The 56,314-nt window shown below is 59.5% G+C and carries 55 protein-coding genes and 6 pseudogenes (1 of these 61 cut by a window edge); 39 read left to right on the top strand and 22 right to left on the bottom strand.

The window, feature by feature from the left end:
• Together IB263_RS31625 and IB263_RS31620 are read right to left on the bottom strand one after the other, a co-directional pair.
• A protein-coding gene (locus IB263_RS31625; RefSeq protein ID WP_192439480.1) for an aminotransferase crosses the window boundary here: on the bottom strand, window positions 1–274 show its 5' end (the start). Its footprint begins 860 nt before the window's first position; the window shows 274 of its 1,134 coding nt (coding positions 1–274); it begins with the start codon at window positions 272–274; its stop codon lies beyond the left edge, outside the window.
• A 30-nt stretch (window positions 275–304) separates the two neighbouring features.
• Window positions 305–1,246, bottom strand: a complete 942-nt coding sequence (locus tag IB263_RS31620) for an ornithine cyclodeaminase family protein (RefSeq protein WP_192439479.1) — start codon at window positions 1,244–1,246, stop codon at window positions 305–307.
• Window positions 1,247–1,370: 124 nt separating this feature from the next.
• On the opposite strand from IB263_RS31620, the gene IB263_RS31615 reads away from it, so the two are divergent.
• The 6 genes from IB263_RS31615 (at window position 1,371) to hisN (ending at window position 6,821) form a co-directional block, all read left to right on the top strand.
• Complete coding sequence (locus IB263_RS31615; RefSeq protein ID WP_060581641.1) at window positions 1,371–1,940, top strand: helix-turn-helix domain-containing protein; 570 nt, start codon at window positions 1,371–1,373, stop codon at window positions 1,938–1,940.
• Between the two features lie 128 nt (window positions 1,941–2,068).
• A complete protein-coding gene (locus IB263_RS31610; RefSeq protein ID WP_192439478.1) occupies window positions 2,069–3,505 on the top strand; it encodes a PLP-dependent aminotransferase family protein in 1,437 nt (478 codons plus the stop codon).
• 284 nt (window positions 3,506–3,789) lie between these two features.
• Window positions 3,790–4,584 carry a transporter substrate-binding domain-containing protein gene (locus tag IB263_RS31605; RefSeq protein WP_192439477.1) on the top strand — a complete coding sequence of 265 codons (795 nt, stop codon included), beginning with the start codon at window positions 3,790–3,792 and terminating at the stop codon, window positions 4,582–4,584.
• 119 nt (window positions 4,585–4,703) lie between these two features.
• Window positions 4,704–5,327 carry an ABC transporter permease gene (locus IB263_RS31600; protein ID WP_256436141.1) on the top strand — a complete coding sequence of 208 codons (624 nt, stop codon included), beginning with the start codon at window positions 4,704–4,706 and terminating at the stop codon, window positions 5,325–5,327.
• Entirely contained in the window at window positions 5,324–6,052 is a 729-nt protein-coding gene (locus IB263_RS31595) for an ABC transporter permease (RefSeq protein WP_192439475.1), read from the top strand. Before IB263_RS31600 ends, IB263_RS31595 begins: the two co-directional genes overlap by 4 nt.
• Entirely contained in the window at window positions 6,045–6,821 is a 777-nt protein-coding gene (gene hisN, locus IB263_RS31590; protein ID WP_192439474.1) for a histidinol-phosphatase, read from the top strand. The genes IB263_RS31595 and hisN overlap by 8 nt, the downstream gene beginning before the upstream one ends.
• A gap of 56 nt (window positions 6,822–6,877) precedes the next feature.
• On the opposite strand, the pseudogene IB263_RS31585 reads toward hisN, so the two are convergent.
• From IB263_RS31585 to IB263_RS31565, 5 genes and pseudogenes are all read right to left on the bottom strand, one after another.
• A pseudogene (locus tag IB263_RS31585) lies at window positions 6,878–7,073 on the bottom strand (cold-shock protein); the annotation flags it as partial.
• Window positions 7,074–7,239: 166 nt separating this feature from the next.
• Complete coding sequence (locus IB263_RS31580; RefSeq protein ID WP_192439473.1) at window positions 7,240–7,974, bottom strand: DUF2306 domain-containing protein; 735 nt, start codon at window positions 7,972–7,974, stop codon at window positions 7,240–7,242.
• Window positions 7,975–8,225: 251 nt separating this feature from the next.
• Window positions 8,226–9,518, bottom strand: coding sequence for a nucleotide sugar dehydrogenase (locus IB263_RS31575; RefSeq protein ID WP_192439472.1), 1,293 nt, complete (start codon window positions 9,516–9,518; stop codon window positions 8,226–8,228).
• On the bottom strand, window positions 9,515–10,705 hold the full coding sequence (locus tag IB263_RS31570) for a glycosyltransferase family 4 protein (RefSeq protein ID WP_318267721.1): 1,191 nt from the start codon (window positions 10,703–10,705) through the stop codon (window positions 9,515–9,517). Before IB263_RS31570 ends, IB263_RS31575 begins: the two co-directional genes overlap by 4 nt.
• Before the next feature lie 82 nt (window positions 10,706–10,787).
• Window positions 10,788–11,789 (bottom strand): polysaccharide deacetylase family protein, encoded by a 1,002-nt coding sequence (locus tag IB263_RS31565; RefSeq protein ID WP_063891175.1) that lies wholly within the window; start codon window positions 11,787–11,789, stop codon window positions 10,788–10,790.
• Window positions 11,790–12,008: 219 nt separating this feature from the next.
• On the opposite strand from IB263_RS31565, the gene IB263_RS31560 reads away from it, so the two are divergent.
• Together IB263_RS31560 and IB263_RS31555 are read left to right on the top strand one after the other, a co-directional pair.
• On the top strand, window positions 12,009–13,493 hold the full coding sequence (locus IB263_RS31560; protein ID WP_192439471.1) for an FAD-dependent oxidoreductase: 1,485 nt from the start codon (window positions 12,009–12,011) through the stop codon (window positions 13,491–13,493).
• Window positions 13,494–13,513: 20 nt separating this feature from the next.
• On the top strand, window positions 13,514–14,644 hold the full coding sequence (locus tag IB263_RS31555; protein ID WP_246811134.1) for a glycosyltransferase: 1,131 nt from the start codon (window positions 13,514–13,516) through the stop codon (window positions 14,642–14,644).
• Between the two features lie 229 nt (window positions 14,645–14,873).
• Here IB263_RS31555 and IB263_RS31550 read toward each other — a convergent pair whose 3' ends face one another.
• Window positions 14,874–15,272: a cupin domain-containing protein gene (locus IB263_RS31550; RefSeq protein WP_371814287.1), complete on the bottom strand. Its 399-nt coding sequence runs from the start codon at window positions 15,270–15,272 to the stop codon at window positions 14,874–14,876.
• A gap of 424 nt (window positions 15,273–15,696) precedes the next feature.
• Between IB263_RS31550 and IB263_RS34845 the strand changes: the two are divergent.
• From IB263_RS34845 to IB263_RS31535, 3 genes and pseudogenes are all read left to right on the top strand, one after another.
• Window positions 15,697–15,834: pseudogene (locus tag IB263_RS34845) on the top strand (Lrp/AsnC ligand binding domain-containing protein); the annotation flags it as partial.
• A gap of 505 nt (window positions 15,835–16,339) precedes the next feature.
• Window positions 16,340–16,921 carry an intradiol ring-cleavage dioxygenase gene (locus tag IB263_RS31540; protein WP_127890581.1) on the top strand — a complete coding sequence of 194 codons (582 nt, stop codon included), beginning with the start codon at window positions 16,340–16,342 and terminating at the stop codon, window positions 16,919–16,921.
• Window positions 16,922–17,632: 711 nt separating this feature from the next.
• Entirely contained in the window at window positions 17,633–17,896 is a 264-nt protein-coding gene (locus tag IB263_RS31535; protein ID WP_034803228.1) for a hypothetical protein, read from the top strand.
• 168 nt (window positions 17,897–18,064) lie between these two features.
• Here IB263_RS31535 and IB263_RS31530 read toward each other — a convergent pair whose 3' ends face one another.
• Window positions 18,065–18,274 (bottom strand): DUF1515 family protein, encoded by a 210-nt coding sequence (locus tag IB263_RS31530; protein WP_089045295.1) that lies wholly within the window; start codon window positions 18,272–18,274, stop codon window positions 18,065–18,067.
• Window positions 18,275–18,296: 22 nt separating this feature from the next.
• Window positions 18,297–18,425, bottom strand: coding sequence for a hypothetical protein (locus tag IB263_RS34565; protein WP_256436137.1), 129 nt, complete (start codon window positions 18,423–18,425; stop codon window positions 18,297–18,299).
• A 310-nt stretch (window positions 18,426–18,735) separates the two neighbouring features.
• Between IB263_RS34565 and IB263_RS31525 the strand changes: the two genes are divergently transcribed.
• From IB263_RS31525 to IB263_RS31490, 8 genes and pseudogenes are all read left to right on the top strand, one after another.
• The gene (locus IB263_RS31525; protein WP_110819564.1) at window positions 18,736–19,185 is read left to right on the top strand and encodes a hypothetical protein; all 450 of its coding nucleotides are present in this window, start codon (window positions 18,736–18,738) and stop codon (window positions 19,183–19,185) included.
• Window positions 19,186–19,743: 558 nt separating this feature from the next.
• Entirely contained in the window at window positions 19,744–19,956 is a 213-nt protein-coding gene (locus IB263_RS31520; protein ID WP_089045299.1) for a hypothetical protein, read from the top strand.
• Window positions 19,957–20,493: 537 nt separating this feature from the next.
• Window positions 20,494–20,751 (top strand): hypothetical protein, encoded by a 258-nt coding sequence (locus IB263_RS31515; protein WP_127890585.1) that lies wholly within the window; start codon window positions 20,494–20,496, stop codon window positions 20,749–20,751.
• Between the two features lie 117 nt (window positions 20,752–20,868).
• Window positions 20,869–21,135, top strand: a pseudogene (locus IB263_RS34840) (hypothetical protein); the annotation flags it as partial.
• Window positions 21,136–21,354: 219 nt separating this feature from the next.
• Window positions 21,355–21,564 (top strand): cold-shock protein, encoded by a 210-nt coding sequence (locus IB263_RS31505; protein ID WP_034806062.1) that lies wholly within the window; start codon window positions 21,355–21,357, stop codon window positions 21,562–21,564.
• A gap of 119 nt (window positions 21,565–21,683) precedes the next feature.
• Window positions 21,684–21,908, top strand: coding sequence for a hypothetical protein (locus IB263_RS31500; RefSeq protein ID WP_060608879.1), 225 nt, complete (start codon window positions 21,684–21,686; stop codon window positions 21,906–21,908).
• A gap of 29 nt (window positions 21,909–21,937) precedes the next feature.
• Entirely contained in the window at window positions 21,938–22,318 is a 381-nt protein-coding gene (locus tag IB263_RS31495) for a DUF6481 family protein (RefSeq protein WP_192439469.1), read from the top strand.
• A gap of 73 nt (window positions 22,319–22,391) precedes the next feature.
• Complete coding sequence (locus IB263_RS31490) at window positions 22,392–22,667, top strand: hypothetical protein (RefSeq protein WP_034799791.1); 276 nt, start codon at window positions 22,392–22,394, stop codon at window positions 22,665–22,667.
• A gap of 55 nt (window positions 22,668–22,722) precedes the next feature.
• On the opposite strand, the gene IB263_RS31485 is transcribed toward IB263_RS31490, so the two are convergent.
• Window positions 22,723–23,892, bottom strand: coding sequence for a hypothetical protein (locus tag IB263_RS31485; RefSeq protein ID WP_246811133.1), 1,170 nt, complete (start codon window positions 23,890–23,892; stop codon window positions 22,723–22,725).
• 639 nt (window positions 23,893–24,531) lie between these two features.
• On the opposite strand from IB263_RS31485, the gene IB263_RS31480 reads away from it, so the two are divergent.
• Together IB263_RS31480 and IB263_RS31475 are read left to right on the top strand one after the other, a co-directional pair.
• Window positions 24,532–24,780 carry a type II toxin-antitoxin system prevent-host-death family antitoxin gene (locus tag IB263_RS31480; protein ID WP_192439468.1) on the top strand — a complete coding sequence of 83 codons (249 nt, stop codon included), beginning with the start codon at window positions 24,532–24,534 and terminating at the stop codon, window positions 24,778–24,780.
• Window positions 24,780–25,187, top strand: coding sequence for a type II toxin-antitoxin system VapC family toxin (locus IB263_RS31475; RefSeq protein ID WP_192439467.1), 408 nt, complete (start codon window positions 24,780–24,782; stop codon window positions 25,185–25,187). The genes IB263_RS31480 and IB263_RS31475 overlap by 1 nt, the downstream gene beginning before the upstream one ends.
• 298 nt (window positions 25,188–25,485) lie before the next feature.
• On the opposite strand, the gene IB263_RS31470 is transcribed toward IB263_RS31475, so the two are convergent.
• Window positions 25,486–26,595 carry an NAD(P)/FAD-dependent oxidoreductase gene (locus tag IB263_RS31470; RefSeq protein WP_112976272.1) on the bottom strand — a complete coding sequence of 370 codons (1,110 nt, stop codon included), beginning with the start codon at window positions 26,593–26,595 and terminating at the stop codon, window positions 25,486–25,488.
• A 456-nt stretch (window positions 26,596–27,051) separates the two neighbouring features.
• Window positions 27,052–27,972 (bottom strand): LysR substrate-binding domain-containing protein, encoded by a 921-nt coding sequence (locus IB263_RS31465; protein WP_192439466.1) that lies wholly within the window; start codon window positions 27,970–27,972, stop codon window positions 27,052–27,054.
• A gap of 121 nt (window positions 27,973–28,093) precedes the next feature.
• On the opposite strand from IB263_RS31465, the gene IB263_RS31460 reads away from it, so the two are divergent.
• Genes IB263_RS31460 through IB263_RS31450 form a run of 3 tightly spaced genes read left to right on the top strand, consistent with a single transcriptional unit; the run spans window position 28,094 to window position 30,561 of the window.
• Window positions 28,094–28,573 carry a RidA family protein gene (locus tag IB263_RS31460; protein WP_112976271.1) on the top strand — a complete coding sequence of 160 codons (480 nt, stop codon included), beginning with the start codon at window positions 28,094–28,096 and terminating at the stop codon, window positions 28,571–28,573.
• Window positions 28,567–29,763, top strand: a complete 1,197-nt coding sequence (locus tag IB263_RS31455) for an aminotransferase class V-fold PLP-dependent enzyme (RefSeq protein WP_348646955.1) — start codon at window positions 28,567–28,569, stop codon at window positions 29,761–29,763. Before IB263_RS31460 ends, IB263_RS31455 begins: the two co-directional genes overlap by 7 nt.
• Before the next feature lie 15 nt (window positions 29,764–29,778).
• Entirely contained in the window at window positions 29,779–30,561 is a 783-nt protein-coding gene (locus IB263_RS31450; protein WP_113553760.1) for an SDR family oxidoreductase, read from the top strand.
• Between the two features lie 78 nt (window positions 30,562–30,639).
• Here the strand turns inward: IB263_RS31450 and IB263_RS34375 are convergent.
• Together IB263_RS34375 and IB263_RS34370 are read right to left on the bottom strand one after the other, a co-directional pair.
• Window positions 30,640–31,158 (bottom strand): annotated as a pseudogene (locus IB263_RS34375) (NAD(P)H-dependent oxidoreductase); the annotation flags it as partial.
• Window positions 31,159–31,270: 112 nt separating this feature from the next.
• Complete coding sequence (locus IB263_RS34370; protein WP_246802829.1) at window positions 31,271–31,765, bottom strand: DUF6438 domain-containing protein; 495 nt, start codon at window positions 31,763–31,765, stop codon at window positions 31,271–31,273.
• A 248-nt stretch (window positions 31,766–32,013) separates the two neighbouring features.
• On the opposite strand from IB263_RS34370, the gene IB263_RS31435 reads away from it, so the two are divergent.
• The 4 genes from IB263_RS31435 (at window position 32,014) to IB263_RS31420 (ending at window position 36,498) form a co-directional block, all read left to right on the top strand.
• Complete coding sequence (locus IB263_RS31435) at window positions 32,014–32,331, top strand: hypothetical protein (RefSeq protein WP_034799802.1); 318 nt, start codon at window positions 32,014–32,016, stop codon at window positions 32,329–32,331.
• 361 nt (window positions 32,332–32,692) lie between these two features.
• On the top strand, window positions 32,693–33,103 hold the full coding sequence (locus IB263_RS31430) for a hypothetical protein (protein WP_112976270.1): 411 nt from the start codon (window positions 32,693–32,695) through the stop codon (window positions 33,101–33,103).
• Between the two features lie 342 nt (window positions 33,104–33,445).
• Complete coding sequence (gene ligD / locus IB263_RS31425; protein ID WP_113553759.1) at window positions 33,446–36,082, top strand: DNA ligase D; 2,637 nt, start codon at window positions 33,446–33,448, stop codon at window positions 36,080–36,082.
• Window positions 36,083–36,120: 38 nt separating this feature from the next.
• Window positions 36,121–36,498, top strand: a complete 378-nt coding sequence (locus tag IB263_RS31420) for a DUF4112 domain-containing protein (RefSeq protein WP_060520494.1) — start codon at window positions 36,121–36,123, stop codon at window positions 36,496–36,498.
• A gap of 6 nt (window positions 36,499–36,504) precedes the next feature.
• On the opposite strand, the gene ligD (IB263_RS31415) is transcribed toward IB263_RS31420, so the two are convergent.
• Genes ligD (IB263_RS31415) through IB263_RS31405 form a run of 3 tightly spaced genes read right to left on the bottom strand, consistent with a single transcriptional unit; the run spans window position 36,505 to window position 39,348 of the window.
• Window positions 36,505–37,563, bottom strand: a complete 1,059-nt coding sequence (gene ligD, locus IB263_RS31415; RefSeq protein WP_192439465.1) for a non-homologous end-joining DNA ligase — start codon at window positions 37,561–37,563, stop codon at window positions 36,505–36,507.
• A gap of 55 nt (window positions 37,564–37,618) precedes the next feature.
• Window positions 37,619–38,431, bottom strand: coding sequence for a Ku protein (locus IB263_RS31410; RefSeq protein WP_192439464.1), 813 nt, complete (start codon window positions 38,429–38,431; stop codon window positions 37,619–37,621).
• 11 nt (window positions 38,432–38,442) lie between these two features.
• Window positions 38,443–39,348 carry a Ku protein gene (locus IB263_RS31405; RefSeq protein ID WP_192439463.1) on the bottom strand — a complete coding sequence of 302 codons (906 nt, stop codon included), beginning with the start codon at window positions 39,346–39,348 and terminating at the stop codon, window positions 38,443–38,445.
• A 424-nt stretch (window positions 39,349–39,772) separates the two neighbouring features.
• On the opposite strand from IB263_RS31405, the gene IB263_RS31400 reads away from it, so the two are divergent.
• The gene (locus IB263_RS31400; RefSeq protein ID WP_089045310.1) at window positions 39,773–40,654 is read left to right on the top strand and encodes a hypothetical protein; all 882 of its coding nucleotides are present in this window, start codon (window positions 39,773–39,775) and stop codon (window positions 40,652–40,654) included.
• A 2-nt stretch (window positions 40,655–40,656) separates the two neighbouring features.
• Here the strand turns inward: IB263_RS31400 and IB263_RS34365 are convergent.
• A pseudogene (locus tag IB263_RS34365) lies at window positions 40,657–40,987 on the bottom strand (exodeoxyribonuclease III); the annotation flags it as partial.
• 382 nt (window positions 40,988–41,369) lie between these two features.
• Window positions 41,370–42,206, bottom strand: coding sequence for a phytanoyl-CoA dioxygenase family protein (locus IB263_RS31395; protein ID WP_112976266.1), 837 nt, complete (start codon window positions 42,204–42,206; stop codon window positions 41,370–41,372).
• 138 nt (window positions 42,207–42,344) lie between these two features.
• On the opposite strand from IB263_RS31395, the gene IB263_RS31390 reads away from it, so the two are divergent.
• Window positions 42,345–43,349: a LacI family DNA-binding transcriptional regulator gene (locus IB263_RS31390; protein ID WP_246811140.1), complete on the top strand. Its 1,005-nt coding sequence runs from the start codon at window positions 42,345–42,347 to the stop codon at window positions 43,347–43,349.
• A gap of 211 nt (window positions 43,350–43,560) precedes the next feature.
• Here IB263_RS31390 and IB263_RS31385 read toward each other — a convergent pair whose 3' ends face one another.
• Complete coding sequence (locus tag IB263_RS31385) at window positions 43,561–43,881, bottom strand: ferredoxin family protein (protein ID WP_034799884.1); 321 nt, start codon at window positions 43,879–43,881, stop codon at window positions 43,561–43,563.
• The gene (locus IB263_RS31380; protein ID WP_192439462.1) at window positions 43,881–45,488 is read right to left on the bottom strand and encodes an FAD-dependent oxidoreductase; all 1,608 of its coding nucleotides are present in this window, start codon (window positions 45,486–45,488) and stop codon (window positions 43,881–43,883) included. Before IB263_RS31380 ends, IB263_RS31385 begins: the two co-directional genes overlap by 1 nt.
• 89 nt (window positions 45,489–45,577) lie before the next feature.
• Here IB263_RS31380 and IB263_RS31375 point away from each other — a divergent pair, with 89 nt between their 5' ends.
• The 9 genes and pseudogenes from IB263_RS31375 to IB263_RS31345 all read left to right on the top strand — a co-directional run bounded on the left by IB263_RS31375 (window position 45,578) and on the right by IB263_RS31345 (window position 55,684).
• The gene (locus IB263_RS31375) at window positions 45,578–46,384 is read left to right on the top strand and encodes a phosphate/phosphite/phosphonate ABC transporter substrate-binding protein (RefSeq protein WP_060520485.1); all 807 of its coding nucleotides are present in this window, start codon (window positions 45,578–45,580) and stop codon (window positions 46,382–46,384) included.
• A gap of 34 nt (window positions 46,385–46,418) precedes the next feature.
• The gene (locus IB263_RS34835) at window positions 46,419–46,898 is read left to right on the top strand and encodes a winged helix-turn-helix domain-containing protein (protein WP_276556065.1); all 480 of its coding nucleotides are present in this window, start codon (window positions 46,419–46,421) and stop codon (window positions 46,896–46,898) included.
• A 313-nt stretch (window positions 46,899–47,211) separates the two neighbouring features.
• Window positions 47,212–48,261 carry an EAL domain-containing protein gene (locus IB263_RS31365; RefSeq protein WP_192439461.1) on the top strand — a complete coding sequence of 350 codons (1,050 nt, stop codon included), beginning with the start codon at window positions 47,212–47,214 and terminating at the stop codon, window positions 48,259–48,261.
• A 325-nt stretch (window positions 48,262–48,586) separates the two neighbouring features.
• Window positions 48,587–48,724, top strand: coding sequence for a hypothetical protein (locus IB263_RS34360; RefSeq protein ID WP_246811142.1), 138 nt, complete (start codon window positions 48,587–48,589; stop codon window positions 48,722–48,724).
• Between the two features lie 5 nt (window positions 48,725–48,729).
• Window positions 48,730–50,292 carry a cation:proton antiporter gene (locus tag IB263_RS31360; protein WP_371814285.1) on the top strand — a complete coding sequence of 521 codons (1,563 nt, stop codon included), beginning with the start codon at window positions 48,730–48,732 and terminating at the stop codon, window positions 50,290–50,292.
• 162 nt (window positions 50,293–50,454) lie between these two features.
• Window positions 50,455–50,549: pseudogene (locus tag IB263_RS34355) on the top strand (transposase); the annotation flags it as partial.
• Window positions 50,550–50,631: 82 nt separating this feature from the next.
• A complete protein-coding gene (locus tag IB263_RS31355) occupies window positions 50,632–52,140 on the top strand; it encodes an ATPase domain-containing protein (RefSeq protein ID WP_060528833.1) in 1,509 nt (502 codons plus the stop codon).
• Window positions 52,115–54,175, top strand: a complete 2,061-nt coding sequence (locus IB263_RS31350; RefSeq protein ID WP_348646956.1) for an ATP-binding protein — start codon at window positions 52,115–52,117, stop codon at window positions 54,173–54,175. The genes IB263_RS31355 and IB263_RS31350 overlap by 26 nt, the downstream gene beginning before the upstream one ends.
• Window positions 54,176–55,258: 1,083 nt before the next feature.
• Window positions 55,259–55,684, top strand: a complete 426-nt coding sequence (locus tag IB263_RS31345; RefSeq protein ID WP_162728800.1) for a hypothetical protein — start codon at window positions 55,259–55,261, stop codon at window positions 55,682–55,684.
• Window positions 55,685–56,314: the final 630 nt, after the last annotated feature.

Genomic DNA, 56,314 nt, shown 5'->3' with positions numbered 1-56,314 from the left:
TCGCACCGATGGCGCCGTGCGTGACCACGACATTTTCTGTACTTTGCTTTTCGTAGAGGCCAGCAACCAGCTTGCGGAGGCGTTCGCTGCCTTCGATGGCGCCGTAGGTTAGCTTCATGGGCAGAAGCTCGGAGAGGATCGTGTCGGTCTTGCCGGCCATCTCCAAGAGTTCAGCGACTGTCAGCGACTCGACGCAGGTCTCGGCGATGTTCCAGTCGCATCTGGTTTCGTAGCGGTTCATCCAGATCTCGACGCCGAAATTACGAATCTTCATTGCCTATCTCCTGTGCTGTCTTGGAATTGGTTAGCTGCGTGCTGCGGAAAGCAGGGCGCTGGCGGTTGCTATGTCTTCGAGCCCGAGCCCGATCGAACGGAAGAAAGCTGGACGGCCAGTGTCCCGGGCAGTCGCTCGGCCCGACAATAGCTCGGGCAGGTCGCCAACAAGGCGATCCGTGCTCCACTGGCCACGTTCCGCGGCAAGTTTCATTTCGCCGGCCGCAGCCGGCGTGGTGGCCCGATAGTCGCAATAGACATCGAACCGATTGAGCGTGTCGGGGGCGATCTCGTGGGCGTTGGCGACATTGGTGCTGATGGATGTGACGAGTACGCCCGCGCCGAACCTCGACGCGTCGATGACCGGTGTGCCGGACGAGGTGCATAGCATGACCACGTCGGCGCCGGCCGCGGCCGTATCGGTATAGGTGGATGTCGTCACCGGGCAGCCCGATTCGAGCTGCACCGGAAGACCGTGCCGGTCGGCAATATCCGGAGAGCACAGACGAATTTCCTGCCACGGACGGATCGATGCGGCATGCCGAAGATGCGCAATGCCGATTTCGCCTGTGCCGATGATCGTCAGGATCTTTGCCTCCTTCGAGGCGAGCAGATCGGCGGCAATCGCGGTGGTCGCGGCCGTTCGTTCGGTCGTCAGGCGTTTGGAATCACACAGGAGCAGCGGCTTCCCGGTCTCCATCGACATCAGAAGCGTCCAGGCGGTAACGGTCGCCCCATTCGTGCCGGGGATATAGGGCGACAGCTTCGTGCCAAAGACACCATCGCTTCCAAGAACGCCTGGATAGGTGATGAAGTCTCCGCCGCCGGCTGGGAACAGGCTCAACGTCTGTGGCGGCTGCACAGCCCGTCCATCGGCAAGCGCGATGAACATACGCTCCAGGGCTGCGCGAACATCTGTCCGGGGCAACAGTCGGGTGATATCTTCGTCGTTGAGTACGACCAATTTCTGCATTGTGACGATCCCAAAAAGGCGTGCGAAGTCACGCTGCATGGACGCCAAAGCCTTGGCGCCCCATGCAGGGCAAGACGCACAGAAATGTGTTGAGCTGTGAAAGCCGGTAGTCTAGAAGGACCATATGAGCAATATATTGCACAGTCAAGACCGGGCCGATGTGTTGGCCCACGTTTCCGGAAACCTCCGCCGTTTAAGGCTCGCCTCGGGCCTGAGCCAAACGGCGCTGGCAGATGCATCCGGTATCAGCCGGCGGATGATCGCGGCGGTCGAGAGCGGCGACGCGAACATCAGCCTTTCCAGCCTCGATAAATTGGCGACCGCGATGGGCGTAGACTTCGTCGAGTTGGTGCGCGATCCGTCGAGGGAGACGCGCGCCGAGATCAACGAGGTCACCTGGCGCGGAAGCCAACCGGCGAGCGCCGCGATGCTGCTTTGTTCAGCGCCGGCCTCGCGGGAAACACAGATGTGGCTGTGGACCCTCGGCCCGGGCGACAGCTACGTGGCCGAGCCGGACCCCGAAGGATGGCACGAGATGCTTTTCGTTGTCGAAGGAGCGCTGCGTTTGATCCAATCGGGCGAGGCGCAGGACTATGCCACGGGCGAGTTTGTCACTTACAGCACGGCCCAGCATTATTCGTACTGCAACGTCGGAAAGAAGATCGTCCGCTTCATTCGCAACGTCGTCTCATAGATCGAAATACCGCCCGGCAGGGAGATAGTGCGCGGCTCCGCACAGGGATTTCTCGGATGGCTTCAGCGAAACAGTTCAATTATCCCGTTTGGACCATGGTCGTTCGAGAAAAGTCCGGTGGGCCGACGTTGCAGGAGCAGCTCTTCATCCAGTTGCGCCGGCTGATCGTCAACGGACAGCTTGCGCGCGGCGCCCGATTGCCGGCCAGCCGGTCGATGGCGAGAGATCTCGCGATATCGAGAAACACGGTCAACATTGCCTATGATCGCTTGGCGGCCGAGGGCTATATCAAGCGTCGCCCGAGTTCCGGCTTCTACGTGGAAGAGAGCCTTCCAGAAGACTCGGTGCGGCCTGGAGGAGAAAGAGGCCTGCCGCCTTCGAGTTTACCGGTTGCGCTGTCTGCACGGGGGAGAGAGGCGTCGGTACGGCATTGGAGTTGGTCGCGCCAGGACAAGTTGGATCTCAGTCCTGGCATGCCGGCGCTGGATATCTTCCCCTACAAGCAGTTCGGCAAGATCGCCGCCAACTATTGGCGACGCTTCACGGTTTCTGACCTCGGGTATGGCGAAGGCGGCGGTCTGGCGGTTCTTCGCCAACAACTCGCCATCTATCTTAGCGAGGCGCGCGGTATTCGATGCGAGGCTGACCAAATCATCGTCGTGGGAAGCACGCTTCAGGCTGCCAATCTCGTCGCGCATGTTCTTCTCGACGCCGGTGACGTTGTCGGCGTCGAGGACCCGGCCTACGCGACGCTCTTGTCCACTCTGCGTTCGGCTGGGCTTCGGCTCACACCCGTGCCCGTTTCTCGTGACGGACTGAACGCTGACGACATCGCGCATCGTGCCGCGGATGCCCGGATGATCCTGGTTTCGCCGGTCGGCCAGTTTCCCGCGGGTGCAACCATGTCGGAAGCGGCGATTGAACGGCTTCTCGCCTGGGCCAATACGTCGCAGCGCTGGATATTCGAGGACGACTTCAACAGCGAGATCAGATGGCGCGGTACGCCGCTCGTGCCGCTCGCCGCGCGCAAGGGTGGCGAGCGGGTCATCCATGTCAGCTCCTTCAATCGTGTGCTCGCCCCCGGGCTGCGGCTTGCTTATCTCGTCGTGCCGCGCGAGCTGATCACCTCGTTTACGGCAGTGCAAGACAGCCTTTCCTGCTATGCGCCGCTGACGCACCAGCATACGGTCGCCGACTTCATGGCGAGCGGAGAACTCGCATCTCATATCCGGCGCACGCGCGCTCTCTACAGGGATCGTGCCACCGCGATGATCGCGTCCCTGAAAGAAAAGCTGGGCGACGTGTTCGATGTGCCGGAACTGGACGCTGGTCTCCATTTGACGCTTACGGCGCGCGAGCCCTTCGACGACGTCGAGCTTTCACGGCTCCTGCGCGGGGCATGGATCGACACCCCACCGCTCTCTTCCTATTGCATTGAGCGGAAGGATCTTTTTGGTCTCGTAGCGGGATTTGGAAATCTCTCCACCGAGCGGCTGGCCGGGGCGGTTCAGCGGATGGAGCTTGTCACGAGGCGGTTTCTGGAGAAAGCCGGCAAATCTTCCTGAAGCTCGGTCTGGTACCATCAGTTCATGGGAATTGGTACTTTAGCTCGTTCTGCTTCCGCGCCATCCTTTGTTCCAGAAGACAGGTTCTGGAGGGAGGCCAGAATGCAAGTCGGATCCAAAGACATGACCAGATAGTCGCGCTCACCAGCATCGCCGGAGCAGGTACGTGCTGCTGGCTTTGAACACAGGTCGCCGCCAGCGACACCTCATATGCAGCCGCCCGCTTAAAGCAGCTGCCCTGTTCCCATGCCGAAAAACCGCAGCCTTTTGACAAGGAAGGTCCCATGAAAAAGATCATCGTATTCACCTTCGCCGGCCTTCTGCTCGGCGCAACGTCGTCGCAGGCCGCGGCGCTGAAAGTGGCAGCCGACTGCACCTATCCCCCGTTCGGATATCAGGACGCGAACGGGGAAATCAAAGGCTTCGACGTCGATGTCGCGCGTGCCATAGGCAGGCAGATTGGCAGTGAGGTCGAAATCATCTGCCAGGCCTGGGACGGCATGATCCCCGGCCTGCTCGCCGGAAAGTACGACCTGATCTCCGCATCGATGTCCATCACCGAGGAGCGGCTGCAGAGCATCAATTTCTCCGTTCCCTACCGCTCGTCGGCCGCCCGGTTCGTCGGACTAAAGACCTTGGACGCCAAGCCGGTGACGGATGCAGGCGAGCCGAACCCGGAAGGCGTTGCCGGTAAGACCATCGGCCTCCAGCGCTCGTCGACCTATGCGAAATACATCGCAGAGAAGTATCCGCAGGCGACCGTGTCCGAGTATGACAAGGTCGACAACATGATCCTCGATCTTCAGGCCGGCCGCGTCGATCTCATTTTTGCTGGCCCCATCAAGCTCGACAACGATTTCCTCAGCAAGCCGGAAGGCAAGGACTACGGTCTCGTTGGTCCGGAAATCGACGACGTATCCTACTTCGGCCCCGGTATCGGTATCGGCATCCGCAAGGCCGACGAAGATCTTCTGAAGAATGTCGATGGTGCGCTGACCGCCATGTTCAAGGATGGCAACTTCAAGGCGATCAACGACAAATACTGGTCGTTCAGCGTCCTTCCGGCCTCCGCAAAATAATCTGCGACGACAACCGGATGGAGCCGATTGAGGGCTCCGTCTTTCTTTGGAGACGACCATGGATCTATTGCAGGGATGGGGTGACGAGATCGCCCACGGCACCCTTTTGACCGCTCTCGCTGCTCGTCGGCCTGTGCTGGGGCATGCTGGGCGCGTTGGCGCAGATGTCACCGAACCGGGCCGTGGCATCCCTTGGCCGTGGCTTCAGCCTGGTGATGCGAGGTACCCCCGAACTGTTGGTCATCCTGATCGTGTACTTCGGCGGCACGGTGGCGCTGACGAAAGTGGTCAACCTCTTCGTCGCGGATTTCGGCTTCGTCGAGGTGCCGCCTCTCCAGGCTGGCGTCTTCGCGCTCAGCCTCGTCTTCGGTGGCTATGCTGCCGAAGTCCTGCGCGGTGCGTGGCAATCCGTTCCGAGCGGAGTGATCGAGGCGGGGCACTCGCTTGGCCTCGGGTGGTTCGTCATGTTCGCCAAGATCCGTCTGCCGCTGCTCATGCGCTTTGCATTGCCAGGCCTCGGCAACAACTGGATTTCGCTGATCAAGGATACCTCGCTGATCTCGATCGTCGGTTTGCATGAACTGATGGGCCTGTCGCAGATGGCCACTTCGGTCACCCGCCAGCCCTTCACCTTCTACATGACGGCCGCCCTGATTTACCTGGCTCTGACATTGGCAAACACGCGCCTCATCGCCTGGTTCGAAGGACGGTTGATGCGCGGCGAGAGGAGGTCCCCAGCATGAACTGGTCCCTGATGCTGGAGAGCGTTCCGGCGCTGCTCTACGGTGCGCTCGCCACGGTGCAATTGCTCCTTATGACCCTTGTTTGCGGAGCCCTGCTCGCCTTGCCGCTTGGCATCGTCGCAGCCAATGGTCGCCCGATCATCCGGCTCCCGGTGATGGGCTACATCACCTTCTTCCGTGGAACGCCTCTGCTGGTGCAGGTTTTCCTGGTTTATTACGGATTTTCGCAGTTTCAGATTGTTCGCAGCAGCATCTTCTGGCCAGTCCTCCGTGAAGCCTGGTTCTGCGCACTGCTGACGCTCGCGCTCCATACCGCAGCCTACACCGCGAACATCCTGCGCGGCGCCATTCTCGCAATCCCGGCCGGTCAGAAGGAGGCGGCCGTCGCCTTGGGCATGCGCCCCTCGCTCATCTACCGGCTCGTTATTCTTCCCCAGGCGTTGCGCATCGGCATGCCGGCCTACGGCAACGAAATGATCAGCATGATGAAGGCGACCTCGCTCGCCAGCACAATCACGATCATGGAGCTCACGGGCACGGCAAATAACATCGTCGCCCGAACTTATGCTCCCTACGAAGTCTTTATCTCCGCTGCGCTCGTCTATCTCTGCGTCGCCTGGATGCTCTCGCGCCTGGTGCGGGCGATCGAGGCCCGACTTTCCCGCCACATGCGACCGGCCGTAGAGGCACAAAACACATTGAGGAGGGTACCCGCCCATGCTTGACCAGTCGCTTCAGCTTTTTTCCAGTTTCGCCAGCGAGATCGCCGATGTTGCGCGGCAGATCGTGCGCACTGCTGCGGCCGGCCCGCGCCGCCCCGTTGCGAAATCGGATTCGAGCCCGGTGACGGAAACGGATCGCGCGGTCGAGCAGTCGCTGCGCGAACGCATCGCAGACCGCTTCCCTCGCCATGGGGTGCTCGGGGAGGAGTTTGGCGCCGAGGGTTTGGGGGAGGAGTTCGTCTGGGTCATCGATCCTATTGACGGCACCAAGGCTTTCGTCGGCGGACTTGCTGTCTATGGCACATTGATTTCATTGACGCATGGCGGGACGCCGGTCCTTGGACTGATTGACAATCCTGTCACCGGCGACCGCTGGCTGGGATTGTCAGGGCGCGCGACGACCCTCAACGGTGTTGCCATCCGGACCGCATCGACCGCTCTCCTTTCGGAGGCGTTCATGGCCAACGGCAATCCGGAACCGTTCCAGCAAAACGAGAAGGATAGCGTTGAGCGCCTGCGCCTATCTACGCGGTGGTGCGTCTATGGTGGGAGCTGCATGGCCTATGGCCGCGTCGCGGACGGCAGCATCGACATCAGCATCGATGGAGGGCTCGATCCCTACGACTATTGCGCCCTTGTCCCGGTGGTGACGGGTGCGGGCGGATGTATCACGGACTGGCAGGGTCGGCCGCTCACGCTGACTTCCGGCAATCTGTGCCTCGCGGCCGCCAACGAAGCCTTGCATCGCCAAGTCCTCGAAACGCTGAATTGATGCAGGTCTGACTGGAGGGCAGGGCTGCTCTGCCTGGTGATGGGGCGGCTCGGACAGACCCTGAAGTTCTCGGCTCTCGTTTCTCCGGTCTTGCGATCCTGGCCGACGTCATAGCTGACCTTCTGACCGTCTCGCAGAAGGCCCCCCGTCGATCGCTGAGACGTGGACAAACACGTCCGTTCCGCCGTTATCGGGAGAGATGAAGCCGCAGCCCTTTTCATGGTTGAAAAACATCACGGTAACAATTGCCATTACCATTCGCTGCGCGGACGTCGCGATGGCGGGTGCTGATTCTACGTTATCGCCTCTCGCAACGCTGAAATTTGCAGCAAGTCGGTCAAGGGAAGGCGATTGATCAAACTTCACTGGTCCACCGAGGTTCAGATACGTCAATTCGGTTAGCTGCAAGCAACGCAGACTAAGGTGATGACGAGTCACCAGGCGGTATTTGAACTGAGAACTCTCGCACCGGCTGAGACGTAAGTTGCCTGTCTCGTCGCCGGCGGTAGGCATCGGAGCGAAGCAGGTCCCGCCAATTCGGGCTTGTGAAAAATGCAGTCTGAATCAGCAATTCGGCAAGCAGAAGGTTTGGAACAAACTGCAGCGATCGTAGGGGCTCATAGATAAGGTCGAAGTCTGCCCCAAACCAAAGGGATAGATGCAGTTCAGCGCGGAAAGTCACATTTGTAAGGGTCAGGGCGTAATTTCGGATCATCCATTCAGCATGACGAGGATATCGCCCTTGCACAGCCCGCAACCAGGCAAGAGCGGCCGTGACGAACCATAGGATCGACAGAACGGCAAAGCCGAAAACCGTCAAAGGCCCCTCGGTTTCGTTCAGGCTCATCTTCAGCGTTGCGATTGAGGTGACAAGCACTGTCAAGATGTACGCGCGGCCGCCCCAGCGGTGAACAGTGGGGAACCGTTGCGGGAGCCGGTCAAAGAAAAGAAGTGCCCCGCCGACAAGAAGCACCGGCGCCGTAAAAAGGTGCAAATACAGCTCGACCTTTTCATTCTCGAGGTGATCAATGGCTCGATGAAATATGGTGTGAATATCCACCAAGATGAACCGCGAATTCAGTATTGCGACCGAAATCGCCGAGAGGGTCATCAACAGCCAAAGCGATTTGCGAAAACGTCTTAATTCAACCATGGCACGCCCGCCAAAAAATTGCATACGTTACAATGGTTTAAGATGAAAACAGAAATTCAATTTGAGGTCGTGCCTCAAAGGCGCGCTCAGTGTAGTTTATTATTAGAAAAATGTCATGTAGTTGGTCGTTGTTAAGGCTGCAATTGTGCGGTCTGTAGTCAGTTGACGCGTTGCTGTGTCTCTCCTGATGTCGGATCGTTGCGGGCGCGCAACACGAATGGCTGTCGCAAATATCTGCCTGGTCCGATGCCTCAAAGGCTCCAGTGCCTGATATCGTCAGGGATCTGCGCGCGGGCCAGCGCTCCCTTGACGTCGACAAGCACACCACCGCGATCAAGCATCCGGCCGATCTCCCCATCGTTGGCGAGATAGGTGTCGTGCGGCACGGCGAGGATCAGCGCCTGCAATTTTTTGAAGTGTGAAAGGTCATCAAGAGCGATGCCATATTCGTGTTTCGCTTCATGCGCCGAACAATGCGGGTCGTGAACGAGAGCCCGAATCCCGAAGCTGCGCAACTCGTCGACAATATCGGGTACTCGAGAGTTGCGCAGGTCTGGCACATTCTCCTTGAAGGTCAGCCCAAGAACGCCAACCCGGGCAGTGCTGAGTGCAATGCCCATTTCGACCATGAGTTTCACCGCTTTCTGCGCTACAAATCGCCCCATTCCATCGTTGATCCTGCGGCCCGCAAGGATGACCTCGGGACGGTAGCCGACTTCCTCGGCTTTTGCCGTCAGATAGTACGGATCGACACCGATACAGTGTCCGCCGACCAGCCCGGGCGTGAACGGCAGGAAGTTCCACTTGGTCCCGGCTGCAGCGAGAACCTCGCCCGTCGGAATGGCAAGTCTTTCAAAAATCATCGCCAATTCGTTCATCAGCGCAATGTTGATGTCGCGTTGGGTATTCTCGATAACTTTCGCCGCCTCGGCCACCCGGATGGAGCTGGCGCGGTGGATGCCTGCATGGATGATGGCGCCGTATGCGGTTGCGATCCTTTCCAGGGTCGCCATGTTCTGTCCTGCGACAACCTTGACGATCGTCTCTAGCCGGTGAACGCGGTCGCCGGGGTTGATCCGCTCCGGCGAGTATCCGAGGAAAAAATCCCGACCACACGTCAGGCCGGAGGCGTGCTCCAACTCGGGACCGCAGATCTCTTCGGTTGCGCCCGGAAAAACCGTGCTTTCAAGCACGACCATCGCCCCTGGCGTCAGATGAGCAGCAACAGCGCGGCAGGCGGAGAGCAGGGGCGTAAAATCCGGTCGCTGCGCCTTGTCGACCGGCGTTGGCACAGTGAGAACGTATAGCGTGGCATTCCCCAGGCATTCGGGATCATTCGAAATCGTCAGTCGCGTAGCGGACAGTTCGGAGCTCGAAATTTCGCCGGTGTCATCGCGTCCGGTTCCCAGGGCCTCCACTCGCCGGCGCGAAATGTCGTAACCCACGACGTGCTCTGCCACACGTGCGAATGCAACGGCCACCGGTAGTCCGACATAGCCGAGCCCGACGACTGCGATACGCTCCTGAACCGGGAAACCGCTCACGGGGCACCTGCTCCCTGTAGTGGAAGACTTCTGTCCCGCGACCCAGGAAGCACCGGGTCCAACCCAAGGCCGGCAAAAAGCGTCTCATTGACCGCATGTACGTCGTAGCGCTCCTCCGCGCGGCGACGAGCTTCAGCGCCCATGGTTTCGATCAACGTGGGGTCGGCGATGAATCTCTCCATCGCAAGCGCGAGAGCATCAATGTTTCTGACCGGGGTGACGTAGCCGGTGACGCCGTGCTGGACCGGCTCTGCGCAGCCGGGTGCATCGCTAGTCACCACCGCTCGGCCTGTTGCCATAGCCTCGAGAATAGTGCGTGATAGTCCCTCCCTATAGGAAGGCAAGACGAAAACCGAGCAATCGGCAAGATGGGGCCGTACGTCCTTCGTCTGCCCGAGATATTCTATCGCACCCTCAGCGACCCAGCGATCGACTTCGTCGCGCGAGATCGCTGCGGGATTGGAATCGAACGGTCCAAGCAGTCTGAAGCGGGCTTGCGGATGGCGCATCCGAAGGATCTTTGCTGCCGCCACGAATTCATTCACACCCTTGTCATGCAAGAGACGCGCGATCATCAGGAAGACCGGCGGCCCGATCGGCGGCGGGCATGCAGCAAACCGTTCAGTGTCGACGCCAGAACCGGGTACCAGCGTCAGAACGTCTTCTGCGACGATCGCGCGCGCCTTCAGTTCAGCCGCGTCCGTTTCGTTGTAGACAAAGACGCGCTCCGCGCCCTTCAGAGCCATGCGATACAATTTGACGCTCAACCACCGCAGCGCAATCGTGCGCAGCGTGTGTACCCGTTCAACAAAGACGTAGCCGAGGCCCGTTACCAGCGCGAAGCGGTGCGGTACGCGCGTGAGCTGGGCGGCGAGCCCGCCGTAGATGATCGGTTTCATGGTGTAGGGCAGAATGATGTCTGGGCGGATTTTCCGAAAGATGCGCACGAGTGCTGCGAAGGTTGTTAGATCGCCGATTGGTCCGGTCGACGTTCGGGCCAGTGGTATGCGGATGTAGTGAACGCCGAGGCTTTCAAGCACAGCGGTGGTCTCCGCGTCGTCGTCTGGTCCCAGTGCATAAACATCGCAGCCACGCTGCCGAAGACCACGCAGCAACTCCAACCGGAAATTCACCAGTGACGAAGTGAGGCTCGCAATCACGGCGATCCGGGGAGAACGGATGTCCACCTCTGATCTGCCACGAGCCGTTGCTGTCACTGCGTCGATCCCCCAAGGTACGTCGGCGAGCTGCTTGCGAAGTGCCAAAGCGCTAACTGCCTTCCGCCTGGATTGTCGTGTCTTGTCGTACGGCTGAAGCGGCGGCCTCGGCCATGTTGAGTGTCGGCCAGCCGTAACGCTCGCGCAGGCGCGCGGCTTCTGCGGCGATAGCTGACATCGTCGCGAAATTCTCGTCCTGGTCGACGCCGAAATTTTCTGGATGAAACCACAGATGAAACACGCCGCCTCGTTGCGCGGCACGGCGCATGGCGTTCAAGATCCGTTGTAACTTCAGACCCTCGCCAGCCGCCAGGCGATGCGAAAAGGGTCTCAGGAAAAGGCTTGCCGGGACGTTGCACATCCCATCATGCCTCTCGACCCCAAGTTCTCGTCGGGCCCCCATTTCAAGATAGCTGTCGGCAAACCGAACGGCCCGCCGAAGAACGCCTTCTCTTTCGCGAGCCACACCTCCGCCGCCAGCTGCGCGTCCCGTTCCCCGGTAAACCGTAATTCCGGCCTCCCGGCAGACCGCCAGCGCCGCAGCGCTGACCTGGTTGCGTGGAAAGACGATCGTGCGGATGGAGTATCCTTTGGCAGCAGCGACATCGAGCGCCGCATCGATGTCGGCAGCGAGAGCCTCGTACGTTTGGCCCTCTTCAAGGCAATAGTAGTGGGAGAATGTATGCGTGGCGATTTCCTGATGCGGTCGCCTGCTGATGTCGCGAATAAGGCTTGGGGCGAAATGGTAGGGATCCTTGCTTTCATCCGCGCCTACGGTGTTCAGATATGAGTAGTTCGAAAGACGCGGATTGCGATAGGAAGGGCGGATCGCGGGCAGGCGAGCAAGGAGTTCGTCCCGACCGTCGCAGAAGAGGAATCCGACTGTCGCCCAGGTGCAGCCAAGTTCGTAATGATCGAGCAGGTCAAGCATCCGCGGAACCATGTGGCGCACTCCAAGGATGTTGCGGCCATAATTGGCAACCGTGCGGGAATCATTGACGCCCCACATAAGCTCAAAATCCAGAGACAGGACAAAGCCTCCCCCGTCGCCCATTCGACTTACCCATAAGTATTTCTGTTTACATAATTCGAGCGATGCTTGTCATTGTCGCATCTTAATGTGCTATCATTTCCAATGAACTAAATTAAACTTGGAATTTATTGACAGGGTATTGTAATGGTACAAAATCGGCAAGAGAGATTATTGGTTTGCCCTCCAACGGCAGCGTTGGTGTCGGCATGTTTGAGCTGTTCCTCTACGTAAAGAGTCAATATGTCCGATGTCCGTGCTCGTAGGAATGATGAACACGTCATTGTGCTCGGGGCAGGCCCATCTGGCCTTGCAGCATCACTCGCGCTTTGTCGCGGCGGATTGCGGCCGCTTGTGCTGGAGCGGGATGACGATGTCGGTGGATTGATGCGTTCATTCAGGTGGCGTCAGTTCACTGTCGATCTGGGCCGCAAGGAACTTTACACCCGGTTTCCCGAAGTCGATGCACTTTGGAACGAGGCGCTTGGCGGTGCGTACGGTCCGTATCCTCATCGTGTCGGCAGCCTTTATCGCGGACGCATCCTTGAGTTGTCTGGCAAATATCGCGGAATTCTGCGTGGCATCCCTGTTCCCTGGCTGGTCCGTGGAGGACTGTCGATGCTGGGAGGCTGGGCCTGCGCAGCGATGCGCTCCCCGAAATCCTACGAGGCCTATTGGCATGGTCGCGTCGGACGGGTTTTTGCAGAGTTGCTGGCGCAGGGCTACTGGGAGAAATTCCGCGGCCGGCGCTGGGTGGAAATGCCCGTGCCACAAATGGACGACGAAGTCCCCTCGAAACGCTCCCGATCATTCGAAATTGCGCGACAGGCCTTACGACTTGCCCAACGCGGAGGTGTACAAACTCAAGCCGCCTGGCGTCACCCCACGCACGGTACCGGCCAGATTTTCGAAGCGCTGCGCAGCGAGATTGATGCCCGTGGCGGCAGGATACGGTTCCAAGCAGAGGTCCGGGCGATCCGACCCCAGGCGGACGGTTCATTCGAAGTCGACTATTTGGAGTCCGGCGTTGTTCACAGTAGAACGAGCCGCCATGTGATTTCCAGCCTGCCTATTGAGAAGCTTACGGAGTTGCTTGGCGCCGGTCCGAACGATGTGGATTGCCGCGAAGCACGGCGGAGCGTTATCCTCGTTTATCTTTTTTTTGACGAACCACCACAGTTTCCACACGCTTGGTTGGAGGTCAACGATCCCCTGACATCCATCGGGCGCATTACCAATTACGCGGCATTTGGCGGGGCAATGGTTCCACCAGGGCATTCGAGCCTCTGCATTGAATATTTTTGCCAGGCCGACGATCCGATTATCCAAATAGGAGACCAGGCCCTTACTGAGCGCACTCTCAACGAACTTGCTTCCGCTGGGCTGGTCGATCCGGGAAGACTGATCGGCTCTTCTGTTCGCCGCCTGCAACGCACAAACGCCGCAGCAAGTTGGCGCGAGCAGCAGACGGAGCGACGTCTGTCACTTCTGCGAAGCTTGGCAAGATATCCAACGCTCTACCACGTCAACAGGCCGGGGTCCGACTGGGCTACGCTCGCGGGTTTGCTCGCAGCAGAGGCGGTCCTGACGAAGGATCGCGCGGTCTTCGATCAGCGTGCCGATCCGACGGTCAGGCATGTGGAAAGACCCATCAAAGCCTCCGGTAGCTGCGGAGATCACGAGATGATCGGACCAGCGGAGGGGCACGAAATGGGCGCACCGAATTAGCACGGCGGGAAACGGCAAGAATGCGCGTGATGCATATTATAACCAATATGATGGGGACTGGCGGTGCGGAGGTGATGCTGCTGCGACTTGCGAGCGCGATCGGAGGCGAACGTCCAATTATCGTGTCTCTCATGGATGTCTCCGAACGACATCGGCAGGTGATTGCGGATCATGATCTCGATGTTCGTCCCTTGAAGGTTCGGTCGACCGCCGGAATGATGAAATCGGTGCTCACGGTTCGCCAGCTCATCCGCAATGAGCGGCCGGATGCATTAATGTGCTGGCTGTACCACGCCATGGTTGTCGGACAGGTGGCTGCGTGGCGGGTTGCTCACGAGGTGCCGGTTTACTGGAACGTCAGGCAGTCGTTGGACGACATGAGTTCGTTCAGCGCGAGCACCCGTACGGCGCTGCACTTGACGCGTCTTCTGTCGAGCCGGCCAACGGGGATTGTCTTTAACTCCTCGCGCGCCCTCCATTTGCATCGACAATTCGGCTACCGAAATCCGAACCTCGTCGCGATCCCGAATGGTTTCGATTTCGTAGAGGAAATACCAGTGAACGCCCGCCGGCCTTTGGTATTCGGCATTGCCGGTCGGTTACATCCGCAGAAGGACTACGCGACCTTCTTCGCTGCCGCTTCACATGCCCACCGGTGCCACCCGGAGATCCGCTTCGTCGCTGCTGGATCTGGCCTGACCCTCGATAGCGCCATCGTTCGCCAGATGATCGCTGATGCAGGCCTGCCTTTGAGCGCCATCGAACTACGCGGAAATGTTTCAGACATGGCGGGTTTTTATCACGACATCGACGCTCTTGTACTTTCGTCACGCACAGAAGGTTTCCCCAATGTGGTGGCCGAGGCGATGAGTTTTGCCAAACCTGTGATTTCGACGGACGTGGGCGACGCGGCGGTTATAGTCGGCGACAGTGGTTTCATCGTTCCGCCTGGCGACGTCACCGCATTGGCCGATGCGATGAATCGTATGCAGGGTCTCCGTCCATCCGAATATGCAGTGCTCGCCGCAGCGGCCAAGCGCCGGGTCGACAGCGTTTATCCGCTTGCACGTGTCGCCGAACTTTATGACTTGTTTTTCCGGGGAGCGCCCGCGCCCCCGGCTGCATCAGAGCGGCAGTCACGGTCTGTGTAGTTGCCCCGCCAAGCAGGTCTTGCGGTGGGGTGATGCCATCTGAGTAAGCGGTGCATAGACCCCACCTGGCTATAGCAAGCCAGCGGGCCTCTTCGTCTGCACTCTATGATCGAAGCCGTTGCGGATCGGTTGTCGCGGCATTTCTTGTAGCCGCGGCGCCTGTCGACCCAGGTCGCATACGGTCGAGCCACGAACAGACTTAGTGGATCGCTCCCCCATCGCAGCGAACTCATTTCACCGGGGCAGCAAGCGGCGTATCCTTCGCGACGATGTAAGTCGCAAGCTCCGACGCCTCGCCATCGCCAACGTTCTTGGCGATGTGCGCAACACCCGCCGGAATGAAGAGGGCTTCACCGGCCTTCAGCGTTACCGGCTTCTGACCCTCGAGGGTGTACTCAAGCGTACCTTCGAGCACATATGCAATTTCTTCGCCGGGATGTTTATGATTGATAGATGCAGCCTTTGGCGGGAAATCTACCCGGACCTGAAGCGCTTCCTTGCCCGGCACGCTGATATCGCTTTGAACCAGACCAGTCCGTTTGAGTTCCTGCGCCTGGGCAACGCCGCCCAGCGCGAAACTGATTGAAGCCGCCGCGGCAGCGGCAGCGATCGCGATGCTATGCATAATTTTCATTTGGAACCCTTTCCAGTGGTGGCCAGTTGTCGAAGTTGGAGTGTGCAGCCGAAGATGCAGTCGCGCTTTTGCGGCGGGACGTCAGTCCTCACGAAATCCGTTTCTATTACCGCGTTCAGTTGACGCGCTGCTTGTGTATGGATTGTTTCGCGATGAGCAGGGGTTTGTACCGAATCTGCGCCAATAGATTGGCTGAAACGATTAGTTACAAATTGCGATGATGGTTCGTCGAAAGCCGGAGCAAGTCGAGCCAGGCTATCCTTGACACTGCCCGCGCTGCGTTCTGGTATCTTTCCAACCCCGAAAGTCAGTCGGTCACCGCGCGGTGGGCTTCTTGGCGGCTAAGCCGGCGGCGCTGAGCATTGAGCTATCCACCATCACTTTTCTAAGGACAGCAGAACCCATAGATCAATCGCGTGGCGGCTTTCCTGAAATCTCGCAGATTCACACGACGAACGGCCGGTGGGATCTGCTGGTGGAACTCAGCGCGTCTAGCCTGGGCAACTTTGATGCAGTGATGCGCAAAATCCGTCTCGTGCCCGGCACGGCATTATAGGCAGCGAAACGATCCTTCTTTTCCACGCCGTAGTCGACGACGGCGAAGCTCTAACGAGCGTCGATTTAGGTCACGCCGCGGCGTGGGGCGGCTGCGACGATATCGATCGCATCTCCGCTGGAAACATGGACGACCATCAGCGGGACGCCGGTCACCCCACACCAGCTGCATTTCGCAAGATCCTCGCGCAGCTGCCAGGGCGTCGAGCAACTCGCGGTGCCCGTAGCCCAGAATGAAGACAGGATGCTTTGCCAAACGCAGTTTCGCCGAGACATGAAGGCGACGGAAGCTTACTTCCGCTAGAAAGCAGACGGCGTCAATGGAACGGCATTGCTGCTGCTCCAATTCAGACACCAGATGCTTACGTGCAAACCGTGTAGACCGGCGACGCTTCAGCAGCGGCATTCGCCTGATGACGTTGTTGGTCGCGAAATCTGGTAATATCCGCCCCAGTTCTGCCTAATGGACCCGCGATCTTGGCTTCCGTGTTTGGAGATATAGCGCCATGCCGACCCGGCGACATTTCCTTATCAGCTTCGTCGCCACGCCGATTGTTCTGCCGAGACTCGGCCATGCAGCCGGCGGTTCCGTGGAGTTGCCGCTTACGGCCAATTGCGGTGATGACGACGATCTGACGCCGGCACAGACCGAAGGCCCGTATTTCACACCGGAGAGCCCTGAAAAAAAGGACTTCGCCAGCGATTCACCGGGCGGTGAAAGAATGACACTTGTTGGCTACGTGTTAACCAAGGACTGCCAGCCGGTAGCCAAAGCGTTGATCGAGTTATGGCATGCCGATGAGACCGGCACCTACGACAACAGCGGATACAAACTCCGCGGACATCAATTCACGGACGCAGAAGGCAAATGGTGGTTCGAGACGATCGTGCCTGGGCTGTATCCTGGTCGCACCCGGCATTACCACGTGAAAGTCCAAAGGCCGGGCGGGAACGTGCTGACGACGCAGCTGTATTTTGCCGATGAGCCGGACAACAGGCGTGACCGCATATTCAATGCAGACCTGTTGCTCGACATCAAAACGACGAGCGACGGAAAATTCGGCCGCTACGATTTCATAGTGGCGTGACTGGCACTTCATGATTTCCCTGATGACCGTTCACCTCTCCGCCTACGCTGTGTGGACCGATCTCCGCGAATGGACCGACACTGAAAACCGTGCGCACCAAGGCCAAGGACTCTGGGTACTTTAGACCGGATCGTTTCGCTTTGGCGCTGTCGTCGCCGTTTGCGGCCATTTTTTCTCCCCCTCCCGGCTTTCAGATCGAGCCGGAACCAATCCTGACGTCGTAGGTTTGAAGATCGTCCTGGCTCTCTTACACCAGGATTTTGGCACGTACCTCCTAGGGTCCCGTTATCGGCTTTCGGGGCCCCTTTTTTTTCTTCGGTGCTGGAACCTCTGTCAAATGTACGCGTTTCTAGGTCTGCCTACGATCCACCATCCCCCGCGGGATCTAGGCTAGGCTCCATCTAATAGCCCAGCATGGAGCCCATGGCACCTCCGTGCCGAGGCCCCGCTCTCCCCGGACGGGGCCGTCTCTTCTCCAACTGGGAACCACTTTCACACGCGGCAGTTAGAGGATAGGCAATGATCCTTTCCGGGATCACAGCCCGCTTCATGGAGTACTCCCATTCCCCGCGTAGAAGCGCCAACGATACCAACTGGCCCCGACACCCCATCGGGGCCATTCTTCCGTTTGCTCCGAATTCCGGTGAGCGTTTTGTCCCTGTGGGAACCGCTCGACCTCACAGTAGTTTCTCGTTTCAAAGCGAGGATGTCATGATTGAGAGCAAGCGCGAAATGAACGCAAATGAGATCCCAAGTTTTGTGGCCGAAGTGATCGCGGCGGGTTGCGATATCAACGCCGTGGGACACGATATGTATGTGCTTGGCGATGTCGATGAGCAGGAAGAAGCCAAGGAGGAACTTAGTCGGATCGGCGAGAGGTATGGCGACCGCGCAGCTCTGAGGTCCGAGATCATCGCCTACCTTCGGTCCATTGGTCGGTTCGTGGACGTGACATGGCCCCAGACCATCCATTAGCGCAGCCTGCGCGACCTTACGGAGCCATCTTTATTCAACGGCAGCAGGAACCTATCCGGGACCTATTGGTTTGTTCATTGCTGATGATCCCGGATCCCTCCGGATCAAACGTAGAGAGCCCCATCGTCGTGCCGTCGGAGGTGGGGTTCTTCTTTCTGCTTACCAACCTTACCCCATGATCACGAAGATGATCCGCCGTATCGCCTCGGCCTGACTTATCCCGAGCGCCCTGGCCGCAATTCCGGTGACTCCAAGCCACCGATGCCTCAGCTTCCATCGCCTCACGTCATCGGTCACCAGCTTCATCTCGGAGACCTCCTCCCCAATCGTTATCGCGGACGCCTCCAGATGGCCGACGCGGTCGACAAGCTGGTTCATGCGCCAATGAACCACTTGCCGGCTAGTCGTCGCCTTGTCTTGACGGCCAGACCTCGGCCAGGCGCGCGGCCGAGTAATTGAGCTTCTCGATCACCCGCTGCATCGTGCCGCCGGTCTCGTGAAAGACGGTCGCGAGCTGTCGGCGAGCCACCGGTCGTCGATTACCTTACCGGCCGATTGGGGCCGATAGGATGACACTCACGGCGCCGACCTGGGATGCATGAGCCGGCCGCCAAAAGGCGCGCGCGTCGCATAGGCGAGGAACGTCGTTCTGTTCATCGAGTTTTCCTTTAGTGAGATGAAAAAATGAGATAAAAATCGCCGGCCGAAGTCGACGCCGGAGCTGTTAAGGGCTAGTCATAGCCCGTTTTGAAGACCATATTTTGTCTGATCGCTGGACCATGAAACGGGCTCCAGCGACTGATGGACCATCATCACTTTCGCCTTAAATGGAGGAGGTTATGTTTGATCGACTGCAATCCGGATACATTCTTCCCGAGGGGCTCACCGTCATTTCCACGGTCTTTGATAAGGTCGTGAACGCACGGAATATCCCCCGACAAAGTGAAGAAGGCGAATGGCTGGCTCGCGAGGCGCTCCGTTTGTTCATGAGTGGCGTACGAGACGCCTGGGAACTGGAACGCCGACTTAAAGATGCTCGCCGCCCGCTCGACCATTCACCGCCATCGGGAGGCGTTGGCATGGTCGTGGATCTGCTGCCAGAGCTGACGGCATGGGCGCAGAGCTTGACCGCCTCACAGCGTGCGGCAACCGCGCTCACCGAAAAAACACTCGAATACGCCATCGAAAACATCGATGAATTCGTGGCGACATCAGATGTCAGGAGATGGCTGGTCCGTGTGATGTTGGACCTCCGACTTGGCCGAAGACGAGGCCAACATCGAACGTAGGCCCGGAGGGGCAATCATCGGGATTTGCCTCTTTGTTAGGAACGCCAGCCACCATTCACGAACGGCATGAAGCCGGCTGAGGAACACATGGGCTATGACTGGAATGGTGCTCGCGGGCGCCGGATGAAGATCGCGCGAATTGGAACGGCCGTCGCGCTGGCCGCCTTGTTGGTGTCCGTCGCGCCGGAGGTTGTGACGCGAGCTATTTAGAGGGTAATAGACGATGGATACTTTGGGGGCGACGGTGCTGATCGCAGGGCTGTTCTGGCTGACCAGAAGAACACTAGCTGGGGGCCTCGTACGCAACCTTAACCAGGGTCGAAACCTTCCCGTCGAGCAAAATCGCCGCCTGGGACCGACGCCTTGACTGGCTGGGGTCCCTGCCGGCTTGGCCTGGAGCCGCGTTCGTCTTCATCGGCGTCTCCATGATCTCCTGGCCCTGAGTGATTGCACTCGTTCAATCTACCCCATTAAGCATCGCGAACCCGGCGCCGGCTTTGCGGATCGATCAAAAGCGACTATTTTAGTGATGTCTTTCGTACCATGCAGGAGGCATCCATGGGGCTTGGCAGCACAACGGTCCAGGGTGAATTTCTGGGTTCTTTTTCTATCGCGTCCATTGACCCGCTCCTGGGGGTTTTCGAACTATCAACTTCCGCTGGTACGACGATCGAGGTTCAGCTTGACCGCTACAGCGCTGAGACATTGATGTCGGCACTTGCGCAGTTCCTGGCTCAAGGGCAAGCAGCGGAGTTTGACGACGGGATGTGAAGGGTTTGCTGGGTGAGGCGAGCTCTTTAGGGAGGAAAGGAGAGGCCTACTTGGGGGTGATCGCGCTGATCGCAGGTGTGTTGCGGCTCGATCGAACGGCCCTGCCGGAGGGAACTATCCGCAATTGCTTGACTGGATCCCCGCGATGCCGGCTTGGCCTCGAGCCGCGGTGATCGTCGTCAGGGGGATTGTGATATTGATGTGAAAAGGCTCCAGATCGAAACGGGTACGATCCAGAGCCTTCGTCTGAGTGTTGCCTTCCATCTGCGCCTTCGATTTCGACAGACGACGCAATTGAGAGCGCATTCACTCGCAGAATGCAACCAAACGATTTCTGTTGCTTCGTCGGCTGGACCATCGAGGGCGAGCGGTCGTCGCTCTGGCGGCCGGTCCGTCGAGGAATCGCGGACCTGCTCTGCGCGGTGATGGCGCCCGCCGGTTACTGATATGCGTGGGGCAGGCAAAGTAGCCAGGCAACTTGCTAATGAAGTCGTGTTCGAGGAGACTGCGTTCAGCCTTGCCTTTAGGGGGTGTAAAATGGACTTCCAAAAGGTCGGTAGAGCCCGGATGATGATGCGCTTGCCACGACATCGGAAACAAATTGCCGACGCAAACTTCGTTGCGATAACCGATCTGCTCGAAGCTTACGGTAAAGCCGCTGTGACCCGTGACGAACTGCGCGAGCAGGCGGCTCCCGCCCCAGCACTTTTGAAAGAATATGAAGACCTGTGCCGGAAGTTGGAGGACGACATCCTGAGAATGCTGAGTGCCGTCAGTCCACGTATGATCCGCTAGCGCACGAGAGCGATGTTGACAGCGATGTCTTTCGACACTCCCGCCGCACCGTCCGGAACGGACGCAATCGTCGCCATTCGGAAAACGCCTCCGCAAACACGTTAGGATGTTGTTCTTCTCGAGTGGCAGATGCCGAAAATGGATGGAAGAGAGACTGCAATGGCGCCCCGCTCGCTTGGGATGACCGACACGCCGTGTCTCATCATGGTAATGGCCCATGGCCGTGAGGAAGTAGGCAAGGCGGCGGGAAGGGCGGGAGTATCGGATGTGCTGGTCAAGCCCGTTCAACCATCTGCTACACGATGCGGTCATCCGTGCGATGGGGACGAGCCGCCGACAGGGCCGAGGGAGGCGCGCCTTCGCTCCTGCGACACAATTAGATGAATACAGCCAAAGGGTGAATACTGCATCTTAGAAAACTAATCGTTGACGCGCCAATCCAAGTCACTTATACATGCGGCATCGATCTTTTGCTTGCCGAGCTTTGTCTACCGCGCGACTGGCACCGCGCTTTAAGCGAACTTCCCTTTCAAAAACAGTCGGTTTCCACCTGCTCAGCATAGGCTGAGCGGTCCCTCACTCTATGCTTTGAAAGGGTTCATCATGACCACAGGCACAGTAAAATGGTTCAACTCCACCAAGGGCTTCGGCTTCATCCAGCCTGATAACGGTGGCGCAGACGCGTTCGTGCACATCTCCGCCGTCGAGCGCGCTGGAATGCGCGAACTCGTCGAAGGGCAAAAGATCGGCTTCGAGCTCGAGCGCGACAATAAGTCGGGCAAGATGTCTGCTACCAATCTGCAGTCTGCCTAAAATTGAGATTTGCTTCCCTCTGACCACGGATGTACTGGCATTGCCGGAAGCAGTTTCAACAAGGCCGGGCGTTTCGCCTGGCCTTTTTTGTTCGCCACGCCGAACTAGTTGAGGTTCCAATGATAGAAGCACATAGCAAATCCCGTCAGCAGGCGGAGATCGCCTTCATGAAAGTCCAGACGCAGTTCTTCTCCAAAAACAACGCGATGGAAGAGGTGGAATCCGTTGCTCAGGCCCGGGATGCCAAGACTCTCCGGCTTCGAGAGGAACGCCTTGCAAAGGAGTTGGCCGACCGCTTGTCGGCGACACGCAACCTTATCGCCAAACGCGCCAAGGCGCGCTGATCTCTGACGCACTTACTATTGGGATACGAATGAAGAACGCCGGAAAAAACGACATCTCCGACCGCCGAGCCGCATCGGCAGACGCCAAAGCTGCTCTCTTGAACGCCTACCGAGCGGCAAGGACTGCAGCAGAACCAGGGAGGATGGCAAGGCAGGCCGAGCGCGAAGCCCTTTCCACCGCTCGTGAAGAGCGGCGCGTTGAACGCGAGCGTCTGAAGCTTGACGAACAAAAGCGTATCGAGACCGAGGCGACAGAGCGGCAGGCAGCCGTTGAGGCGGCAGCGGTCGCCGAAACCGAAGCGCGGGCGATCGCCGAAAACGCGCGTATAGCGCGGGTGATCGAAGATGAGGCGGTGCGAAAGGCCAACCGCGACAGGCGCTATGCCAATCGCAAGGCAAGACAAGGATAATTTTTCCGTTGCGCCGTTACCCGACAGCATGGCGATGTCATGCTCGGGACACTCAATACGAAAGGGAACGCCGATGGCACCGGATGCGAATGAACTCCAGGCGATCAACACGTCGTGGCAAATCGCAATCCAAGAAATCCTGCGCATGGTTATACGGGACATGTACCATGCCGGCGGCGAGGCAAATTTCAAGGCGCACATCAAACGCATCGAAGAGGCCGCCGTCGACAGCATCTACACCGATCTAAGGCTTCGAGGGACCAATGAGTGGACCGAGGTGCTCGTCAAGGAACGGGCGAGCAATTTCGTAACCACCTTGCTGACGTCCTTTACGTACGACCGAGCCTGACTGGATGCATACGCTCGCTGCGATCAGCGATTTCACGTTGCTTCATCAACGCCGACTAGTCGCCAGGCTGGGCGGCCCTCACCGTCATCTCATCCCAAAGCAATGATGCTGTCCGTGCGAACGCGCTATAACCGGCTTCAAACGGATGGCCGTCTCTTTCAGGATAAAGGCGCTGCCCGGCAACGATCGCATCCTGCAGGGCATCGGCGGTTGCGGCAAGCGCGCTTCGATACGGCAAACCGAGCTCCTTTGCGGTCTCGCGAATCTTGTCTTCAAGCGCAACCTGACGTTCAACGCTGAGGACAAATTCCGGCGCAGCTGACGCCAGCCGGTCATGGCGACGCAGGCATTCGAAGATTACGCGCTCTTTCGATGGAATGAGCAGAATGCCCACCCGCCCCGGCCGCTGCTGTGCCCAATCGGCCGCAAACCGCTGGAAGTCGCTGAACATTGCTGCGGTTTCGGGTGATGCCAGATCCGCCATACGGCCGTGGTCGTCGACATAGCGTTTCAGGACGGAAGGGCATCCGTCCGGAAACGTATAGTATTCGGATGTTTCGCCATCGCCCGTTTTGAACAGTCGTGCGTAAAGGCTCTTCAGTCGTTCCCCGATCTCATGGTGATAGGCACTCAGGATCGCGACATTCTCGACAAGCTGCGTCTTGAAGCTAACGGATTGCGCCTTGGCACACTGCGAATAACCTCCCGCGTCACCGAACAGGGCCTGCAGATGAAGTCGCTTCTGCTCTGAGAGCCAGAAGTCGGAACGTGCGTTCATGATATCACAGGCGGAAAAGACGACCGCGAAGTCGTTGGCAGGGAAAACGGCGACAATGTTGCCTTTCGCGCCCGCGGCCAAAGCATCGTGCACGATGGCGTGATAAGTGTAGATACCGTAGCTTCCAACACCGAAGTTGTACGTGCGTTCGCCCGTCATTGCCCCGAAAGCCGCCGGCCAGGAATGCGCACTATCAACGTTGTTGCCATAGGTCATCGAATCGCCGATCGCCGCGACCTGAAAGTCAGAACTTACTCCAGGCGGATCCCGGAAGCCGTCCTCGTCTACGTCGCCGAGTGCCGGATCGAGGCGATAGCCATATTTCTCGTCGATGCTCTTGTGCGTCCGTGTGCCGATCGGAAACGGCGTGAACATGCGCAGCATTGCTTCCCCGGCACCGAGCGCCACGGTGAGCGAGATCAACAGCAGCAGCATATTTTTCAGCATGTCCCCTCCGTCTCATACCCGATGCGAAACCGACCCGGGCTAGGTGTCGGTCGCAGCCGCGCAGTCCCCCACATGCCTGCCGCGCGGCGGTCCGAGCGATCCCGTTACTTTGCGCCGGCTTCCCGCGAATGTCGGAAAGGTCGACGAGAGGAAAGTCAGCCGGATAAATTCCCCACCGACAGCTTAAGCAAGCCATGAACGTTCACTGAAGGAATGCGAATTATGTCGCCACCAACAAGTACGAGCATATATATGCGTAATAACTAATATGAATCTATCATGCGTTTGGCCGTGCCGCCATTAGCCCGGATGGAGGATGAACCGCGCGAGCCGTCTTCGGTCAGGCAAGAGCAAGGCTCGGGCTCGCGTTGCCTGCCCCGAGCGACGCCGGCGACCCAGGTGCGAAGGGCCTGGGTTGACTCACCCTAGTTGCTGCTGATTGCGTAATCTGCACCATTCATTTCCGACAAAAGGAAGATTTGGCCAAATTTGCTCAGCAAGTTCGGTGTCGCATGCAAGTCCTGCGAGTAAGCTCGCGTGGCGTTGCGGGCAGAGGTCTATCGATCGCGCATTTCCCCGTTAGATCGCGAGCGACAGGATTTATATAGCTAGACAGTCTAGCCAACTTGGAGTGGAGCTATGGAATGGCAACTGCAGGACGCCAAGAACCAATTCTCGAAGGTGGTGCAGAAGGCCCGCCACGAGGGACCGCAGATTGTCACGCTGCGCGGGGAGCACACCGCCGTTGTACTGCATGACTACGACGCCCTACGGGCTGGCCGGCCGACGTTGGTCGATGACCTGCTTGGCGGTCCCGCTTGGGACGACCAACTCGCTGATGCGGTGAATGTACGCATCAAGACGCCAAGCCGCGATGTGGCATTCTGATGTACCTGGTTGACACAAACATTGTGTCAGAGGCGCGACGTGGCATGTCGCAGGCGGTGTCTTGGCTGCGCTCTGTCGATCCGCTCAGCATCCACCTGAGCGCGCTCACCCCCGGCCAAATCCTGCGCGGCATTGCCCTGAAACAGAGGTCGGATCCAAAGACTGCAGCGCACCTCACCGAATGGCTGCGCAAGCTGCGCCACGACCATGGCGACCGCATTTTGCCTATAACAGACCAAATCGCGGTCGAATGGGGCCGCATCGCGGCAATCCGCCCCCGCGGTGATATTGACGGGTTGATCGCCGCGACCGCGATCGTCCACGATCTCATCCTTGTCACTCGCAACGTCAAGGATTTCGAAGACACAGATGCCTCCGTAATCAATCCTTGGGAAACGTCGGCGTGAGCCGCCCGGCGCGACGGACACCCTTCGAGGATAGTTTTTCGGACCAACTGTTCGCCGGGGCTTGGATCTTGCGGTATGCAATTGATTGAGCCTCCGCAGTGAGCGGAGGCTCAATCACGGTCGTTATTGCGAGACGCTCGCGTTGCATGGCGATGCCGAGCCGACTTTCCCATTGCGAGAACCTTATTGTAGGTCGGCGGCGATGACACGCTGATCGGCGTCCGGGTAGCGACCACCCATATGCTCCATGTTTGGGGCGCGCGCGGACGAAGCACCCATCGCTGAAACTTTGACGCAATCACTTTGTGCTGCTCCGCCGCTCGATATCCGCGCTCACCGCGGCCGCCTCTCGACCGATCTCCCTGAGCAGGCCGGTGACCGGATTGTGGAAACCGACGAGATAAAGGCCGAGCGCGGCGGCTTGGCGAGTGACGCCGCTCTTGCCGGGCCGCAATGCCGCCGGCAGGAACTTCTCGAAACTCGGCCGGTAGCCGGTCGCGAGGATGACGCTGTCGAACTCCGCATGCCTGCCGGAAACGAAAGTGGCACCGCGCTCGGTGAAACGCTTGATGTCTGATGCCACTTTGATGTCGCCGGATTTGATCGCTCTCACCGTGCCGACATCGATGACCGGGATGCGTCCGGCGTTAATCTGCTCAAGAATGCCCTGCTTCGGCCTGGCGATGCCGTATTTTTCGAGCTTACCTAGCGCGAGGTCGAGGATGGTGGGGAACAACCGGTCGTTCACAGCTCGCGGCAGCGGTCGGGTTGCGATGGCGATGATCTGGATCGGCACGCCGAACAGCTGGCGCGGCACGATGTGGATGCCGTTTCGTACCGACAGCGTCGGGCGGGCGCCGCACTCGGCAAGGTCGAGCGCAATCTCAGCGCCGGTGTTACCCATACCGACAACCAGAACCGACTGGCCGGCGAAGGGCGCGGCTTCAGTGTAGTCAGCGCTGTGCAGCCGCCTGCCCTTGAAGGCCTCGATTTCGGGCAGGCTGGGAACGAAGGGCTCAGCATTGTTGCCGCTGGCGATCACGACGTGGCCTGCGCAGAATGTCTCCGTTCCGGTCTCGACCAGGTAGCCGCCGTCCTTGCGGCGGATGGACTTGACCGTCTCGCCGAAGCGCGGTCGTAGCTCGAAGCGCTCGGCATAAGCGTCGAAATAGGCGACCATCTTCTCGCGCGGCACATAGCGCGGATAGTCCTTGGGGAATGGCATGTGCGGCAGCGCGGAGAACGCCTTCACCGTATGAAGGTGCAGCCGCCGGTAGTGGCGTCGCCAGGCGGGGGCGATCTCATGCGCCATTTCGAGGATGACGAAATCCAGCCCCGCCCGTCTTAGGCAGGCGCCGACCGCAAGGCCGGCCGGCCCGGCTCCGACAATGACGACATGGGTATCCACTCGATGGTCGCTCCCAGAATGGAGCCTAATGCGACAGGGGTCGGCGGACAAGTGGGCGGGGCGCTGTCTCCCCTTGTACTCCGCCTGTATCGCCCGGGTTGCGTTTCCATGCCTTCGGCGAGAATGTTTTTTGGGGCGGGAGCGGCCGAGCGGTCGTTGCAGCCCCAATTAGACGGATTTCATTTTCCACGCGCAAAGAAAAAGTGAGGAGAGACCGGAAGCCTTTCGATCTGATCGCATAATGTATCGACCGGAAGGTGTCTCACTGGGGTAGGGCCGGCTATGCCGCTCTACCGGGGAACAACTCCAGTTCGCCACGAAGCGCCACTTCCTCGGTGTTGAGGTTACAGCCGGCCTGCATGTTCATCCAACATTCGGGTATTGTGCAGAAATAGTTGGTGGCGCGCGCCAGAGGTATCCACCGGCAGCTTACCGTTCGGACGGCGATTGCATTGATCAAAAAATGGGGCTGGAAGTTCTCTGCGCCGATAGGGTCATCTCATTTTTCAACCAGGCGACAAACGCCTCTATCGCTTCGAGTTTCTTCGAGAGCGGGTCGAAGGCTGCCCAGTATGCTGCTTTCTGTGAGCTCAACGAAGCCGACAAGGGCCTAACCAGGCGCCCCGCCCGAATATGCTCCCGAACAAGAAGGCCTCGCCCCATGGCGACACCCTGACCGTCAAGAGCAGCTTGCAATACAATGTTGTAGTCAGTCAGCCGGGTCTGCTTGGCCTTCTCAAGCGGAAATCCGGCTGCCTGCGACCACAGCTGCCACTCGAGGCCGCTCTTGGCCTGTAATATCTCTTGGTTGAGTAGGTCTGATGCGGATTGAAACTGGGATCCGTCTCCGTATAGCACCGGGCTCAACACCGGGGACAAATCTTCGTTTGCGAGGTGCACGCAGGACTGCTTGCTCGCGCTAAAATCGCCAAATCGGATCGCGATATCCGCTTCTCCGCGCCCGACATCGACAACGCGCAGGGTCGGATCCAATTCGAGTTCGATCGCCGGGTGGCTCTTGAGGAAACTGCCAAGTCTGTTGACCAGCCAGTTCGCGGCGAAAGAGGGAAGCAAGCTCACACGCAAGCTGGTCTGCCCGGATCGCGAGCGCACCCTCGCGGTGCCCTCCGACAGCACAGTGAAGGCCTCGTCGACGGTGGCAAGAAACATTGTGCCTGCCTCGGTCAGCTCAATGCTTTTACTCTTGCGACGAAAGAGTGGAGTCCCGAGAGCACTCTCGAGCTGCTTGATGTGGTGGCTCACCGCGCTTTGCGTAATGAGCAGTTCCTCGCCGGCCAATCGAAAGCTCCCTCGGTTTGCTACCACCTGGAAGACCCTGGCCGCGGAAAGGGGTGGGAGGAACGGGGAACTGCGCAATGCCGATGCCTCGCGGATCAATGACGGCTGACATTAACGAATTCGATCGCAGGGCGCAAAGCTTTGAATTGGCGGGCTCCTCGGATTTCTTTCATGAAGCAAGAAAGAAAAGGAGAAAGCGATGACGATTTCCATCCGTGACCAACTGGTTACTCTTGACCTGGAACTGCCCGCACCGACGTCTCCGGCTGCGAACTACATCTCGGTGGTCCGCACCGGTAACCTGTTGTTCATTTCCGGTCAGATCAGCAAGGCGCCGGCTGGTGAGATCATTGCAGGCACCCTGGGTGCGGACATATCTCACGAGCAGGGGGTGCAAGCGGCGCGTATCGCAGCCCTTAATCTTCTCGGACAGATCGCTGCCAATACAGACGGCTCGCTTTCGTCTGTCCGTCGCATCGTGAAGCTTGGCGTATTCGTCGCGGCAACGAGCGAGTTCAAGGATCACTCGAAGGTTGCAAACGGTGCCTCCGACCTGATGGTTGCGGTGTTCGGCGAAGCCGGGCAGCACACGAGGGCCGCCATTGGTGTCAGTTCGCTTCCCTCGGGGGCAGCCGTCGAGATCGATGCGGTTGTGGAACTGGAGCAGACCAGGTGCTGACCGACGCAAAAATCGACAGCCTGCGCAACGACACACCCGGCTGCGCCCAGCGAAGTCACTTCAATCACGCCGGAGCTTCGCTTCCACCGAGGCGGGTCACCGAAGCAATTATCGGGCACTTGATGCTGGAATCGACGCGAGGCCCGATGGAAGCTGCCGCACTGGTTGCGCACGAGCTCGCGATACTTCGTGCCAATGCTGCCAAGTTCATCGGCGCCGACGAAGGCGAGGTTGCGTTCGGTGGATCGGGGTCTGCCCTTTGGGGGAGCGTGTTTGCCGCGTTGCCACAGCTAAGGTCGGGCGAGCGCATTTTAATTGGCCGACAGGAATGGGGCGGTAATGTCGCATCGATGCAGCGTGCGGCAAGCCATGCCGGGGCAAGTATCGAGACCATTCCTTGCACGGAAGACGGCAGTGTCGATCCGAACGCTCTTTCCGCAATGATCGACGACAAGGTGCGCATGATCTCGCTTACATGGCTTCCTGCCAACGGGGGACTGATAAACGACGCCGAAGCCATCGGGCGGGTCGCCAACGCGGCTCGCATCCCATACTTCGTGGATGCCGGGCAGGCACTTGGTCAACTCCCAATCGACGTGTCGAGGATAGGTTGCGATGTTCTCAAGGCGGCCGGCAGGAAATACGTTAGAGGGCCGCGCGGAACGGCTCTCGTTTACGTTCGCTCCAATTTCCTTGAGAAGCTCGATCCCGGTTTCGTTGATGTGAGCTCCGGCCCTCTCGTGAATGGAAAAGTCGAGCTGAGGAAAGACGCTCGTCTATTCGAAACGTCCGAAGCGCCTATATCACTGCTCCTGGGGCTCGGCGAAGCGATCGCGCTGGCTTCGGAGTTGGGTGTCGAGGCAATCCAAGCCCGCATTGCCCTACTGGCAACCCGGCTTCGGGAAGGGTTGAAACGTATTCCGGCGGTTGAGGTGCGCGATCTCGGGGAGAAACAGTCGGGCCTTGTTTCTTTCACCGTGGAGGGAATTTCGGCATCGGTTGTGAGAAGCAAGCTAGCCGAGAAGAGTATCTCAATCGGAGCAAACGGCGTACCCTACACGCCCTTCGACATGACCGCGCGCGGACTGCAGGAGATAGCTCGAGCCTCGGTCAGTTATTTCAATACTGCGGGAGAGGTCGATGGCCTCGTCCACGCGGTTGAGCAAATCGCAAAAGATGTGATCCAATAGAAGGACGGAACCACGATGGATTTGGGAATAAGCGGTAAGCGCGCGATCGTCTGCGCGAGCTCGAAAGGGCTGGGCAGAGGCGTGGCGCAGAAGCTCGCAGAGGCGGGCGTGATCGTTACCCTGAACGGTCGTAACCGGGACACGCTGGAGGCCACCGCGAGGGAGCTTCGCGAGCTGACAAGTGCCGAAGTCTATGCCGTGGCAGCGGACGTGACGACCGTAGAAGGACGGCAAGAGCTTCTCGAAGCGGAACCGAAAGCCGACATCCTCGTCACCAACGCAGGGGGACCGCCGCCTGGGCTCTGGTCTGATTGGGAGACGAATGAATGGTTGAACGCACTGAACGCCAACATGCTGACCCCGATCTTGCTGATGAAAGCGGTTCTGCCCGGTATGATCGATAGGAGCTGGGGGCGCGTCGTCAACATCACCTCCGCCTCGGTAAAGTCACCGATCCCGGAGTTGGGCCTGTCCAACGCATCGCGCAGCGGACTGACCGGTTTTGTGGCAGGGACGGCAAGGCAAGTCGCGAAACATGGCGTAACGATCAACAACCTCCTACCGGGGTCACATGAGACTGATCGTGTAGCCGTGCTTCTCCAGCGACGGGCAGAAGTGAAGGGCATCTCAATCGACCAGGCGCGGCAGGAGGCGCATGCGGAGAATCCGACCGGGCGCTTCGGCACGATTGAGGAGTTCGGCGCTGCCGCGGCATTTCTTTGCAGCCAGTACGCAGGCTATATTGTCGGCCAGAATATTCTGCTCGACGGTGGCGCTTTCAGGTCGACGCTTGCTTAAGCTCCAACGTCTCACGGCATCGCGGACCTCATTTCCGTGTCAGAGGGTATTCGAATATTATCAAATACCCTTTGATGATCAGATCGACTTGAGTTTGACGCGCTGTTCCGGCTTCTCCGCGTCTTCCTTGCGCTCGCTGTATCGGTCGACGAGATAGGCCGACGCCTCAGCAGCGTGAATTTCATCAGCTCCTCGCAGAGGTCGACAACGCGGTCGTAGTGGGACGATGGCTTCATACGCCCATTTCCGTCGTACTCCTGATAGGCCTTGGCGACTGACGTTTGGGGATCGTGATCATGCGCATCCAGCGGCCGGGCAGCCGGAGGGTATTGATGGCATCGAAGGACTGAGAACCATCCGACTTGCATGACCGCAAGGGACTTCCCCTGCGTCGTACAGATCGAGCCGACGGACAGCGGGATCCAGTCGATCTGCGCCTTCATGATCCTGGGGCGCTCCGGGCTGCCCCAGACCTGGCCCTCCGACCATGCCGAAAGTTCCCGGCGTTCCTGGACCTTCGGATGGCGCACGGGTGCATCATCCGGAAGCGGTAGGCCGGAGGGATCAGATGAAGCACACCTCAGCCCCGAAATGCTCCCAAATACCCCCAGTGCGCTAAGGAGGCGGAAGGCGACGGCTCTTGCTTTTCAACCCACAAGCGTCCCAGCGATTAACTCTAAGGCCCTGGTCGTAAGTCGCCCTCAGAGCCTCACTTTGCTGGACGATCCCAGGCTCCATCCTCAAGACGGCGATCCTCGATCAGTTTCCCCACCTGAAGCAAATCGGGCGCATCCGCAAGCGTCCGCGCCAAAGCATCGTTCCGCGGATCCCTGCAGCCGAAATTGAAGACAAGCTGGTCAGAACGTCCGACCTCGATCCACGTCACCGAGACTGAAGCATGATCCGTGGCAAACTGTCTGCACCGCGCATGCCCCACGGTAATGGTCTCCGTTCCTTGTGGCCGATGCGGTGCGAGTGCCGACTGAAAGGTGGACCATTCCTTTGGCGTGATCGAGAAAGACTGTTCGCCATGAACGCTTGTAAAGCGCCGGCCCTCGAACATACCCCCGCTGGCGCTCACCTGGAAACGGTAAACGGGGCACTCGCCGAGACATGGTTTGCGTTCGACAATGATGCTCGGCGTCTGGCTTTGCTCCACCAGCAGCGCTGCCGCAGCCATTATAATCTTCGCAACCAGAATCATATCGTGCACCCTTTCAGGACCCTGGGCCGGTCGTCAGGTCCGCTCAACACGTGTGTCACGGGTCAGCATCTTTTGCGTGTTAAGAAGTCAACCTCAACCAATACGCAGTCCCAGTCAACGCCCTTTTGTGGCTGACAATCTTGACCTGTATCCGGGCGGGTCACGCGTCTGCCCTTAGCGAGGGGCCGGTCGGTTGGAACAAAACTCCCAAGGTACTGTTTACCTACAAATATGCAGGAGGATCAAACATGGCCGATATCGGGCTGCCTATTCCGAAGGCGATCGTCGATCCCACTAAAGATTTCGTGGGCATTCCGGCACAGCAGAGAAACACTGCTAAGGAAATCAATCGACTTAGAAAGCAGGTGCGTCGCTTGCAGACGCGTGTTGAGAACATGGGCATAGTGGCAATTCGTCCGAGGCGAAGGACGTATCGACTGGTAGGCGCGGCTGTAACCATTGCCTTTGCGGGGCTTTCATGGGCCCTTTGGAGATCACGCGATACGGCGACTTTTCGTCGAATAATATCGGTCGCGCTTCCGTTTCGCGATCCCGGCAACTTCTGACCTCTCGCCCCAAGGCCGGTTTTTCAAGCCAGGATCGCCCCCCGTCGGGAAGCGGCGACCGAGGACGCGCCAATCGGCTCCAGTACGGAGAATATCGATGGAACTCGGCCCGGGTCCGCGGGGATAATCGGGGCTAGCCGATCTCCCCAAGAGTCTCGCCGTCGCATGCGAAACGTATGTAGGCTGGCTTGGCGAAGGCGAACAGCTTTCTTGCCAATTCAGCGGTCGACAGCGGTGAGCAAGGTTACCGCGCGACGTTTGGAAGCCGACGGGTTGACGGCTCAGTGGATCGGTCGTCCAAACCCTCTGTTAAATCTCTGCCGCTAGTCTGTTTCAAAAGGGGATACGGAAAGGCATTTTGATGAGAGGCGCGGCGCCGGTGATGTATCAGCACTTCCTGAACAAGCAAGAGTCCTTCATGTACGATCGGGAAACCAACTTCCCAATGGAGGACACGCGGAACGATGCGCGCATCGAATACACTGAGAAGGGCATGACGCAACTGAGCTCTCGTCGCTGCGAGATCATCAAGCTTTCGAAAAGCGGCGCCCTGATCAGCATCCTCACGCAGTACACGCTGCCACAGAATTTCTACCTGGACATCCCGAGCGCCCGCATCCAGATGGTCGGCTGCCTGACAAAGCGGGTGCATGCTAACAACATTATCGAAGCGCAGTTCCTGCGCATGCTGACGGACCGCGACCTCAATCGCATCTTCGTCTACAGCACCCATCCGAACCACCGTAATCGCACGCTCGACATTTACCGCTAGAAAGCAAATCGTCGGCGCCGCCGCCAACGCAGCGCCTGCGGTAGCGACCACCAGGCCATCCCAAAAGGGAGCGGCGATGTCCCTCAAGGCGCCGAGTGACTGGGCAGATCCCATCAAGCACCTTGACGGTCTGCGAGCACATTGACGGACAAGGCAGCTCGGTAGGTTGCTTGGCATGGCATCGGCTGTGCCTAACCACCGCGCCGCCGGCAGAGGATATTCTTCACACGAAACACCTGCCATCGGACAGGCGGGACCTGTCCTTGGAGGAACAACAATCCGGCGCGGGGGTTTTCGACTCCAGTGTAAGGAATTTCCTGATGGGATGGATTGAGGTCGATCATGGCGGCTGACAAGCTCTCAACCTACAAGAAGAAACGGGACTTCAAGCAGACAAAGGAACCGAGCGGCGCGGCCGCTGTCAAGCCGGCCAATCGGCTTCGCTTCATCATCCAGAAACACGACGCGACGCGCCTTCATTACGATCTTCGCCTCGAACTCGACGGCGTGTTCAAGTCCTGGGCTGTGACGAAGGGGCCGTCACTTGATCCGCATGACAAGCGGCTGGCGGTCGAGGTGGAGGATCATCCGCTCGGCTATGGGGATTTCGAGGGCACCATCCCGAAAGGCCAGTATGGCGGTGGCACGGTCATGCTGTGGGACCGGGGCTATTGGGAGCCGGAAGGAAACAAGTCGCCGGAGGAAGCCCTGAAGAAGGGCGATTTGAAATTCGTGCTGCAGGGTAAGCGCCTAAATGGCAGCTTCGTGCTCGTGCGGATGCGCAACGACCGCGACGGCGGTAAGCGCACCAATTGGCTGCTGATCAAGCATCATGACGATCATTCCGTTGAAGAGAACGGCGCTGCCATCCTGGATGAGAACATGACCTCGGTGGCTTCTGGACGAACCATGGAGCAGATCGCAAGCGGCAAGGGGCGCAAGCCCAAGCCGTTCATGATGGCGAGCGGTGAGGTCGAGGCCGACGCAGTCTGGGATAGCAAGCGAGGGCGCGCAGCCGGTAAACGCAAAGAGCGGGGTCGGGAGGATGTGGCGGCGTCGACCGGGGTTGACTTGCCCGACTTCATTGCTCCGCAACTCTGCGAAACCGTGGAGCGCCCGCCGGCCGGGAAGAACTGGCTGCATGAGATAAAGTTCGATGGATACCGCATCCAAATGCGGGTCGGTGACGGTGAGGTCATGCTGAAGACCCGCAAAGGGCTGGACTGGACGGCCAAATATCCGGAGATAGCGAGCGCTTCCTCCCAACTGCCCGACTGCATTATCGACGGCGAGATCTGCGCGCTCGACGACAATGGCGCTCCGGATTTCGCGGCGCTTCAGGCCGCCTTGTCGGAAGGCACCACCGGCAACCTGGTCTATTTCGCGTTCGACCTCCTGTTCGACGGCGGCGAGGATTTGCGGCCGAGGCCGCTTACCGATCGAAAGGCGCGTTTGCAGGAGCTGCTAGCAGATGCGACCGACAATCCTCGTCTTCGCTTCGTCGAGCATTTCGAGACGGGCGGCGATGCGGTCCTGCGTTCTGCGTGCAAGCTTTCCCTCGAGGGCATTGTCTCGAAGCATGCCGATGCGCCCTACCAGTCCGGCCGTACCGACACCTGGGCGAAATCGAAATGCCGCGCCGGGCATGAAGTGGTTATCGGCGGATACGCCAACACGAATGGCAAGTTCCGGTCGCTACTTGCCGGCGTCAATCGCGGTGAGCATTTCGTTTATGTCGGCCGCGTCGGCACAGGCTACAGCGCCAAGAAGGTCGAAACACTGCTGCCAAAGTTGAAGGCTGTGGAAACGACGAAGTCGCCGTTCACGGGGATCGGCGCGCCGAAGAACGAAAAGGAAGTCGTCTGGGTGAGACCCGAGTTGGTCGCCGAGATCGAATTCGCTGGCTGGACCGCAGACGGGCAAGTCCGCCAGGCCGCCTTCAAGGGCCTGCGGGAGGACAAGCCGGCCGATGAGGTGGAGGCGGAAAAGCCGGCATCCCCCGCGAAGACCAAAACGCCCAAGCCCGCGCCGATGGTGAACAAGGTCCCGCGCCGCAAGGGCGCGAAAGCCGAGGTCATGGGCGTGCTCATCTCCAATCCGGACAAACCGTTATGGCCGGACGCCGACGACGGCAAGGCCGTCACCAAAGAAGAGCTGGCCCGGTATCACGAAGCGGTCGGCTCTTGGCTGATCGAACATGTCAGGGGCCGGCCGTGTTCGATCATCCGCGCGCCTGACGGCATTGGCGGCGAACAGTTTTTCCAACGCCACGCCATGCCGGGTACGTCAAACCTGCTGGAGCTGGTCAAGGTGTTCGGCGACAAGAAGCCGTATTTGCAAGTCGACCGTGTAGAAGGCCTCGTCGCCGTCGCCCAGATCGGCGGCATCGAACTACATCCATGGAACTGCGAACCAGGAAAACCGGAGGTGCCGGGCCGGCTGGTTTTCGACCTCGACCCCGGTCCGGATGTGCCGTTCGCGGCTGTGGTTGCGGCCGCCCGTGAAATGCGGGACCGGCTTGATGATCTGGGACTTGTCAGCTTCTGCAAGACGACTGGCGGCAAGGGACTGCATGTGGTGACGCCGCTGGCCGTGAACGCGCGTACGCCACTTTCATGGGCGCAGGCGAAGGGCTTCGCCCGTGACGTCTGCCAGGAGATGGCCCGCGATAATCCAGACCTTTATCTCATCAAGATGACGAAAAGCCTGCGGGAAGGCCGCATCTTCCTCGACTATCTGCGCAACGACCGCATGGCGACGGCGGTGGCCCCGCTGTCGCCACGGGCGCGTCCGGGCGCCACCGTGTCGATGCCGCTAACCTGGACGCAGGTCAAATCCGATCTCGATCCGAAGCGGTTCACCGTGCGGACCGTACCGGCGCTGCTAACGAAGACGATTGCGTGGGAGGACTATTGCGACGGACAGCGCGAGCTCGAACAGGCCATCAAGCGGCTCGGCAAGCACAAGGCTGCGGCATGAGCTCTGAACGGCAGGGGCGCCAAGACTACATAGGACGCATGAAAAATCACACTGTCCCCATCGAGCACCTGACCCGCCTTCGGCGCATCCGCGGCCTGGTACGGTTGATGGACACGGCGCTCCGCATTCCCGGCACGCGCGTATCGCTGGGCGCGGACTCGGTTCTTGGCCTTATCCCAGGCGTGGGCGATTTCGCAGCGGCGGCTATCAGCCTCGTCATCGTAAACGAGGCGCGCCGTCTCGGCGTGCCGAATGACAAGCTGGTGAAGATGCTTGTCAATGTCGGCTTCGACACGGTCGCAGGAAGCGTGCCGGTCCTCGGCGATGTCTTCGATATCTATTTCAAGTCCAACCGCCGCAATCTGCAACTCGTGCTGGACCACTTGGGCCTCGACCACGCTGACCTCGATCGGTAACGCCGGTCAGCTGCGGGTTCCAAGCGTGGCGATATCGAACACCGCGGCATTGTCCTGGATTTCGCGCAAGCCCTTATAGGAGGCGTGGCGCAGATTTCCCTCGACCGTCCAGCCGCGGAACTCGATCTCGGCGATCAGCGTCGGCAGCGCGAACACGTAATTCTTGCCCTTGACCGGCACGACCGGTTTCTTCGTCTTCAGCTTGTCCAATGTCTTGCGCAGGTATTCGGCATCCTTCGCCTTGAACCCGGTCCCGACAGAACCCACCGACACCCAGCTATCGCCCCGCCGGGCGGCAAGCAGAAGGCTGCCGATCCCGCTACGCGCTGCAGCGGACTGCTCATAGCCGACGATCATGAAGCTCTCACTTTGAACGCATTTGACCTTGATCCAGTCGCCTGTTCGTCCCGACCTGTATGGCCGCTCGCGGTGCTTGGCAACAATGCCTTCCAGCCCCATCGAACATGCATTTGCCAGCAGCTCGACGCCATCACCGTGCGCTTCTTCCGACAGTTGCACCGCGCCGCTTGCGCCGTCGAGGAAATCCGTAAGCAGATGCCGGCGAACCGAAAGCTCCGTCTTCGTCAGATCGTGGCCATCAAAATAGAGAAGATCGAATGCGACAAAGACCGCCTCCGTCGAGGCGCGCTTGCCGCCGCGGCCCCCGAGCGAGCGTTGCAGCGCCCCGAAGTCCGCATGGCCCTCCTTGTTGAGGACCACGGCCTCGCCATCGAGGATGGCGGTCCCGACGTCGAGCCTCTTTGCGGCTTCCGCGATCCGTGGAAAGCGATCGGTCCAGTCGTGGTCGCCGCGCGTGATGATCCTAACACCCTTCGGTTCGATGTGGATGGCGAGGCGATACCCGTCCCATTTGATTTCGTAGAGCCATTCCGGTCCTTCCGGCGGCGTCGGCCGCAGAAGCGCCAGGCACGGCTCGATGCGGCCGGGCATCGGATCGAAGGGCAGAGTGGGCTGGTCGCGATTGCGTCGGCGGACCGGCCGCGACTGGAGCGCAGTACCGGAGTCATCGAGCAAGGGTATGGCCGATCGGCGCTTCGCTTTCATGGCGATTCATCATGCGCAAGAGAGAATACGAACATAAGTGCCTTCCGTGAAGTTTTCAGGATGAGCGCTTTCCTTTTCCGCTCGCCGCCAAACTCTGGCGAAGAGCGTCCATGATGTCGATGACGTTGCTGCCAGCCGCGCCGGTCTCTTCCTTGGCCTTGCCCTTCTTCAAGGGCCTCAGCCCCTTCTTCTTTTTCGCGATAATGTCGAGGAGAGCGTCCTGCACGGGGTCGGAAACCATGTCCGGGGACCAGGTCTTGGTGTGCTGCTTGATGAATATCTCGACAAGGGGAACAAGATCAGGGTCCGATGCATCGTCGATATCCTCGAAATAGGACTCTTCTGGCCGGACCTCGTCGCCGAAGCGTAGTGTCCAGAGCACGATACCTTCGCCGCGCGGTTCGAGCACGACTGCCCGCTCGCGCCGGCCGATGACGAGTTTCGAAATGCCGAGCACCTTGTCGGACGCCATGGCGTCGCGAATGACCGCGAAGGCCTCATGGCCGACGGGATCGTCGGGCACAAGATAGTGCGGCTTTTCGAGATAGATCCACTCGATGCTGTTGCGCGGGACGAACTTATCGATGTCAATGGTTTTGACGGTGTCGAGCGCGACGGCATCCAGTTCGTCGTCCGTGAGAAGCACAAAGTCGTTCTCGCCGCGGGGATAGCCCTTAATCTCGTCATCATCCTTCAGCGGTTTGCGCGTGACCGCGTCGACAAATTGGGAGACGACGCGATTTCCGGTCTCTTTGTTGAGCGTGTGAAACCTGACTTTTTCGCTCTCCGACGTTGCTGGCGACATCGAGACCGGGCAGGTGACGAGCGAGAGCTTCAGATAGCCTTTCCAGTATGGGAGCGGCGCCATGATCGTGCTCCTCAGCCGGCTTTACGCTGTCCGGACGTCGAGCCGCGCGATTTCGAGGCCGCGGCGCGCGACGCCGGCTTGCGCCCGGCGCCCTTGTTGGCATTGGCGGCGGGTCGCGTCAGTTGACCGCCGCCGGCCTTCAGCATCTTCGCGCTTTCGCGTAGGGCGGCCAGTAGGTCGTCCGGTTTGGAGACCTTGACCTCCTTTCGCTTCGGCAAGGCCTTGCCTTCAATTTTCTCCTTCACCAGCTCAGCGACCGCCGTCTCGTAACGATCGTCGAACGCGGCCGGGTCGAAGGTTCCTTTCTTTGTTGCGATGATGTGCTTGGCAAGATCCAGCATCTCACCTTTGATCCGCAGCTTCGGCACCTCCTCAAACGCCTTCTGTGATGAGCGGACTTCGTAGTCATACTGCATCGTGGTGGCGATCAGGCCTTTGCCGTGGGTGCGGATCAAGAGTGTGCGTATGCGACGAAACAGGACCGTGCGCGCGACCGCAGCGACCTTCGACTTCTCCATTGCATCGCGCAGCGCGGTAAAGGCGTCTGACGAAACCCGGTCGGTCGGCACGAGATAGTAGGGTTTGTCGAAATAGACGTCGTCAACGTCGGAGCAGGGAATGAAGGCTTCGATCTGCAGGGTCTTGTCGCTGTCCGGAACGGTAGCGGCCACCTCCTCCGGATCGATCATGATGTACTGGCCGTTTTCGATCTCGAAGCCCTTTGTCTGATCCTCCCGCTCGACCTCCTTGCCGGTGTCGCTATCGACGAAGACACGGTTAACGCGATTGCCGGTGCGGCGGTTGATGGTGTGAAACGCGATGCGTTCCGAGGTGCTGGCGGCCGTGTAGAGGCCGACTCCGCAACTCACCTCGCCGAATTTGATGAAGCCCTTCCACTGGGCGCGATGACCGGCCATCTTTAAAACTCCCGCCTCGAGGCAACCAAAGCGAGTCAAGCGAATCACGAGCGAATTTGTTCCGCCTCGAAAGGAATCGAAAATCAATAACCTAGGCATGCGTTGGCGCCCTTTTTAACCAGTCTCGACCATGGCGCTGATTCGCTGCATCTTTTCGGGGCGGCGTGCGTTCTTCCGAAGCCACAACTGGAAGGGAGGATGTCATGACGAAACGTGAATTCGTCGATAGCAGAACCGATAGGCGCTATATTCGGCGCCGCGGGAAACGCCAGTTCAAGGAAAGTATCGATGTGAACCGGGTCCCCGTTCGCCGATCAGCGCACAAAGGCGAAGACTGAGGCAAAACCCGGCAAGGCGGTCGCGGAGATTGGCATAGGAAGCATTGGCGCCCGGGCCGCCCTCTGTCGTAGCGACGGGTGATGCGATGGCCGACGATGTCGAGATTGATCATGAAGACAAAGGGGCCGGCGAGCGCGTGTCGGTCGCATTTCCGTTCGACCGTATGACCGTGCAGCGGTTTCGCGAGGCTTTTCCACGCGCCCGCTGGAGCGACCGGCGAAAGGCCTGGATCGTCCCCGGCACGACCGCGCGCCGGCGCATCGATCGCTGGCTGGCCAGGGAAGACGCCCGCGTCGATCCATACGCAGAGGGAAAGGGCAGGGATGCTTATGCGTTCGAGCCGATCCTCAGCCCCTATCTCAACGTCGACAAGGACGGGTTTCGCATCCGGACGCCTTTTTCACGCAAAGTGGTCGAGGAAATCCGGCAGGTTCCATTTGCCCGTTGGGATGGCGAGCATAAGGTGTGGCGGGTGCCATTCGCTTCCTATGATGATCTTGTCGATCGCTGGGGGGCTATCGAGGCGGAAGCGCAGCGAAATGAGCCTGAAGAAAAACGCAAGCGCGCCGAGGCGCGCAAGGGAACCTACGAGGAAAGACTGTCCCGCCGCCGGGCGGTCGAGCGCAAGCGCCGGCGCATCCCGCTTGCCGTCGATGATTTGCCCCCGATAGGTCGGCCGCTTGCGACGCCGCTCTACGGGATCGTCGTAGTTGGAGACATAACCGGTGAGCTGGTCGATTGCCATGAGGTTGCCGACCTTTATCCACACATCGCCGGGGATCACGTTTGGGGCCTATGGCGAACGCCTTCGCTGGAGGAGCTGGTGCAGACCTGGCCCTCGAAAAGGGCGCCGGAAGAGCGTGAGCGCCAGCGCGGCTGGTGGCTGCCCACTCTTGAGGAACTGCGCGAGGCGCGGCTGACCGCCAAGGCGCGCGAACGCAGGGCCAGACAAAAGGCTCAGGCCTGAATTCAATCCGATGGTGGTTCGATCTCGATGATGACCGACCCATGGCCGGTGGTGTGCTCCAAGCCACGAGGGCTAGGTGGGACACTCGCCTTGCTGAGCCAGGGCGCAAGCGCCGGGCTGAGGAGAAGATGGTCGATACGCAGGCCCGCATCGCGCTCACAGGCGCTGCGCCAGTATTTCCAGAAGGTGTAGATGCGTTCCTTCGGATGAATATGGCGGATGGCGTCGGTCCAGCCTTGGGCTAGGAGATCGGCATAAGGCTTTCCTGACTTCCGGCCGGAACAGCGCGTCGTCGCGCCAGCGTTCCGGTGCGTAGACGTCCAAAACCGTCGGGGTCGCGTCCTTGGTTTACAAAGGACCTTCAGTTCGTTCGATCGTTATCGCCACCGCCGCAGCCACCCGACCGCTCTCCGCCGGGCCGTCGACGTCAAGACGACGACCGGCTCCCGCTTCACAGCGGATGCCGTCGTCCTCGCTTATCGTTGTTTTGGGTATCCATTCCCGAACGACGGGAAGGTCCCCTCATGGCACGTATCAGCAGGACCGGCCCCTTCGCCGCATATCGCCGAACTCATTGTTGCCCTCGATCCTGATCGTCCATTCCACAGCCATCGTCGCCTGCTGCATCGAGGCAACCAAGAGGCCCACCAGCACTGGAAACGCCCTCAAGAAAAGTTACCGGCCTAGTCAAGAGCGCAGCCATATAAGGCGATGATCAACTTGGATCGGCGCCCATGACAAGTCCCTCGATGTCGTGCTTTTGGGTAATCGGCACGAGCTCGTCCACGACGCGGCAGACGAGGTGCTTCTTGCCGATTTCCGGCAGGGCATCGTACCAATCCCGCGTGACCATCATGTCGTGCAACTCTGCATGCCCGGCGCCCGGCCTGTCCACACCCAGCACCATGACGGGTCGTGCAATAGGGGACTGATGCTCCGTGCCTCGGTGCACCGTCAGCGCCGAGCGGCAGGAAATGTCGCCGCGCTGCGGATACTTGCGTGTCGCACGCTCTTGAAACCGGCCCCAGAGCGCCTTGGCCGGGAACATTTCGTGCTTCCATTCCCGGCCATCGTCATATTGCGTTCCCGGCGCCACTTCGAACGGCCCCATATCCTCGGTGACGTCAACGCCGGTGAGGTTGAAGGCAAGCGAGGTAATCTGGCGGTCTCGATAGGTCTCTACGGGCGAGGGGAAGTCGCGATGCCACGGCTGGTATTTCGCGCCCTGGAACGGCACGTCGAGGCCTATCTCCACGATCTGGTAGTCCGATCCAAGCACGTTGGTGCAGACATCCACCACCCATGGATGGGTGATGAGATCCACGAAGCCGCGGAAGGCCTGGGGATGGATTTCGACATACCAGCGGCGCGGTCCCCGGCTGACCGCGCCGCCGGGCCTTTGAATGGCCGACCAGAAGGCCGTCATCATGTCCTCGTGCATATCGTCGGCCCATGCCAGACTAAAAGCACCCTTCAGCCCGATGATGCCGTCTGCCGCCAGCTGGGCCATCTGCGCAGCAATATCGTAGTCGGGTGCTGGCTTCGTTTTCATCCGGTTCTCCTCCCAATTTTCAACAAGGCTACTGCGACTAATAAATATTAGTCAATGGCCGATTTTTATTAGTTGGTGTAGAGAGGGCAAAACGGGGGCGACATGAGCGGTGGAAAAACGAAGACGCGCGTAACCATGATGGATGTGGCCAAGGCGGCCGGCTGTTCGCAGGCGACGGTCTCGGTGGTTCTCAACAATGTCACGGACATCAAGATATCGCCTGAGCTTCGGGCGCGCGTGCTGGATGTCGCGCATAGGCTCAGCTACGGGCTTGCAAGCCCCATCCGTCGCGCGGGCCTTGAGGATCTTCGCGGCGGCTGTATTGGCTTCATCGTCGATCAGCTCGCGACGACCCCGGAAGCCGTCAACGCCATCGAGGGCGCGCGGCACGCTTCCTGGGAGAACGATGTTACAATTCTCGTGGCGCAGACGCAGGGACGGGCCACGCACGAGCGCAAAGCGGTGGCCAGCCTTCTGCAGGCCGGTGCGCAGGGGATCGTCTACATGTCCGTTTTCACCCGCCGCATATCGCTCGACCCGGTCTTCGAGGACCTTCCCGTTCCGCTCGTGCTTCTCAACTGCTATACCAGTGATAACCGTTTTCCCGCAGTGGTTCCTGATGAGGTGACCGGCGGGCGCATGGCGACGGCGACCCTTATCAGGAAGGGGCATACACGCATCGCAACGATCGTCGGCGAGAGCTTCATGGAGGCGGCGCAGGATCGCCTCGCGGGCTATCGTGAGGCGCTGGCGGAGGCGGGGCTGCCCTATGATGACGGCCTGGTGGCTGAAGGAAACTGGACACCGACATCCGGTTTCGAGGCTACCCAAAAACTCCTGTCGCTTCGAGAGCCGCCTACGGCGATCTTCTGCCAGAACGACAAGATGGCGATGGGCTGCCTAATGGCAATTGGCGAAGCAGGTCTGCGCGTTCCGCGGGACATCTCTGTCGTCGGCTACGATGACGACGAACTGTCGCGCCATCTGCGACCGCAACTGACTACCCTGGAGCTTCCGCACCGGCCGATGGGCGCCTGGGCGATTGAGCACCTTGCAAAGAAGCCGCGCTCAACGCATCACAGCCTAAAAAAGCTTGGCTGCACGTTGGTCGTCCGGGGCTCGGTCAGTCGTAAATCGGCCTGACAAGATCAAGGCGATGGGTAATTATTTCAGCGGACGAAAATCTTGGAAACTCCAAGAGCGCGCGTGTTGCTCACCCGCGTAAGATAGAAATGGCCAAGAGAAATTCATCGCCCCCGAAACCTTACCAGCTATCCCACTCCGGGCCATCGGCGCGCGTCGCCGGTCTTGACGCCTGATCCGGCGGCGCGTGACGTCACGACGTGGCTCTTGTCTACTGCGGTAATCGGAAATGGTCGTCGATGAGACGGCGGTGGCGAGTGTCCTTGTGCCAGCCGATTGCCTTTCGGTAGCTGCCGAAAAGCTGCCTTTCATGCACGCCTTCGACGGTCAGGCCGTGGACGGCCTCAGCATCCGGTTCAACATACAGCGCATCGACGGGGCAGTAGAGTTCGCACATGAAGCAGGTCTGACATGCATCCTGACGCTTGATGAGCGGCGGTCCTTCGCGCTGTGCTTGGAACACGTTGGTGGGGCAGACCTGGACGCAAAGATTGCAGTCGGTGCATGTGTTGGTGTCTAGAACTTCAATCATTATTCTGCTGCTTGCTTGTATACGCCGGGATCGACCACTTCCTGCCGGACGGCGATGTGGTCGAGGCCGCTGAGGATGAGCCTGTGGTCTTGGGCGGGGTTTTGCGTCGGATAATCCTCCCGTCTGTGCATACCGCGCGTTTCGGTACGAGAAAGCGCCGCGCGATACATGAAACGCGCCGTTGCCAGCATGGCCTGCGCCTCCCGCAGCTTGAGGGAATGATCCTCGTTGAGAGCGGTTGCCCGTCCGACGTTTTCCCAAAGCGCGTCCAGCCGCTTCAGAGATGCCGAAAGAGCCGAATGCGTGCGGAAGTAATTGATGTCGAGGGGGAATACCTCGTTCTGGACAGCCTTGATGATCTCTGCCGGGTCGATGCCCTTCGTGTCAGAGAGCGCGATGCATGCCGGGCCGAAATCGGTAGCGCTTACCCGCTGCAATGAATAGGACGCGGCAGCCGCGCCAGCAAAGGCACCTGTGGCGATCGCCCAGGCCGCGTTGTGGCTGCCACCGCCGGTGAACCCGCCGCAGATCGGCTCGCGGGTGGCGTTGTCGCCAGCGGCGTAAAGCCCAGGAACAGTCGTTGAACAGTCGAGGCCGGTCAGCCTCAATCCACCTGTACCACGGACCGTACCTTCAAGCCTCAGCTTGACTTCGAAGAAATCGGTAAAGGGATTTATGCCGCGCCTATCGAACGGAACGAAGAAGTTCGGCTGCGCGCGCCTGAGGATCGCCTTGACCTCGTCAGTCCCGGCAAGGTCCAGCCGCGCAAACACCGGCTCCGAAAGCAAGGTGCGGGCGATGATCGAGCGCCCACGGGCCGAACCCGCTCCATCGATCAGGCTGTGGTCCTTCCGGTAGAACTGCGCAAAGCGGTAAAGCGCCGTCTTGGTGATCGAGGCGAAGGCGGGCGAAATCGCGTAGGCGGAGGAAAATTCCATGCCCGAGAGTTCGGCGCCAACCTCCGCGCCCATCAGATAGCCGTCTCCGGTCAAGACGTCGCAGCCGAGTGCCTTGCTCATGAAGGCACAGCCGCCAGCGGCAAGAACGACGGCGCCGGCGTTCACCACCCAATGACCGCCGGCCTGGCGCCGCAGGCCGCTTGCGCCGACGACGCGTCCTTCCAGTATCAGCAGTTGCGTCGCCGGATGATGATCGAGAATGGTGATCCCGGCATTCCTTACCCGGCGCCGCATCAGCCGCATGTATTCCGGCCCCTGGACCGAGATACGCTGCTCTTCGCCGTCGTCGTTACGGGGGAAGGGGTAGCCCCAGTCCGCCAACCGATTAACACTCTCGAACGTCTTGTCGAGGACGGGCACCATCCAGGAACGTTCGGACAGATAACCGCCCATCGCCTCGCGGCTGGCCATGGCTGCCTCCCGTTCCGCCGGGTCCGGCGGCACATACCAGATCTGGGTGCCGGCCGAAGCCGTGGCACCGGAGCTGCCGCAATATCCCTTGTCGACCAGCACGACCTTAGCGTTGCTGGATGCAGCTTCGATGGCGGCCCAGCACCCGGCGGGTCCACTGCCAATCACGAGCACGTCGCAACCGATTTCGACGGCGGCGACGCTTGCCTCACCTGACTGTTGCAATGGCACACTCATGACAGGGATCCTTTCGACGAAGAAATATCGTTGCGATTTAAATCTATGCAATGCATAGATTTTTGAGTCGTTTTTGCCGGAGCCCGCCCATGCCTCTCGCCAGCCTCGCCATGTATGTCAGTCCGCCGCCCATCGAGGAGGCGACGCGGCTTTTCTGGAAAGCATTGGGGGACCGATTGCGTGGGTATGGCCTTGATGCGCCCGGGGCGCTTGACGAGACCGTCGCCTACAACGAGGCGTGGTTCCGTCCGGACCTGCTGTTCGGCCAGACCTGCGGATATCCCTATGTCCAGCACCTTCGCGGGAGGGTTCAACTGGTGGCGACGCCCGTTTACGACTTGCCTGGCTGCGACGGCCCGCACAAATGCAGTTTCATCATCGTCAATGCCCGGTCGTCGGCCAGCTCGCTCGGCGATCTGCGCGGGATGCGTGCGGCGATCAATGAACCGGGCAGCAATTCCGGCTACAACCTGTTTCGAGCTGCGGTGGCGCCACATGCGGTCGACGGCCGCTTTTTCTCGTCGGTCATCGAGACGGGCGGGCACCGAGCAAGCATCGATGCCGTAGCGAGTGGCGCGGCCGACGTCGCGGCAATCGACTGCGTTACGTTCGGCAACACACTGCGCTTCGATCCCGATCGCGTGGCCGCGGTCCGTGTTCTTGCGGAGACGACGAAGGGACCCGGACTGCCCTTCATCACATCCGCCTTGACCTCGGCCAAAGACCTCATGATCCTGCGGCGTACACTGGCGGAGACGATCGGCGATCCTGAACTCGGCGGCGTCTGTGACACGCTCTCGCTCAAAGGCATCAGCCTCCTGGGCGATTCCGACTACGAGGCACTGGCCGAGCTTGATCGGGACGCTGCACGCCATGGTTACCCTGCTATCGTCTGAGGGATGACGGCCGGCCTCACGTTCCGACGTCCCAATCATCATGATCTCGGGCGTTGGAGACGCCGATAGCCGGGCGGACGCCATCAGTGTCGGTGCAGACGACTATGTGATGAAACCGTTCAGCGTGAAGGAACTGCGTGCCCGCGTCCATCGCCTGCACGAGGCGCGGATAGGCCGCAACGCTTTGCGGCAGAGCGTTGCTTTCAAGATCGGCAATATCGATTGCGACATCGGACGCCTGTCCATGGATTTCGGCGGCGCCAGTCGGCCGCTGACCGCACTCGAAGGACGGATACTGCAGGTCCTTCACGACAGTGTTGGTGAAGATTGCCCGAAGTCTTGCATTGCAAGGCAGGCGCTCTTTCGCGAGTACGATCCGCGCGACAAGACCATCGACGTCTACATCAACCGGTTGCGCGGCAAGCTTGCGGAACTGGATGCCGCCAGCGGCGCTGCCATTAAGACGATCCGCGGCGTGGGCTATCGCCTGAGCGATATCCAACAGCAGGGATAATGGAAAAGCCTTATGCTTCAGTGTGAAAACCGTGATGTGATTTCCGCGAAAGCGGTCGGTGCCAAAGGATATCCACCGGATGAGTCGGCTCGCCTCAAGCGTCTGAGAGAATTGTCCATCGTCTCAACCGGCCCGGATCCGGTGCTGGATGCGCTCGTCCATGCCGCCTGCCTTGCGGCCGATACGCCGATCGGTCTCATCACATTGCTTGACGGCGAACGCCAATGGTTCAAGTCGAAGCGGGGCAGGGGACAGGTCCCGCAGAGCGGACGCTTTCTGCGACTACACAATCCGGTCGTCGAGGCCCTTCGTCGTGCCGGATGCCGCTCGCGATGTCCGCTTTGCCGAAAACCCTTTCGTCACCGGAAGCAACAGGATCCGTTTCTATGCCGGCGTGCCGCTGGAGATCGAGCCAGGGCTTCGGCTCGGCTCGCTCTGCGGTCTCGATCAGGTGCCGCGACGCCTGGGGGCGGACGTGCGCGGTTTGCTGGATCGGCTGGCGCGTTGCGCAGTGGAGCGTCTCCTGCAATCCGAAGACCGGTATCTGTTGTCCCGGATCGACCCGGGCCGGCTCGATCGTGCGAAAGCCGACAAGGCGGCGCTGGCCATCGCGGAAGAGGCGCTCGCACAGGGTCTCTTCGTGCTCCATTACCAGCCGAAGATTGCGCTCGATACTGGACGGCGCGTCGGCTTTGAGGCACTTCTAAGGCTCAAGAAACCCGATGGATCGGTTCTCGGCCCCGCGACCTTTGCCGCGGCTCTGCACGACCCAATACTCTCAAGGCGCATCGGCAGCCATGTGCTGAAGAGCGCCGTCGCACAAGCCCAGGCGTGGGAGACGGCCGGAGTCGATTTCGGGCACATCGCGGTCAACGTTTCGTCGTCGCAGTTTATCGCGTTTCCGGGCAGCCCCTGCCTTGTCGATGAAATCCTGGCCGCGACCCGGTCGGCAGGACTGTCGCCTCGGCATATCCAGATCGAGGTCACGGAGGGTGTCATGCTGTCGGAACAGGGCGGCGACATCGGCGTGCAGCTTGAGGCGCTGCGTGCAGCCGGCTTTATCGTCGCGTTTGACGATTTCGGCACTGGCTTTGCTTCCCTCGTGCATCTGAAGGAGTTTGCCTATGACCAAATTAAAATCGACGGTTCGTTCGTGCGTGCGATGACCGCCGCGAACGCCGATTATGCCATTGTGAAGGCCATCATAGATATGGCAATGGCGCTGGGAAGGAAGGTCGTCGCCGAAGGCGTTGAAACGGTGACAGAATTCCACGCACTACGAGAACTCGGCTGTCACTATGGCCAGGGATTCTTTTTCGGCCGACCCGTCGGCGCCTCTGATGTACGGTTTTTTCCCGCCTAATGGACGGGACCGCGGGCTACCTCCCACGCATTTGTCGCGCCATGCAGTAGTTGCTTTGTGTGTAGCCGTCGGAAAACCTACGGTCTTAGCACAGCCGCTCAAATGTCCGCTTGGCCGTGTGCTGCTGCTTCACCAGTCCTCCCACGCGTCTGTCTGAATGTCATTGATGAAGACGGCAACGCTCGACGGCTTACCCGCCGTCTTCGTCCTTGTGTAGCCCGGCGGCAGCGAGAACCGACATTCGCTCGGTTTTACTCAGCAATGCCCGTCAGCGCGGCTTTGATGTGGTATTGTCACCGCCCGCCCGCTCTGCCGAGGCATAACGATGACCGACCACCTGCTCACTCAAAGTCTGTCGATGATCGTGGTCTCGGCCGTTGCCGTGGCGTTCTTCGCCGCACTGCGAATGCCTGCCGCCATGGGCTACCTCCTGGCGGGTCTTGCGATGGTCCCTATGGTCTGAACCTCGTGGCACTCGGTGACGATACGCTCTTCCTCGCCGAACTCGGCCTGATCTTCCTGATGTTCATGGTCGGGCTGGAGTTCTCGCTGACCACCCTGCTGGCAGCGCGCACCGACGTCCTCTTGGCAGGCAGCCTGCAGGTGGGAGGGACCCTGGCAACGATTGCCGCCGTGCTCTGGTGGCTCGGGCTTGATCCCCGCATCGCCATTCTGCTTGGTGGTGCTGTGGCGATGTCATCGACGGCCGTTGCCATGAAGCAGCTCGCCGAGCAAGGCGAGATTTCGAGTCAGCATGGACGCTTTGCCCTTGGCATCCTGTTATTCCAGGATATAGCGACGATCCCCCTGCTTGTCGCCATAGACAGTTGGTCGAGGCGAACATCTGTTGATCCGTTCGATCTCGTGGGGCGTCTCGGGCTAGCGGCGATCGCACTCATCGCAGTTTCCATCGTCGCCCGCCCGCTCGTCCGCACTGTCCTTGCCGGTGCTTCCAAGTCCCGCTCGAACGACTTGTTTCTCCTAGCGGCGCTTTTCGTTGCGCTCGGGGCCGCCTATCTCGCTCATCTTGCTGGGCTGGCTTTGCCGATTGGCGCCTTCATAGCTGGTATGGTGATTGGCGGGAGCGATTTTCAACACCGAGTCGAGGACGATTTGCGCCCGTTCCGTGATGTGCTTGTCGGTCTGTTCTTTGTCACCGTGGGCATGCAGATAGATCTCCGGCTGATCGTGGTGTTTCCTGACGCCATCCTCGCTTGGTGTGCGGTCTTTCTGTTCGGCAAAGCGCTCACTACCTTCGTTGTTGGGCTCATGCTGCGCAGGTCCCCAGCGATCGCCCTCCGCGTCGCAGTCATCCTTGCCCACGGCGGAGAATTCGGCCTGCTATTGTTGGCCCTGGCCATGAACAGCGGCCTGCTGCCATCCGAGATCGGTCAACCGGTCCTAATTGCCCTTGCGCTCACGATGGGTCTAGCCCCACTGCTGATTCAGCGCAGCGCGTTTATCGAGCATCTCGTGGGTAATCGGCGCTCCCGCGTGGCCGCAACCGAGACTGCGCTTCGCACAACATGCGAGGCGCTCGATCGACATGTTGTGCTGTGTGGATGCGGACGTGTCGGCCGCCTCGTTGCGACCGCGTTTGAGGAGGCGAAGATACCGCACATCGCCGTTGAGTCCGATCTCGCGAGGTTCAAAGAAGCCCAACGACACGGCCACACTATCGTGCACGGCGATGCCGCGCATCGCCGGATTTTGTCCGCCGCGGGCCTCGCAAGGGCCAGGTTGGTCGTCATAACTTTTGACAGGCACGCCGCCGTCGAACGAATCCTGAAGTTTGCGAGCGAGCAGCAAGTGGCAATTCCCTGTGTTGTCAGTACGGCTGATGACTACGATATCAAGACTCTTGTCAAAGCCGGCGCGAAAGTCGTCTTTCCTGAAAATCTTGCGGCCGGTTTAGCGCTCGCCGACCAATCGCTTCTGCTGTGTGGCCTCACGCAGGAAGAGGCAGGGCGGATCATTACCACGCTTCGCGCTGAGCTGAATCCGGAGCTGCGGGAACGGGTCGGAATCTGATCGTGCTGTTAGTGCGAGGCGGACGGATCGACATTCAAGATTGCTAATCGCTGATTCAGGGGCTGCCGTGTTGAGCACGGAACCTCGTGATGGCGTTGAAATGATATGAGTTGAACAAGGTGCACACGGATGCGTTGGCCGGCAAACTGACATTTGTTTGTGAACGGACGTTTATGGGTTCTGCTTTGGGTGCGCCCTGGCGAGACCTGCCGGAGCGATATAGCAAATGGAAAACGGTCAATCGTCGGTTAAGCCGCAGGTGTCATGCGCAGGGTGACGAGTCGCCTGTTGCCTTCGCACCGCTCGACGCTAGTTACCTGTGATCAACGGAGGGCAAAAATGGACACAAGCGTTATGTCGAAGGCCAAAACAGGTGTCGAGGGGCTGGACGACATCCTTTCGGGCGGTTTGTCACGTCGCCACGTATTCCTTCTCGAGGGGGCGCCGGGCACGGGGAAGACCACGATCGCCATGCAGTTCGTTCAGCAGGGCGCCGCCCTCGGAGAGAAATGTCTCTATATCACGTTGTCCGAGACCGAGGATGAGCTACGCGACAGTGCCCTGTCGCACGGGATGGAAATCCATAGAAATATCGAAATATTCGAGCTCGTTCCGCCTGAGAGCCTGTTGAACGCCGAACAACAGCAGAGCTTGCTCTACTCGTCGGATCTGGAACTCGGCGAGACCACCAAAATGATATTTGAGGTTTTCGAAAGGGTTCAGCCGAACCGCGTTGTGCTCGACAGCCTGTCGGAAATCAGGCTGCTTGCCCAAAGCTCCCTTCGCTATCGCCGGCAAATTCTGGCTTTGAAGCACTTCTTTTCGTCTACAGGCGCCACGGTCTTGCTTCTCGACGACATGACCTCCGACAGTCTCGACAAGACGGTTCACAGCGTAGTGCACGGGGTTATTCACCTTGAACAACTGGCGCCGAGCTATGGTTCGGAAAGACGCCGCCTGAGGATTACCAAGTACCGCGGTCAGGCATTCCGCGGTGGTTATCACGACTTCATCATCAAGACTGGAGGTGTTTCCGTCTTTCCGCGATTGCGAGCGATCGAGCACCGCACGGAGTTCGAGCGCTCTACGTTAAAGAGCGGGATCGCTGAACTTGACGCGTTGCTGGGTGGCGGCATCGAGCGGGGATCGAGCACGCTGTTGATCGGTCCTGCGGGCATGGGTAAAAGTCTCTTTGCGCTTCAATTCGTCGAAGCGGCCGTCAAGCGTGGCGAAAAGGCCGCCCTCTTCATCTTCGATGAAGAACTGGGGCTGCTGTTCCGGCGCATGAAAGACCTTGGCTTTGACTTGGAAGACTACCAGCGGGACGGCTCGATTCACATCGAGCAGTTGGATGCAGCTGAGGTTTCACCTGGCGAGTTCGCCCAGCGTGTGCGCGAGCACGTTACCAGATTTGACGCAAAGACGGTCGTCATAGACAGCATCAACGGCTATCAGGCCTCCATGCCGGAGGAAAGCGCGCTCGTCCTCCACATCCACGAGCTGCTGCAGTATCTGAACCGCCAGGGCGCAAACACCTTCGTAACGGTGGCGCAGCATGGTCTGGTCGGTGACATGAAGTCGCCGGTAGACGTGACCTATCTCGCCGACACCGTCGTTCTGCTGCGCTACTTCGAGGCGGTCGGCAAGGTCAGGAGGGCGATCTCCGTCGTGAAAAAGCGGACCGGCAAACACGAGGACACGATAAGGGAGTTTACGATCGGCCAGGGCGGCCTTTCGCTTGGAGATCCCCTTTCGGATTTCCAGGGCGTGTTACGCGGCGTCCCGACCTTTGTCGGTGAAAACCAACCGCTGCTGAAGTCAAGTGAGGGCGAGGACGATTCCAAATAGAGACGCCATTGCTCTGATCCATGCCCCTTTGGGAAGGGACGCGCAGATCGCGGCCGCGCTTTTGTCGGAAGCCGGCATTCGGCCGAAAATCGGCAAGGACGTTGCCGCTTTCGTCTCGGCTCTGGATGAGGACATTGCTTTTGCTGTCGTGACGGAGGAGGCCTTGCGCTCGGCCGACCTTCGCCCACTTTCGGCGTGGATCAAATCGCAACCGAGCTGGTCCGACCTTCCCTTCATCATCTTGACCCATCGAGGAGGTGGGCCTGAGCGTAACCCTTCCGCTAGCCGCCTGTTGGAGGTGCTGGGGAACGTCAGCTTTGTAGAACGACCATTTCATGCCACGACGTTCATCAGCGTTGCGAGGTCGGCGCTGCGGGGCCGCCGACGCCAGTACGAAGCTCGACTCCGGATCGAGGCGCTGGACGAGGGGGAACGGCGGCTAAAGACGGCGCTTGAGGCAGGCCATCTGGGTGCGTGGGAACTTGACCTCACCACCTATGCTTTGATCACATCGATCACCTGTCGGGGGGTGTTTGGCAGAAGCGCTGGCGGGGCGTTTACCTATGGCGACCTCCTTGCCGCTACTCATCCTGACGATGTGGAGAGGATGAAAACGGCGATGCAGGCCACCATCGAGAGCGGGGCCGACTATGCAATCGAATATCGTACCGTCTGGCCCGACAGGTCCATTCATTGGGCGGAAATGCGCGCGCAGCTTTATCGCGACCGGAGTGGGAACGCGGTCAAGTTGGTTGGCGTCTCTTCTGATATAACCGCCAGGGTATCGTCCGAAGAGCAGCAAAAGCGATTGAACGAAATCCTTGAAGAGCGTGTCGCCGAGCGGACGGCTGAACTGCACAAGGCTCACGGAACCGTCATGGCGGAAGTGGCCCAGCGCGAGCGTGCCGAGGCGCAGCTTCGGCAGGCCCAGAAGATGGAAGCTATCGGTCAGCTGACAGGTGGAGTCGCTCACGATTTCAACAATCTTTTGATGGCGGTGCTAGGAAACCTGGAGCTCCTGCGCAAACACACTGGTGGTGACGCGAAAGCCGAGCGTTTGATCGATGGTGCGCTTCAGGGCGCAAAGCGCGGTGCGTCGCTAACACAGCGGCTTTTGGCATTCGCGCGCCGGCAGGACCTCAGTGTAGATCCAGTAGATCTGGGCGAGTTGGTGAGGGAGATGACGGATCTCCTTAATCGATCAGTCGGCACGGGCATTGTGATCGAAATTCGCATTCCCGATAGAATGGATCCGGTACTTGCTGACTCCAACCAGTTGGAGCTCGCCCTTCTCAACCTCGTGGTGAATGCCCGAGATGCTATGCCGAACGGCGGGACGATCTGCATATCGCTTCAGGTGGAGAATGTGGCGAAGCCGGAGGGCGAACTCGCGGCGGGTCGGTACGGCGTGCTCTCCGTTGCCGACGAGGGCCACGGCATGGATGACAACACGCTGCAAAAGGCGATAGAGCCGTTCTTCTCGACCAAGGAACTTGGCAAGGGGACGGGTTTGGGCTTGTCGATGATTCATGGCCTCGCCCTTCAGTTGCAAGGAGCGCTGCGGCTCACTAGCACGCCAGGGAAAGGCACCAGAGCCGAGCTCTGGATTCCGGTTTCGGACGAAAGCCCAGTTGGGTCAAAGGACACGGAGGTTTCGGAACCGGACCAAAGGGTAAAACCGCTACGCGTTCTTCTGGTGGACGATGATTTCCTGATCGCCATGAGTTCGGTCGACATGCTCGTCGATCTGGGCCACGAGGTCGTCGAGGCGCATTCTGGAAAGGAGGCACTCGCTCATCTTAAGGACGATGGCCGCTTCGACCTGCTCATCACGGATTATTCTATGCCGGAAATGACGGGGGGAGACCTCGCAAATGCCGCGCGGGACCTATTTCCGGATCTTCCGATTCTCATTGCATCGGGATATGCCGAGCTGCCACCCGGCATCGATTTCGACGTGGCGAGGCTCGCAAAGCCCTACAGTCAGCAACAACTCGCCGTGGAGATCGAGAGTGTCCTCAGGGGTCTAAGTTAGACCAACGCGATAGGTTATGAATGGCTTTGGCACGGTGCCGATCGTCACGTCCTCTTGTTAGACGCCACCCCAGCTTGGGTGGCGCGCCATTGCTTCTAGTTGATCAAGCTCAAGCGACTGCGGGCGGTTTGACAAGGAACGGATGCCGGCCGTGGCGGACACCCTCACGCGCCATCGCTTCTTCAAATAGCTCCGCCTCGTCACTGACGCCGCCACGAAACTCATCCATCAGAAAGCCCGCAAAGGGATCGGCAAGCGAAGCAGCGAAGCAGCCAAACAGCTACTGAGTGCTCTGTGTTTTGCTGCAGGACCTTACCCAGCGCCGAAGCAAGGGGCCGCTGGCGGCGGCGTTTAGAACTGCCTTATTGATCCGGTCGTACCTCATTGTCATCGCTGTTACCCCGCGCGCATCCATCGCGCTGACAAGGTTGAGCCTGCGCGGACCGGCCTTCCTGCTCCAGGCCACGCCGCGCGCGATCCTGAAGGCGACGCCCCTGACCGCCCGAGACTTGGAGCTCAGATTGCGAAGGTCCAACGTCCATTCGGGCGCAAAGCCGAGTCCGACCATCCGAGCACCGCGCGCGACGAATCGCCAATATCACACGCTCGCTGGTCAAGGTGGGCGGGCGAGGGGCACATTTGCACGCTGAATCGGAGCCGCCCGATCTTGCCAGCATCTGGCCCCCGTTGTGCACGGCATGCTCTTCAACGGCCATGCTGGTTACTCTCGGTGTTTCACCTTCACAGCGCAGCGGAGTGCGTGCCTGGGCCTCGCGCTACAAGGGTCAAACCAACGCTTGGGCGTCCGAGAACTTGGACGGGTGGTTGGGCAAGGACTGGCAGCGATTGAGGATCTACACAGGTTTCTGGCCGGCCGCGAACAAACAGGCATTGTCAAAGGCAGTACGATTGCCGGAAACTTGAAATCCGAAAGCAGAACACCGGAATTCCGCTCAATATGTCAAAGTTACTTTCAATTGAGCCTTCAGAGGCGCACAATGTGATCATCGCTGGACTTTAAGAAGGGCTCCGGCGGCTGGAAGATCAAAAAGCGCTTTCGCCCCAACTGGAGGAGATTGCGCCATGTTCGTTCCGCAACAATCCGGATACATACTTCCTGAAGATTTCACTGTAATTGCCACGGTCTATGAGAAGATCGTGAGTGCTCGCGCGATAAACCGCCAAAGCGACGAGGGAGAGTGGCTGGCCCGATACACCCTTGAATTGTTCATGAGCGGCACGCATGATGCGCAGGAACTCGAAACGCGTTTGGAGGAGTTCAGCCTCCCCACGAGCGGCGACGGGAACTCCCGCGTAGTAGATTTGTTGCCTGATTTGTCAGCATGGGCGCGGAGCCTGACTGCCTCGCCGAGTGAGGCGACTGCCCTGGCTGAACAAACGCTCGATTACGCGATCGAACATGTAGAAGAATTTATTGCGACCTCGGATGTCAGACGATGGTTGGTGCGTCTGATGGTGGAGCTCCGCCTGGGGCGTCGACCGCGGTAGAGATCGATTGAGCTGGTAAACGTATCGTTTCGCTCGCCGACCCTCTTAAATGACGGATGACGCAGGTTGCGGTCATGGGGCCATGCTTCGGCGACAACTATAGGTAGCAGAAATGGCGCGCCCCTTCGTTTCAGCACAACTGGCGGGCGGATCGCCGGCATGATGTCGAGAGGCTCGCGAAGCTGCACGGATTCCTTGTTCCATCCGGCACCGTACAAGTTCCGCGCCCTTCTTCGCCGCCAGCAGCAGTCGGTCAATTGCGCCAGTTACCTCCGATCACAAAGGTGTCGCGAGGCACGCATTTAATCTTCTGACGCTCCGGCCAGCGCCCCGATCGATAGGGCGGGTCCCCCTGGTTGGCTTGATCCCTTCGTGCCCGTGTTCGCACGCGACGCGGAAGAACTCGGCGCCGTAAGCGTGCATTTCCTCGCAGAAGCGGATCGCGCCAGTCCTGCCAGAGACGATCGGTTATGAGCAGTTGCTGTTGTTCGGCAAGTGGCATCATCGTACCCCTCCGGTGAGGGCCGCCTTGCTGAGTTAGGCTGAAGGCTGCAAGTCCTAGTGCAAACACTAGGGGTAGTCCTATGACGAAGCATCAGATTGAGGTCATTACGTCGGTCGAGCGGCGTC

Source organism: Ensifer sp. ENS03 (assembly GCF_014852035.1).
Classification (GTDB): Bacteria; Pseudomonadota; Alphaproteobacteria; order Rhizobiales; family Rhizobiaceae; genus Ensifer; species Ensifer adhaerens.
The sequence above is the reverse complement of the archived record's forward strand: the minus strand, read 5'-3'. Positions and strand labels throughout refer to the sequence as shown.

Coding starts and splice junctions, on each gene's coding strand:
- IB263_RS31620 (WP_192439479.1), bottom strand. CDS start 1,246: ATGCAGAAATTGGTCGTACTCAACGACGAAGATATCACCCGACTGTTG.
- IB263_RS31615 (WP_060581641.1), top strand. CDS start 1,371: ATGAGCAATATATTGCACAGTCAAGACCGGGCCGATGTGTTGGCCCAC.
- IB263_RS31605 (WP_192439477.1), top strand. CDS start 3,790: ATGAAAAAGATCATCGTATTCACCTTCGCCGGCCTTCTGCTCGGCGCA.
- IB263_RS31595 (WP_192439475.1), top strand. CDS start 5,324: ATGAACTGGTCCCTGATGCTGGAGAGCGTTCCGGCGCTGCTCTACGGT.
- hisN (WP_192439474.1), top strand. CDS start 6,045: ATGCTTGACCAGTCGCTTCAGCTTTTTTCCAGTTTCGCCAGCGAGATC.
- IB263_RS31580 (WP_192439473.1), bottom strand. CDS start 7,974: ATGGTTGAATTAAGACGTTTTCGCAAATCGCTTTGGCTGTTGATGACC.
- IB263_RS31565 (WP_063891175.1), bottom strand. CDS start 11,789: ATGGGCGACGGGGGAGGCTTTGTCCTGTCTCTGGATTTTGAGCTTATG.
- IB263_RS31560 (WP_192439471.1), top strand. CDS start 12,009: ATGTCCGATGTCCGTGCTCGTAGGAATGATGAACACGTCATTGTGCTC.
- IB263_RS31555 (WP_246811134.1), top strand. CDS start 13,514: ATGCGCGTGATGCATATTATAACCAATATGATGGGGACTGGCGGTGCG.
- IB263_RS31540 (WP_127890581.1), top strand. CDS start 16,340: ATGCCGACCCGGCGACATTTCCTTATCAGCTTCGTCGCCACGCCGATT.
- IB263_RS31535 (WP_034803228.1), top strand. CDS start 17,633: ATGATTGAGAGCAAGCGCGAAATGAACGCAAATGAGATCCCAAGTTTT.
- IB263_RS31530 (WP_089045295.1), bottom strand. CDS start 18,274: ATGAACCAGCTTGTCGACCGCGTCGGCCATCTGGAGGCGTCCGCGATA.
- IB263_RS31525 (WP_110819564.1), top strand. CDS start 18,736: ATGTTTGATCGACTGCAATCCGGATACATTCTTCCCGAGGGGCTCACC.
- IB263_RS31520 (WP_089045299.1), top strand. CDS start 19,744: ATGGGGCTTGGCAGCACAACGGTCCAGGGTGAATTTCTGGGTTCTTTT.
- IB263_RS31515 (WP_127890585.1), top strand. CDS start 20,494: ATGGACTTCCAAAAGGTCGGTAGAGCCCGGATGATGATGCGCTTGCCA.
- IB263_RS31505 (WP_034806062.1), top strand. CDS start 21,355: ATGACCACAGGCACAGTAAAATGGTTCAACTCCACCAAGGGCTTCGGC.
- IB263_RS31500 (WP_060608879.1), top strand. CDS start 21,684: ATGATAGAAGCACATAGCAAATCCCGTCAGCAGGCGGAGATCGCCTTC.
- IB263_RS31495 (WP_192439469.1), top strand. CDS start 21,938: ATGAAGAACGCCGGAAAAAACGACATCTCCGACCGCCGAGCCGCATCG.
- IB263_RS31490 (WP_034799791.1), top strand. CDS start 22,392: ATGGCACCGGATGCGAATGAACTCCAGGCGATCAACACGTCGTGGCAA.
- IB263_RS31485 (WP_246811133.1), bottom strand. CDS start 23,892: ATGCTGAAAAATATGCTGCTGCTGTTGATCTCGCTCACCGTGGCGCTC.
- IB263_RS31480 (WP_192439468.1), top strand. CDS start 24,532: ATGGAATGGCAACTGCAGGACGCCAAGAACCAATTCTCGAAGGTGGTG.
- IB263_RS31475 (WP_192439467.1), top strand. CDS start 24,780: ATGTACCTGGTTGACACAAACATTGTGTCAGAGGCGCGACGTGGCATG.
- IB263_RS31460 (WP_112976271.1), top strand. CDS start 28,094: ATGACGATTTCCATCCGTGACCAACTGGTTACTCTTGACCTGGAACTG.
- IB263_RS31450 (WP_113553760.1), top strand. CDS start 29,779: ATGGATTTGGGAATAAGCGGTAAGCGCGCGATCGTCTGCGCGAGCTCG.
- IB263_RS34370 (WP_246802829.1), bottom strand. CDS start 31,765: ATGATTCTGGTTGCGAAGATTATAATGGCTGCGGCAGCGCTGCTGGTG.
- IB263_RS31435 (WP_034799802.1), top strand. CDS start 32,014: ATGGCCGATATCGGGCTGCCTATTCCGAAGGCGATCGTCGATCCCACT.
- IB263_RS31430 (WP_112976270.1), top strand. CDS start 32,693: ATGAGAGGCGCGGCGCCGGTGATGTATCAGCACTTCCTGAACAAGCAA.
- ligD (WP_113553759.1), top strand. CDS start 33,446: ATGGCGGCTGACAAGCTCTCAACCTACAAGAAGAAACGGGACTTCAAG.
- IB263_RS31420 (WP_060520494.1), top strand. CDS start 36,121: ATGAAAAATCACACTGTCCCCATCGAGCACCTGACCCGCCTTCGGCGC.
- ligD (WP_192439465.1), bottom strand. CDS start 37,563: ATGAAAGCGAAGCGCCGATCGGCCATACCCTTGCTCGATGACTCCGGT.
- IB263_RS31410 (WP_192439464.1), bottom strand. CDS start 38,431: ATGGCGCCGCTCCCATACTGGAAAGGCTATCTGAAGCTCTCGCTCGTC.
- IB263_RS31405 (WP_192439463.1), bottom strand. CDS start 39,348: ATGGCCGGTCATCGCGCCCAGTGGAAGGGCTTCATCAAATTCGGCGAG.
- IB263_RS31400 (WP_089045310.1), top strand. CDS start 39,773: ATGGCCGACGATGTCGAGATTGATCATGAAGACAAAGGGGCCGGCGAG.
- IB263_RS31395 (WP_112976266.1), bottom strand. CDS start 42,206: ATGAAAACGAAGCCAGCACCCGACTACGATATTGCTGCGCAGATGGCC.
- IB263_RS31390 (WP_246811140.1), top strand. CDS start 42,345: ATGGATGTGGCCAAGGCGGCCGGCTGTTCGCAGGCGACGGTCTCGGTG.
- IB263_RS31385 (WP_034799884.1), bottom strand. CDS start 43,881: ATGATTGAAGTTCTAGACACCAACACATGCACCGACTGCAATCTTTGC.
- IB263_RS31380 (WP_192439462.1), bottom strand. CDS start 45,488: ATGAGTGTGCCATTGCAACAGTCAGGTGAGGCAAGCGTCGCCGCCGTC.
- IB263_RS31375 (WP_060520485.1), top strand. CDS start 45,578: ATGCCTCTCGCCAGCCTCGCCATGTATGTCAGTCCGCCGCCCATCGAG.
- IB263_RS34360 (WP_246811142.1), top strand. CDS start 48,587: ATGACCGACCACCTGCTCACTCAAAGTCTGTCGATGATCGTGGTCTCG.
- IB263_RS31355 (WP_060528833.1), top strand. CDS start 50,632: ATGGACACAAGCGTTATGTCGAAGGCCAAAACAGGTGTCGAGGGGCTG.
- IB263_RS31345 (WP_162728800.1), top strand. CDS start 55,259: ATGTTCGTTCCGCAACAATCCGGATACATACTTCCTGAAGATTTCACT.